At 64.3% G+C, this 56,041-nt stretch carries 50 protein-coding genes (1 of these 50 cut by a window edge); 22 read left to right on the forward strand and 28 right to left on the reverse strand.

Going from position 1 to position 56,041, the window contains the following annotated elements:
- Positions 1–91: 91 nt before the first annotated feature.
- Positions 92–661, reverse strand: coding sequence for a peroxiredoxin (locus AC3WK8_RS12645; protein ID WP_103324921.1), 570 nt, complete (start codon positions 659–661; stop codon positions 92–94).
- Between the two features lie 2 nt (positions 662–663).
- Positions 664–912 carry a hypothetical protein gene (locus tag AC3WK8_RS12650; RefSeq protein WP_146043259.1) on the reverse strand — a complete coding sequence of 83 codons (249 nt, stop codon included), beginning with the start codon at positions 910–912 and terminating at the stop codon, positions 664–666.
- A 109-nt stretch (positions 913–1,021) separates the two neighbouring features.
- Here AC3WK8_RS12650 and AC3WK8_RS12655 point away from each other — a divergent pair, with 109 nt between their 5' ends.
- The 4 genes from AC3WK8_RS12655 (at position 1,022) to AC3WK8_RS12670 (ending at position 4,323) form a co-directional block, all read left to right on the forward strand.
- On the forward strand, positions 1,022–1,189 hold the full coding sequence (locus AC3WK8_RS12655) for a hypothetical protein (protein ID WP_022640067.1): 168 nt from the start codon (positions 1,022–1,024) through the stop codon (positions 1,187–1,189).
- Between the two features lie 125 nt (positions 1,190–1,314).
- Entirely contained in the window at positions 1,315–3,093 is a 1,779-nt protein-coding gene (locus AC3WK8_RS12660) for a thiaminase II/PqqC family protein (protein WP_178088011.1), read from the forward strand.
- Positions 3,090–3,986, forward strand: coding sequence for a hypothetical protein (locus tag AC3WK8_RS12665; RefSeq protein WP_103324922.1), 897 nt, complete (start codon positions 3,090–3,092; stop codon positions 3,984–3,986). The genes AC3WK8_RS12660 and AC3WK8_RS12665 overlap by 4 nt, the downstream gene beginning before the upstream one ends.
- 121 nt (positions 3,987–4,107) lie before the next feature.
- Positions 4,108–4,323, forward strand: a complete 216-nt coding sequence (locus AC3WK8_RS12670; protein WP_031320250.1) for a DUF1127 domain-containing protein — start codon at positions 4,108–4,110, stop codon at positions 4,321–4,323.
- Positions 4,324–4,358: 35 nt separating this feature from the next.
- Here AC3WK8_RS12670 and AC3WK8_RS12675 read toward each other — a convergent pair whose 3' ends face one another.
- The gene (locus tag AC3WK8_RS12675) at positions 4,359–5,534 is read right to left on the reverse strand and encodes a GGDEF domain-containing protein (protein ID WP_207245119.1); all 1,176 of its coding nucleotides are present in this window, start codon (positions 5,532–5,534) and stop codon (positions 4,359–4,361) included.
- A 261-nt stretch (positions 5,535–5,795) separates the two neighbouring features.
- On the opposite strand from AC3WK8_RS12675, the gene AC3WK8_RS12680 reads away from it, so the two are divergent.
- Entirely contained in the window at positions 5,796–7,010 is a 1,215-nt protein-coding gene (locus AC3WK8_RS12680; RefSeq protein WP_103324924.1) for a winged helix-turn-helix domain-containing protein, read from the forward strand.
- Positions 7,011–7,049: 39 nt separating this feature from the next.
- Here AC3WK8_RS12680 and AC3WK8_RS12685 read toward each other — a convergent pair whose 3' ends face one another.
- Positions 7,050–8,396, reverse strand: coding sequence for a class II 3-deoxy-7-phosphoheptulonate synthase (locus tag AC3WK8_RS12685; RefSeq protein ID WP_085596738.1), 1,347 nt, complete (start codon positions 8,394–8,396; stop codon positions 7,050–7,052).
- Between the two features lie 160 nt (positions 8,397–8,556).
- On the opposite strand from AC3WK8_RS12685, the gene AC3WK8_RS12690 reads away from it, so the two are divergent.
- Both AC3WK8_RS12690 and AC3WK8_RS12695 read left to right on the forward strand, forming a co-directional pair.
- Complete coding sequence (locus tag AC3WK8_RS12690; protein ID WP_103324925.1) at positions 8,557–9,312, forward strand: spermidine synthase; 756 nt, start codon at positions 8,557–8,559, stop codon at positions 9,310–9,312.
- A gap of 528 nt (positions 9,313–9,840) precedes the next feature.
- Positions 9,841–11,514, forward strand: coding sequence for a DEAD/DEAH box helicase (locus AC3WK8_RS12695; protein WP_022640059.1), 1,674 nt, complete (start codon positions 9,841–9,843; stop codon positions 11,512–11,514).
- Between the two features lie 81 nt (positions 11,515–11,595).
- On the opposite strand, the gene AC3WK8_RS12700 is transcribed toward AC3WK8_RS12695, so the two are convergent.
- Positions 11,596–12,363: a DODA-type extradiol aromatic ring-opening family dioxygenase gene (locus tag AC3WK8_RS12700; RefSeq protein ID WP_103324926.1), complete on the reverse strand. Its 768-nt coding sequence runs from the start codon at positions 12,361–12,363 to the stop codon at positions 11,596–11,598.
- A gap of 102 nt (positions 12,364–12,465) precedes the next feature.
- Here AC3WK8_RS12700 and AC3WK8_RS12705 point away from each other — a divergent pair, with 102 nt between their 5' ends.
- Positions 12,466–13,131 carry a thiopurine S-methyltransferase gene (locus AC3WK8_RS12705; protein ID WP_103324927.1) on the forward strand — a complete coding sequence of 222 codons (666 nt, stop codon included), beginning with the start codon at positions 12,466–12,468 and terminating at the stop codon, positions 13,129–13,131.
- Between the two features lie 62 nt (positions 13,132–13,193).
- Here AC3WK8_RS12705 and htpX read toward each other — a convergent pair whose 3' ends face one another.
- The gene (gene htpX / locus AC3WK8_RS12710) at positions 13,194–14,081 is read right to left on the reverse strand and encodes a protease HtpX (protein WP_022640055.1); all 888 of its coding nucleotides are present in this window, start codon (positions 14,079–14,081) and stop codon (positions 13,194–13,196) included.
- A 305-nt stretch (positions 14,082–14,386) separates the two neighbouring features.
- Complete coding sequence (locus tag AC3WK8_RS12715; RefSeq protein ID WP_053133119.1) at positions 14,387–15,598, reverse strand: pyridoxal phosphate-dependent aminotransferase; 1,212 nt, start codon at positions 15,596–15,598, stop codon at positions 14,387–14,389.
- 224 nt (positions 15,599–15,822) lie between these two features.
- Between AC3WK8_RS12715 and msrB the strand changes: the two genes are divergently transcribed.
- From msrB to AC3WK8_RS12730, 3 genes are all read left to right on the forward strand, one after another.
- Positions 15,823–16,215: a peptide-methionine (R)-S-oxide reductase MsrB gene (gene msrB, locus AC3WK8_RS12720; RefSeq protein ID WP_022640040.1), complete on the forward strand. Its 393-nt coding sequence runs from the start codon at positions 15,823–15,825 to the stop codon at positions 16,213–16,215.
- 257 nt (positions 16,216–16,472) lie between these two features.
- Positions 16,473–16,958, forward strand: coding sequence for a glutathione peroxidase (locus tag AC3WK8_RS12725; RefSeq protein WP_022640039.1), 486 nt, complete (start codon positions 16,473–16,475; stop codon positions 16,956–16,958).
- Positions 16,955–17,416 carry a MarR family winged helix-turn-helix transcriptional regulator gene (locus AC3WK8_RS12730; protein WP_085596733.1) on the forward strand — a complete coding sequence of 154 codons (462 nt, stop codon included), beginning with the start codon at positions 16,955–16,957 and terminating at the stop codon, positions 17,414–17,416. The genes AC3WK8_RS12725 and AC3WK8_RS12730 overlap by 4 nt, the downstream gene beginning before the upstream one ends.
- On the opposite strand, the gene AC3WK8_RS12735 is transcribed toward AC3WK8_RS12730, so the two are convergent.
- On the reverse strand, positions 17,400–19,721 hold the full coding sequence (locus AC3WK8_RS12735) for a hybrid sensor histidine kinase/response regulator (RefSeq protein ID WP_103324928.1): 2,322 nt from the start codon (positions 19,719–19,721) through the stop codon (positions 17,400–17,402). The two genes, AC3WK8_RS12730 and AC3WK8_RS12735, sit on opposite strands and share 17 nt — an antisense overlap.
- Before the next feature lie 166 nt (positions 19,722–19,887).
- Between AC3WK8_RS12735 and AC3WK8_RS12740 the strand changes: the two genes are divergently transcribed.
- Both AC3WK8_RS12740 and AC3WK8_RS12745 read left to right on the forward strand, forming a co-directional pair.
- Positions 19,888–20,778 carry an ATP-binding protein gene (locus AC3WK8_RS12740; RefSeq protein WP_103324929.1) on the forward strand — a complete coding sequence of 297 codons (891 nt, stop codon included), beginning with the start codon at positions 19,888–19,890 and terminating at the stop codon, positions 20,776–20,778.
- A complete protein-coding gene (locus tag AC3WK8_RS12745) occupies positions 20,775–21,257 on the forward strand; it encodes a GAF domain-containing protein (RefSeq protein WP_103324930.1) in 483 nt (160 codons plus the stop codon). The genes AC3WK8_RS12740 and AC3WK8_RS12745 overlap by 4 nt, the downstream gene beginning before the upstream one ends.
- Before the next feature lie 4 nt (positions 21,258–21,261).
- Here the strand turns inward: AC3WK8_RS12745 and AC3WK8_RS12750 are convergent, their stop codons facing one another.
- The 9 genes from AC3WK8_RS12750 to AC3WK8_RS12790 all read right to left on the reverse strand — a co-directional run bounded on the left by AC3WK8_RS12750 (position 21,262) and on the right by AC3WK8_RS12790 (position 37,029).
- Positions 21,262–24,210, reverse strand: a complete 2,949-nt coding sequence (locus tag AC3WK8_RS12750; RefSeq protein WP_103324931.1) for an HD domain-containing phosphohydrolase — start codon at positions 24,208–24,210, stop codon at positions 21,262–21,264.
- Positions 24,211–24,445: 235 nt separating this feature from the next.
- Entirely contained in the window at positions 24,446–26,107 is a 1,662-nt protein-coding gene (locus AC3WK8_RS12755; protein ID WP_103324973.1) for a response regulator, read from the reverse strand.
- 43 nt (positions 26,108–26,150) lie between these two features.
- Positions 26,151–26,777, reverse strand: coding sequence for a response regulator transcription factor (locus AC3WK8_RS12760; protein ID WP_085596727.1), 627 nt, complete (start codon positions 26,775–26,777; stop codon positions 26,151–26,153).
- A 202-nt stretch (positions 26,778–26,979) separates the two neighbouring features.
- The gene (locus AC3WK8_RS12765) at positions 26,980–31,908 is read right to left on the reverse strand and encodes a hemagglutinin repeat-containing protein (protein WP_103324932.1); all 4,929 of its coding nucleotides are present in this window, start codon (positions 31,906–31,908) and stop codon (positions 26,980–26,982) included.
- Positions 31,909–32,006: 98 nt separating this feature from the next.
- Positions 32,007–33,650 (reverse strand): ShlB/FhaC/HecB family hemolysin secretion/activation protein, encoded by a 1,644-nt coding sequence (locus AC3WK8_RS12770; protein ID WP_172681652.1) that lies wholly within the window; start codon positions 33,648–33,650, stop codon positions 32,007–32,009.
- Positions 33,651–34,469: 819 nt separating this feature from the next.
- Positions 34,470–35,801, reverse strand: coding sequence for a deoxyguanosinetriphosphate triphosphohydrolase (locus AC3WK8_RS12775; RefSeq protein ID WP_022640029.1), 1,332 nt, complete (start codon positions 35,799–35,801; stop codon positions 34,470–34,472).
- 184 nt (positions 35,802–35,985) lie between these two features.
- Positions 35,986–36,327: a hypothetical protein gene (locus AC3WK8_RS12780; RefSeq protein ID WP_103324933.1), complete on the reverse strand. Its 342-nt coding sequence runs from the start codon at positions 36,325–36,327 to the stop codon at positions 35,986–35,988.
- Positions 36,324–36,713 (reverse strand): phage holin family protein, encoded by a 390-nt coding sequence (locus AC3WK8_RS12785; protein ID WP_022640027.1) that lies wholly within the window; start codon positions 36,711–36,713, stop codon positions 36,324–36,326. Before AC3WK8_RS12785 ends, AC3WK8_RS12780 begins: the two co-directional genes overlap by 4 nt.
- 1 nt (position 36,714) lies before the next feature.
- Positions 36,715–37,029, reverse strand: a complete 315-nt coding sequence (locus tag AC3WK8_RS12790; protein ID WP_085596724.1) for an ElaB/YgaM/YqjD family protein — start codon at positions 37,027–37,029, stop codon at positions 36,715–36,717.
- Positions 37,030–37,361: 332 nt separating this feature from the next.
- On the opposite strand from AC3WK8_RS12790, the gene AC3WK8_RS12795 reads away from it, so the two are divergent.
- Entirely contained in the window at positions 37,362–38,570 is a 1,209-nt protein-coding gene (locus AC3WK8_RS12795) for an ammonium transporter (RefSeq protein ID WP_053133101.1), read from the forward strand.
- Positions 38,571–38,628: 58 nt separating this feature from the next.
- Here the strand turns inward: AC3WK8_RS12795 and AC3WK8_RS12800 are convergent, their stop codons facing one another.
- Positions 38,629–40,584, reverse strand: coding sequence for a monovalent cation:proton antiporter family protein (locus tag AC3WK8_RS12800; protein ID WP_103324934.1), 1,956 nt, complete (start codon positions 40,582–40,584; stop codon positions 38,629–38,631).
- A 254-nt stretch (positions 40,585–40,838) separates the two neighbouring features.
- Here AC3WK8_RS12800 and AC3WK8_RS12805 point away from each other — a divergent pair, with 254 nt between their 5' ends.
- The 6 genes from AC3WK8_RS12805 (at position 40,839) to AC3WK8_RS12830 (ending at position 45,122) form a co-directional block, all read left to right on the forward strand.
- The gene (locus tag AC3WK8_RS12805; protein ID WP_103324935.1) at positions 40,839–41,933 is read left to right on the forward strand and encodes an acyltransferase family protein; all 1,095 of its coding nucleotides are present in this window, start codon (positions 40,839–40,841) and stop codon (positions 41,931–41,933) included.
- 36 nt (positions 41,934–41,969) lie between these two features.
- A complete protein-coding gene (locus tag AC3WK8_RS12810; protein WP_085596721.1) occupies positions 41,970–42,941 on the forward strand; it encodes an acyltransferase family protein in 972 nt (323 codons plus the stop codon).
- A 70-nt stretch (positions 42,942–43,011) separates the two neighbouring features.
- Positions 43,012–43,248: a glutaredoxin family protein gene (locus tag AC3WK8_RS12815; RefSeq protein WP_103324936.1), complete on the forward strand. Its 237-nt coding sequence runs from the start codon at positions 43,012–43,014 to the stop codon at positions 43,246–43,248.
- 106 nt (positions 43,249–43,354) lie between these two features.
- On the forward strand, positions 43,355–43,792 hold the full coding sequence (locus AC3WK8_RS12820) for a S24 family peptidase (RefSeq protein WP_085596720.1): 438 nt from the start codon (positions 43,355–43,357) through the stop codon (positions 43,790–43,792).
- 40 nt (positions 43,793–43,832) lie between these two features.
- Complete coding sequence (locus tag AC3WK8_RS12825) at positions 43,833–44,153, forward strand: hypothetical protein (RefSeq protein ID WP_022640018.1); 321 nt, start codon at positions 43,833–43,835, stop codon at positions 44,151–44,153.
- Positions 44,154–44,231: 78 nt separating this feature from the next.
- Entirely contained in the window at positions 44,232–45,122 is an 891-nt protein-coding gene (locus tag AC3WK8_RS12830) for a pseudouridine synthase (RefSeq protein WP_103324937.1), read from the forward strand.
- Positions 45,123–45,194: 72 nt separating this feature from the next.
- Here the strand turns inward: AC3WK8_RS12830 and AC3WK8_RS12835 are convergent, their stop codons facing one another.
- Positions 45,195–45,416: a YgdI/YgdR family lipoprotein gene (locus tag AC3WK8_RS12835; protein WP_022640016.1), complete on the reverse strand. Its 222-nt coding sequence runs from the start codon at positions 45,414–45,416 to the stop codon at positions 45,195–45,197.
- Between the two features lie 246 nt (positions 45,417–45,662).
- Between AC3WK8_RS12835 and moaB the strand changes: the two genes are divergently transcribed.
- Both moaB and AC3WK8_RS12845 read left to right on the forward strand, forming a co-directional pair.
- Positions 45,663–46,202 (forward strand): molybdenum cofactor biosynthesis protein B, encoded by a 540-nt coding sequence (gene moaB, locus AC3WK8_RS12840; protein WP_085596719.1) that lies wholly within the window; start codon positions 45,663–45,665, stop codon positions 46,200–46,202.
- Positions 46,203–46,224: 22 nt separating this feature from the next.
- Complete coding sequence (locus AC3WK8_RS12845) at positions 46,225–47,412, forward strand: molybdopterin molybdotransferase MoeA (protein ID WP_178088014.1); 1,188 nt, start codon at positions 46,225–46,227, stop codon at positions 47,410–47,412.
- Positions 47,413–47,453: 41 nt separating this feature from the next.
- On the opposite strand, the gene AC3WK8_RS12850 is transcribed toward AC3WK8_RS12845, so the two are convergent.
- From AC3WK8_RS12850 to AC3WK8_RS12890, 9 genes are all read right to left on the reverse strand, one after another.
- Entirely contained in the window at positions 47,454–47,693 is a 240-nt protein-coding gene (locus tag AC3WK8_RS12850) for a hypothetical protein (RefSeq protein WP_085596717.1), read from the reverse strand.
- Between the two features lie 103 nt (positions 47,694–47,796).
- The gene (locus AC3WK8_RS12855) at positions 47,797–48,747 is read right to left on the reverse strand and encodes a glycosyltransferase family 2 protein (protein ID WP_103324939.1); all 951 of its coding nucleotides are present in this window, start codon (positions 48,745–48,747) and stop codon (positions 47,797–47,799) included.
- Between the two features lie 13 nt (positions 48,748–48,760).
- On the reverse strand, positions 48,761–50,176 hold the full coding sequence (locus tag AC3WK8_RS12860) for a lipid II flippase MurJ (protein ID WP_085596715.1): 1,416 nt from the start codon (positions 50,174–50,176) through the stop codon (positions 48,761–48,763).
- Between the two features lie 10 nt (positions 50,177–50,186).
- Positions 50,187–51,008, reverse strand: coding sequence for an acyltransferase (locus tag AC3WK8_RS12865; RefSeq protein WP_085596714.1), 822 nt, complete (start codon positions 51,006–51,008; stop codon positions 50,187–50,189).
- Complete coding sequence (locus AC3WK8_RS12870) at positions 51,005–52,423, reverse strand: O-antigen ligase family protein (protein WP_103324940.1); 1,419 nt, start codon at positions 52,421–52,423, stop codon at positions 51,005–51,007. The genes AC3WK8_RS12865 and AC3WK8_RS12870 overlap by 4 nt, the downstream gene beginning before the upstream one ends.
- The gene (locus AC3WK8_RS12875) at positions 52,423–53,523 is read right to left on the reverse strand and encodes a glycosyltransferase family 4 protein (RefSeq protein ID WP_103324941.1); all 1,101 of its coding nucleotides are present in this window, start codon (positions 53,521–53,523) and stop codon (positions 52,423–52,425) included. Before AC3WK8_RS12875 ends, AC3WK8_RS12870 begins: the two co-directional genes overlap by 1 nt.
- On the reverse strand, positions 53,514–54,731 hold the full coding sequence (locus AC3WK8_RS12880; protein WP_103324942.1) for a glycosyltransferase family 4 protein: 1,218 nt from the start codon (positions 54,729–54,731) through the stop codon (positions 53,514–53,516). The genes AC3WK8_RS12875 and AC3WK8_RS12880 overlap by 10 nt, the downstream gene beginning before the upstream one ends.
- Before the next feature lie 2 nt (positions 54,732–54,733).
- Entirely contained in the window at positions 54,734–56,029 is a 1,296-nt protein-coding gene (locus tag AC3WK8_RS12885; RefSeq protein WP_103324974.1) for a cellulase family glycosylhydrolase, read from the reverse strand.
- Positions 56,019–56,041 carry the end of a glycosyltransferase gene (locus AC3WK8_RS12890; protein ID WP_103324943.1) on the reverse strand. Its footprint extends 1,174 nt past the window's final position, so only the last 23 of its 1,197 coding nucleotides appear in the window; the start codon falls outside the window, past its right edge — the gene reads right to left on this strand; it ends in the stop codon at positions 56,019–56,021. Before AC3WK8_RS12890 ends, AC3WK8_RS12885 begins: the two co-directional genes overlap by 11 nt.

Below are 56,041 nucleotides of genomic sequence, written 5' to 3' on the forward strand. Positions count from 1 at the left end.
TCATCAAACCCTGAGATGGATACGCGGGAAGCATTCTTGCGGCTGATCTTATTCCCCACGGACCAGTGCCGTCATCCCCCGGGCTGGCGGTTCATGCCCGGTTTTGGGACGACAGCCAGGCCAGCACTTGTTGCGGATTCTGATCGGGGGGGAACACCGGGTAGAACACTTGCTCGATCCGCCCGCCATCGATCACCAGGGTCAGGCGCTTGAGAAAACGCCTGCCGTTGAGCTCGAACTGTGGCAGGGCCAGGGCCCGGGCCAGGTGTTCCTCGGCATCGGACAACAGCGGGAAGGGCAGGTGCAGGCGTTCGACGGCTTCGCGCTGGTAGGCGCTGTCCTGGCTCGACAGGCCGAACAATTGCGCTACGCCCGCTGCTGCAAGCTCCTGGGCATGATCGCGAAAGGCACAGGATTGCGGGGTGCAGCCACGGGCCCCGGGGGTCTGGTCCCAGCCTTCGAGCAGCGGCAGGTCCGGCCGGCCGGTACGCGGATAGATATACAGCACCGTCCGACCTGGCAGCACGGACAGGTCCACTGCCTGTCCGGTGGTCGAGGGTAGCGACAATCGTGGCAGGTACCGGCCGGCCAGATGCCGGGCCGCGCCGTCATCCTGGGGAGCGGGAATGCTCGACCAATCCACGTTCAGCATGTCTCTCATCGTTAATGCTCCTTGGTGCTCCGGTTGCGCTTGCCGGTCTCGTAGCGTCCGGCGGCTGCAAGACTGTTATAGGTGCTATCGCTTGTTTCCGCTCGTGTTGAGGGGCTATCCGAAGTTGATAGTTTGGCAATAGTTATTATCAGGCCTGGAAATAAGCAAGTTTCGATACAGTGGTTGGCTATGGTTTTATTTTTATTAATTGCCTGCGGCGATAAGAATTTCAGGTTGGGGATAATGCCGATTAATGGCATGTTTTATCTTTTTTCAAGTTTGCCTAAAGCTATATCCGCTACTAGTGTTGCGGGTGCCATGTACAGATGGTCTGTACTGGGATTGCGACCAACTTTGGAGGGTCCTTTCATGAGCGCGAAAGCGGAACATGCCGAACCAACTAATGCAGAACTTACCCAGCTCAAGGCCAAGCTCAAGGCCGGCAAGCTGGCGCCAGAAGACCTCAAGGCCCTGGTCGGCCTGGTAGAGCGTACGGAGAAGGCTGCCAAGCAACTTAGGGCAGCCATAGTCGAGTAACCGACGCTAACGTCTTGGAGGGCGGATCAGAAATGGAAATCACTACTCGGAACAATCATGTTGATCTATCTGAACCATTGCGTAGCCCTCCATTTTTAGCGCGAAGTACCCATGGCGATCATGCGGTGCTGTTATTGGGAAGCCTGGAAGCTCCGATCTCGACGCTGAGCGACAATGCCTCTTTTACCGAGCGCCTGGCCCAGAGCCTCAACTTATCGATACTGGGCAGTCACTTCAGCGCGGAAGAATTCATCTTGTTGCTCGGCGAGCAATACACCGCCGCCGAAGAGTTCGTATATGGCCATCCGATCTGGAGAAAGATCCGCGAGGGTGATCAATCCGCGTTGCATGCCTACATCCTGGAAACCCGGCATTACCTGGCTGCCGCCGCTTCCCGGATGTGCCCTGCCGTCAGCCCGGGTATCGGCTTGTCACCGATCACCCTGATGCTCTCCAGGCATGCCCTGGAGGAATGGGATCACGCGCGGTTCTTCAACGAGGCCCTGGAGCTCATCGGTTGCTCGAACGACGTGGTGCGGCTGGCCAGGCCCTTGCCGGCGACCCTGGAGTGGATCCACCTGTCCCGGCACATCGCGGCCATGGGCGAGTTGGTGTCGGCCGCCTGTTCCGGCTTCATGGAGCATTCCTCGGTGGAGAAAGAAGCCGTGATTGGCTGGCACGACCTGCTGGTGGGCCATAACCTGCTGAGCCCCATGGCCACCAACAAAGTGCTGGGCCACTTCGCCACCGACCTCGACTACGGGCACTCCGAGAACTGGAAGAAGGCGGTCCGCACCCAGGACTGTCATCCCGCCTCGGTGGTGGCCAGCGTACTGAACACGGTGTGCAGCCTGAGCGAGATGATCTACCGCTGGTTGTCCGCCCTCGAGCAGGGCTGCGCCAGTTCCATCGTCACGGCGGCGCAAGTGCTCGCCGAGGATGGCCTGGACCAACCGCTGCGCGATTGCGATTCGCCGCTGGAGGTGGGCATCTTCCAGGGCTTGCCGGTTTGGCCGGCCAGTGTCATGAGCCTGGTCAACGGCGAACGCTCTGGTGATGACAGCCCTTCGGACATCATCGTCGCTTCCTGTTATGCCCTGGGGCACCGGGTGCCACAACTGGCCGCCAGCGGCGCGCCGTTCTGCCTGCTGCTGGGGCAGATCCACGAGCAACTGGTCGACAGCCAGGGTGTCGGCGCCGACAGCGTCGCGGCCATCGAACGGATGACCACGGATTGGCTGGTGTCGGTGGACGGCCATCCTTTATGGCAGCAGATGACCCAGGGGTGCAGCGACGAACTGGTGATTGGCTACATGCTGGAGAATTTCCATTACCTGGCCTCGGCCACCCGCCATGTCAGCCCGGCGATTGCTGCCTGCCAGGATGCGCGGATCCGCGAAAACCTGTTGCAGCACCTGCAGGACGAGCTGACCCATTGCGACATTCTCAAGCCTCGCCTACGGGAGCTGGGAGTCCGGCAGCCTACGGCGATGCGGCCGCTGCCCACCACCGCGGCCTTCGTCGGTTACCTCAGCGACCTGGCGCGCCATGACTGGAAGGGCTACCTGATCGGTTCGACCTACCTGCAAAAAAGCCTGAGCGAATGCCGCGGCGATGATCGCCACATGAAGTTCTATTCCCGGGTTTCGGCCAACAATCCCCGTTGCGCCGCGCTGCTGGGGGCCATGGCGGCCCACGATGAGCTGGATGATGAACTGGGCCATGACTTGCGACCCTCGCGCAATATCCAGTACCTGCTGGCACGGGGCGAGGTGAGTCGCGATTCCGTGGCGCGGGCGGCGATCCTGCCGTCGCTGGCCTGGAGTTTCCTGGATGGCATTCGCGCCCATTACTGCACCGGCAAGGATTCGGTCCTGCAGCGCCAGGCCTGGAGTGCAAGATGAACCGGCCCTACTTCCAGACGGTGCAGCCCCTGGCGCGCCTGCATGAGCTGCTGTTCGAGGAGCAGGACTTCGACGCCCTGGCCAGGCGCCTGCCGGAGCCGCGCATGTCGCTGGCGATGTGGCGCGATGTGCTGCACAGCGAGTTGCTGGCGTTGTTTCGCTGGGCGCTGATCCGCGCCAAGGAGGACCTGGGCCAGGCGCAGGCCCAGGCCTACGGCGAGGAGGTCCTGTGCCTGTTGCCTTACTACGGTTTTTGCCTGCATGCCATTCGCCGCGCCGTGCCATTCGCCTTGATGGGTATTGCTACCACGGTGTCGGTACGCGATGACCGTTATCCGCAGGCCAGCGCAGTGATCGCCGAATTGGCGAGACTGCTGCAGGTGCAGGAGCTGCTGCGCGTCAGCGACCAGCCCTCGGCGAGCCTGGCCAGGCAGTTCCAGGGGCGGGACGGGTTGATCGTCCTCACGGGCAAGCAGTCCACCTATGCCAGCTTGCGCAGTCGTTATCCGCAGGCGCGAATCATGGGGGCGACGGGCTGTTGTGCGGTGGTCCTGGCGGCGGCTGAAGAGCCGGCGCGGCAGATCGAAAAGCAGCGCATGCAAGGCCGACTTTCAGTTAGTTGCAGCAATCACGGGCATACCGTGCTGGTCGAAGCGCTGGCCCCTGGGGCGGCGGTGCTGGCCGTCGATGGCAGCCGGCCGACGACCCGGCCTCGCGTGGAGGACGTCCTCGGGCAGTTGCATCCGTCCATAGTGCTGGCGCCTTCGGCTGCGGACCTGCCCGACGACCTGGGAGGCTACAGCCTGTTGGCATGGGAGGAGGCCGCGACGGCCAGTCTCGATGGTTTCGGGCGGGACCCTCTGGGCGGCTGGCCCGGAGACTACCGGATTTGAGATGGCGTTGGATGGGCAAGGATGATTCATCAAATCCTGAGATGTAGAACATAAGAAACATTCGTTGGATTGATCATTCGCCCAGGCAGACACTGTCGTCATCCTACAGGAGGACAAGATGATGAAAGGTCAAAAGGGTTATCTGTTGGTCCAGTCGTTCCACGGCTTCTCGCTCGCGGCCTTGTGGCACAAGGTCGCGCGCTGGTACGTCCTGAGTCATGAGCGGCGGATGCTGGCGGGCTTGAACGATGAGGCGCTCAAGGATATCGGCTTGTCCCGGGCGGATGTGGAGCACGAACGGGCGCGGCCGTTCTGGGACGATCCGTTGTTGAAATGAGTGCCCGCCGGTTCGCTGGCCAACGGCGTGCCGTTTCAGTGCACAGGTAGTTCGAAAGCGGGCCGCACCAGGGTTTGTACTCGGTTGCGGCCCTTGCCCTTGGCGTCGTACAGCGCTTCGTCGGCCTGGGATAGCAGGCGCGAAAGGTCATAGTCCGGGGCCTGGCTGGTCACCACGCCGATACTGACGCTGAGCAGCCCGGGCTCGAGCAACGTCAGGTCGGCGAAGGTTTCGCGGATGCGCTCGGCCACCCGTACCGCCTCTTGCTCATCCACCGCCGCCAGCAGGCAGGCGAACTCCTCGCCGCCGATACGGCCGAAGGCGTCGTTGGCGCGCAAGGTGCGCACCAATACCTGGCTGAAGGCGATCAGCGCCTGGTCGCCGGTCTGATGGCCGAAGGCGTCGTTCAGGCGCTTGAAGTGGTCGAGGTCGCACAACAGCAACGCCACTGGTACGCCTCGCCGTTGGCAGCCGGCCAGCAACCGTTCGCCATTGGCCATGAATGCCCGGCGATTGCCGATCCCTGTCAGGGCATCACAGAAAGCCGCGGCCTTGAAGCGTCGCTCCACTCGTTCCTTGACCATGGCCAGGGTCACGTAGGCAATGCCGATCACGTAGACCATCGATTCGAACAGCATGAACGAAAAGAACGGTACGCCTTCGCCTTGGCCATCCAGGGCCTGGGCCAGCCCCAGGCCCTGGTCGATGACGCTGCGCACGACATAAAAGCAGGTATGCAGGATGGTCAGTACCAGGGCCGGGACATAGGCCACTTCCAGGCTCCGGCGGCTGCGCCAGAACTCCAGGGCCGTCAGTGCTCCATAACCACCCGCCAGCAGCGAGTACACCGTGACCCGTACCGGCATCGATTCATGGAAGGCCGGGACCAGGCACAGTGCCAGCCACAGGCCGGCGCCGGCGAGCATGCCGGCGACATGGGGTTCACGTCCGGCGAAGATCCGCATCGCCGTCCAGTTCAGGGCCGCGCTGAACAACAGGACCACGTTGCCGAGCACGACGGGAACCCAATGCGCCCCGTGATGGCGCCAGCTCACCAGCACCACGCCAATCGATGCAAGCAGCATCATGCTGCCCAGATAGGCCAATGGCCGTTCGCGGCTTTCCCGCAGCCAGGCATGCAAGGTCAGCAGGCCCATCAGGAAGAAGATGAACACGGATACCACGAGCAAGGTGGGGAGGTGCAGCGTCATATCCTGGTTCTCATCAGCAAGGGCGGAGCGGAAAACAACCGCCGGTGCGGCTCATTGCCATTAGTGGGCGCGATTGTAGCCAGAACGGTGACCGGAGGGGGCAGTAACTGGTGCGCTGCAAAGGCGGCGAGTTTGCGCTTGCAGGGCAGTGCGGTGCTATCGATGGCTGCCCGGGTCGGTCGGTGTCGCGAAAATGCCCGGCGCCTGGCTATCCAAGTGGGGTGCGGCTGCGTTAGCGTGCGGGCAGACAAGGAGCATCCCATGACCGCAGCCCATTCCTTTTCCCTCAAGCAGGCTCGTCGACTGGCCCTGGCCGCCCAGGGGTTTGGCGGTCGCCAGCCGCCAGCGGCGATCAAGGCCGCGCGGCTCAACCAGCAGATAGAGCGCCTGGGCTTGTTGCAGATCGATTCGGTCAATGCCCTGGTGCGCGCCCACTACCTGCCGCTGTTCTCCCGCCTTGGACGTTATCCACAGCAGTTGCTGGACCAGGCCGCCTGGAGCCAGGGACGGCGACGTACCTTGTTCGAATACTGGGGGCACGAGGCGTCGCTGTTGCCGATGTCCATGTACCCGCTGATGCGCTGGCGGATGCAGCGGGCCAGCCAGGGCCAGGGCATCTATTCGCAGCTGGCGCGTTTTGGCTACGAACACCAGGCGACCATCGGCCGGGTCCTGGCCGCTGTCCAGGAACGAGGCGCGCTGGGCGCCGGCAGCCTGTCCACCCGTGAGGAGCGTGCGGGCCCATGGTGGGACTGGAGCGCAGAGAAGCACGCCCTGGAGTGGCTGTTCGCCGCCGGGGAAGTGACGGTGGCCGGGCGTCGTGGTTTCGAGCGCCTGTACGATTTGCCGGAGCGGGTGATCCCCCAGGCGATTCTGTGCCAGCCGCTGCCGGACGAGGCCCAGGCCCAGCGCCGACTGCTGTTGCAGGCGGCGCGGGCCCTGGGCGTGGCCACGGAAAAGGACCTGCGCGATTACTTTCGCCTCGATCCGGCGGACAGCCGTGCCCGGCTGGGCGAATTGCTCGAAGACGGCCAGTTGCTGGCCTGCCAGGTTCAGGATTGGCGCCAGCCGGCCTATTGCCTGCCCGAGGCCAGGGTCCCGCGCAAGGTCGCTGCCAGTGCCTTGCTGTCGCCCTTCGACTCGCTGATCTGGGAGCGCAGCCGCACCGAGCGCCTGTTCGATTTCCGCTATCGGCTGGAGATCTACACACCGCAGCACAAGCGGGTCTATGGCTACTACGTGCTGCCGTTCCTGCATGACGAGCGTATCGCCGCGCGGGTCGATCTGCGGGCGGAGCGGGCCCTGGGGCGCCTGGCGGTGCATGCGGTGCACGAGGAAACCCCCGGCCTGGACGAGCAGGGCATCCAGGCCCTGGCCGGGCAACTGCGGCAGATGGCGGATTGGCTGGGGCTGGCGGATATCCAGCTCAATTGTCAGCGCGAGGGGGCACGGCGTCTGCGCCAGGTCCTGGCCTGAGCGCCGCGCGCCATGGCTGGCGCGGCGCTGTGAGCGAGCCTAGCGCTTGACCTGCTTGAGGGTCTCGGCGATCAGAAATGCCAGTTCCAGCGACTGGTCGGCGTTCATCCGCGGGTCGCAGTGGGTGTGGTAGCGGTCCGACAGGCCATCTTCGGTGATGGGGCGGGCGCCGCCGATGCATTCGGTGACGTTCTGCCCGGTCATTTCGATATGGATGCCGCCGGCATAGCTGCCTTCGGCCTGGTGCACCTGGAAGAACTCCTTGACCTCGGTGAGGATCTGCGCGAAATCGCGGGTCTTGTAGCCGCTGCTGGCCTTGATGGTGTTGCCGTGCATCGGGTCTGAACTCCAGAGCACCCGCTTGCCTTCGCTTTCCACCGCGCGGATCAGCCGTGGCAGGTGGTCGCCGACCTTGTTGGCGCCCATGCGCACGATCAGGTTGAGTCGGCCGGGGTCGTTGGCCGGGTTGAGGATGTCGATCAGGCGGATCAGCTCGTCGCCGTTCATGCTGGGGCCGACCTTGACCCCGATCGGGTTGTTCACCCCGCGCAGGAATTCCACATGGGCGCCATCGAGTTGCCGGGTACGGTCGCCGATCCACAGCATGTGCGCCGAGCAGTCGTAGTAGTCGTTGGTCAGGCTGTCGCGCCGGACGAAGGCTTGTTCATAGTTGAGCAGCAGCGCTTCGTGGGCGGTGAAGAAGCTGGTCTCGCGCAGTTGCGGCGAGCTGTCCAGGCCGCAGGCGCGCATGAAAGCCAGGGTTTCATCGATGCGATCGGCCAGTTGGCTGTACTTTTCGGCCAGGGCCGAGTTGGCGATGAAGTCCAGGTTCCACTTGTGCACCTGGTGCAGGTCGGCGAAACCGCCCTGGGCGAAGGCGCGCAGCAGGTTGAGGGTGGCGGTGGCCTGGTGGTAGGACTGCAGCAGGCGCTCCGGGTCCGGTACCCGGCTCTTTTCATCGAAACCTATGCCATTGACGATATCGCCACGGTAGGCGGGCAGGGTCACGCCGTTGACCGTCTCGTCGTTGGCCGAGCGTGGCTTGGCGAACTGGCCAGCCATGCGCCCGACCTTGACCACCGGGCAGCCGGCGGCAAAGGTCATGACGATGGCCATCTGCAGCAGCACCTTGAAGGTGTCGCGGATCTTTGCCGCGGAGAACTCGGCGAAACTCTCGGCGCAATCCCCGCCTTGCAGCAGGAAGGCCCGGCCCTGGGTGACTTCGGCGAACTGGCGGCGCAACTCCCGGGCCTCCCCGGCGAATACCAGGGGCGGATAGCTGGCCAGGGTCTGCTCGACCTTGAGCAGGTGTGCCGCGTCGGGGTAGTGGGGTTGTTGCTGGATCGGCAAGGCGCGCCAGCTGTCGGGGCTCCAGGGTTGGCTCATCGCAGACTCGAATGCTTTACGTTGGGATGGGCATGTTAGCAGCAAATTAGTGCGTGACCTGTTCCTGCGCCTTGGTCGACAATCGCGCCTTTGCGCTCGCTACCGAGCGGCAGGTTTACCGCCCTGGCAAGGTTCCCGGCCCGGGCGACGAGGAGATGAAATGACTGAGGAACGCGTCGAACGCGTACTGGCCGAGGTTCACGACGAGTTCGGCATGATCCGGGTCCTGGAAGTGGCCGATTACCGCTTCCTCGAATTCGGTGAGGCCATCGAGCAAAGCTGCGTGTTTACTGCCGACCCCAGCTGGCTGGAGTACGACTACACCCGGGCCATGCTGATCGGCGCGCTGTGCCATGACGCACCGGAGAGCGCGCTGTTTCTTGGGCTTGGCGCCGGCACCCTGACCCAGGCGTGCCTGAAGTTCTTGCCCCTGGAGGACGTCGAGGCCATCGAGCTGCGTCCGGACGTGCCGCGCCTGGCCATCCAATACCTGGGGCTGGACGATGATCCGCGTCTATATATAAGGATCGGCGATGCCCTGGAGCTGCTGGAAAGCGCCGAGCCCGCCGACCTGATCTTCGTCGACCTGTATACCGATGTCGGACCGGGCGTCGGGCACCTGGCCTGGGGGTTCCTGGAAAACTGCCAGAAGCGTCTCAATCCGGGTGGCTGGCTGGTGATCAACCAATGGGCCACCGATGACGGCAAGCCCCTGGGCGCCGCATTGCTGCGCGGCCTCTATCACCGCCACTATTGGGAGCTGCCGGTGAAGGAGGGCAACGTGATCCTGATCGTCCCGGCTGACCTGGAGCAGGAGCTGGACATGCCGGGCCTGGTCGCCCGGGCCGAGGCCCTGGCACCGCGCCTGGGGTACTCGTTGCATTCGTTGATCAAGGACATCCGGCCCGCTACCTGAGCGGACGCGTCTGGCAGCGCTGGCGGCCAGGCTCGCCGGGGCGCGCCAGGTCGACAAGCCACGACGTGCTTGCATCGCGCAAGTGGCACCGTGGCCCGGGAGATCCGGACGCCATTCTCTGCAGCAGGCGAGGCAGTTTGCCGCAGTGGCTTGGCGTCACGAGGTGAACCGTTTAAGCCAGAGGCCCGAATACGCTTGGGTTCGAGCCCGATGGCCGGCCTTCCGAAACGGCGCAAAGCCTGTGGTAGTCGGGGGTTTGGCGGATTTTTCCGACAAAAAAAACTCCCTTTTTTGAGTAATTCCGGTATAGTGCGCGCCGGCCTTTAGCAGGGCCTCGTTTAGGTAACGCATTTCCCCGAAGTCAGCTTCGGCTGCTTGTCCGCTTCGCGGACTATCCTTGACGTTCATTTCTTTCAATCGTTTTCGCAAATCCCCGCCGACAAAGCTGCCAGGGTGACTCATCGAGTCTTACACGGCATGCGCAGCTTTGGAGCATGGGTCTTTGCGGATGCACTTAGAGGCAGACCCATGACCCAGGAAATCGGCGGCTTCGCCGCTCTTGAACTTCATCCCAGTATTGTTGCTGCAGTAGTCGCCACCGGCTACGAAGAGCCTTCGGCCATTCAGCAGCAATCGATCCCGATCATCCTCGCCGGTCACGATATGATTGGCCAGGCGCAAACCGGTACCGGTAAGACCGCTGCCTTTGCCCTGCCTATCCTGCACCGCATCGATCCGTCCAAGCGCGAGCCGCAAGCTCTGATCCTGGCCCCAACCCGCGAGTTGGCGCTACAAGTAGCAACCGCCTTTGAAACCTACGCCAAGCAAATGCCGGGCGTGACTGTTGTGGCCGTCTACGGCGGTGCGCCGATGGGCCCACAACTCAAGGCAATCCGTAACGGCGCACAGATCGTTGTCGCCACCCCGGGCCGTCTGTGCGACCACCTGCGTCGTGACGAGAAGGTCCTGGCCACCGTGAACCACCTGGTTCTCGACGAAGCCGACGAAATGCTCAAGCTGGGCTTCATGGATGACCTGGAAGTGATCTTCAAGGCCATGCCCGAATCCCGCCAGACCGTACTGTTCTCGGCCACCCTGCCGCAGTCGATCCGCGCGATCGCCGAGCGTCACCTCAAGGATCCGAAGCACGTCAAGATCCAGAGCAAGACCCAGACCGTCACCGCGATCGAGCAGGCCCACCTGCTGGTTCACGCCGACCAGAAGACTGGCGCGGTCCTGAGCCTGCTGGAAGTCGAGGACTTCGACGCCCTGATCATGTTCGTGCGCACCAAGCAAGCGACCCTGGACCTGGCCAGCGCCCTGGAAGCCAAGGGCTACAAGGCCGCCGCGCTGAACGGCGATATCGCCCAGAACCAGCGTGAGCGCGTCATCGACTCCCTCAAGGATGGCCGCCTGGACATCGTTGTGGCCACTGACGTCGCCGCCCGTGGCCTGGACGTACCGCGCATCACCCACGTATTCAACGTGGACATGCCTTACGACCCGGAATCCTACGTCCACCGTATCGGCCGTACCGGTCGTGCGGGTCGCGAAGGTCGCGCGCTGCTGCTGGTGACTCCACGCGAGCGTCGCATGCTGCAAGTGATCGAGCGTGTGACCGGGCAGAAAGTGGCTGAAGTCCGCCTGCCGGACGCCCAGGCCGTACTCGACGCGCGCATCAAGAAGCTGACCAACGGCCTGGCGCCACTGGTAGCTGACGCCGAGGCGTCCCATGGCGACCTGCTGGACCGCCTGACCGCCGACATCGGTTGCAGCCCGCGCGCCCTGGCCGCGGCCCTGCTGCGCAAGGCCACCAATGGCCAGGCGCTGGATCTGGCGACCATCGAGAAAGAGCGTCCGCTGGTGCCGAACAATGCCCCACGTGGCGAGCGTTCCGAGCGTTACGGCGACCGTCCTGATCGTGGTGATCGCGAGCGTCGCGCTCCGGCTCCACTGGCTGAAGGTCGTGCTCGTTGCCGTACCGCGCTGGGCGCCCGTGATGGCATCGCCGCCAAGAACCTGTTGGGTGCGATCCTCAACGAAGGTGGCCTGGCCCGTGAAGCCATCGGCCGTATCCAGGTACGCGACAGCTTCAGCCTGGTAGAGCTGCCGGAAGACGGTCTGGACCGCCTGCTGGCCAAGCTCAAGGACACTCGCGTTGCCGGCAAGCAGCTCAAGCTGCGTCGCTACCGCGAGGATTGATCCGCTCCCTGGGCTGATCGATCACGCATGAAAAATCCCCGGCTGGTCCGGGGATTTTTTTGCCCGGGATTTACCCGCGCTTCAGCCGAAGCGATAGATGTCCATGCCCAGCGCGCCCATGGTGAAACCCTGGTGGGCCAGGCTGAATGCGCCACCAGCGCCCCGGGCGAAATACAGCGGCAGCAGATGTTCGTCGCTGGGGTGGCTGCGTACGGCATGGGGCGCCTGTCGCCGGTAGTCATGCAGCGCGGCCTGGTCGTCGCTGGCCAGCTTGTCGATCATCCAGTCGCGAAAGGCCAGGGCCCAGGGGGTGACGCTTTCCGGGCCGGCATGCCAGTCCAGTTCCCGCAGGTTGTGGGTGATGCTGCCGGAACCGATCAGCAGCACGCCTTGCTCGCGCAGGCTGGCCAGGGCCTGGCCGATGCGGGTCTGCAGCGCCGGGCCCTGCTGGCTGGGCAGGGACAGCTGGACCACCGGAATGTCCGCCTGCGGGTACATCAGCGACAGCGGGACCCAGGTGCCATGGTCGAAGGGCCGTTGCTCGTCGAGTCGCGCCGGCAGGCCATTGGCCGCCAGCAATTGCACGACCTGGGCGGCCAGCCCGGGATCGCCAGGCGCCGGGTACTGCACGGCGAACAGGGCGGCGGGAAAGCCGCCGAAGTCATGCCAGGTCTCCGGGTGCGGATGGGCGCTGACCCGCAGGTCGGGGCTTTCCCAGTGGGCCGACACCACCAGGATCGCCCGCGGCCGGGGCAATTGCGCCGTCAGGCGGGCCAGGGCAGGGCCGCTGTCGCCGGGCTCCAGGGCCAACATGGGAGAACCATGGGAAATGAACAGGCTGGGGAGCATGAAGAAGGTCCTGAGGGTTAAGATGCGCCATCTTCAATCAGATCATTGATCTAAATCTAATATAAGTTTTAGGGCTTTTTGATCGAATTCCAAGGACATTCCATGCAAGCGGACTTTTGGCACAAACGCTGGGAAAGCGACCAGATCGGCTTCCACCTGGCGCAGGTCAATCCTTATCTTCAGCAGTACTGGCCGGGGCTTGGGCTCGCTGACCAGGCCCGGGTGCTGGTACCGCTGTGCGGCAAGAGCCTGGACCTGGCCTGGCTCGCCAGTCGCGGGCATCAGGTGCTGGGGATCGAGCTGTCGGAAAAGGCGGTGGAGGATTTCTTCCGCGAACACCAGTTGCAGCCGCAGGTCAGCCAGCAAGGGGCGTTCAAGGTCTATGCCCATGGGGCGATCCAGCTCTGGTGCGGCGACATCTTCGCCCTGGCCGCCGAGGATGTCGCTGGCTGCACGGCCCTATACGATCGCGCGGCCATGATCGCCCTGCCGCGGCAGATGCGCCAGCGCTATGCCGCGCACATCAATGGCTTGTTGCCCCATGGTAGCCGTGGGCTGCTGATTACCATGGACTACGACCAGGCGCAGCTCGACGGGCCGCCATTCGCCGTGCTGGACGATGAGGTGCGCGAGAGCCTGGAGGGTAGCTGGCAGCTGCAGGTGGAGACCGAGCGCGACATCCTCGGTGAAAGCTGGAAGTTCCTCCAGGGCGGGGTCACCCGGCTGGTGGAGCGGGTCTACCGCCTGGAGAAGACCGGCACCCGCTGAGCTTTTCCACGACCATGAAAAAGGGCGACTCGCGTCGCCCTTCTTGTTGTTGCCGGAGTGGATCAACCGCGACGGCGCAGGGCGTCGATACGGTCTTCCAGCGGTGGGTGGCTCAGGAACATCCGGGCCAGGCCCTGCTTGATACCGCCGTTGATGCCGAAGGCATTCAGGGTATCGGGCATGTGCACCGGCAGGCCCTGTTCCGAACGCAGGCGCTGCAGGGCGCCGATCATCGCATTGGTGCCGGCCAGGCGCGCACCAGCTTCGTCGGCGCGGTATTCCCGTTGGCGCGAGAACCACATGACGATGGCGCTGGCGAGGATGCCCAGGACCAGCTCGGCGAAGATGGTCGCCACGTAGTAGGCCATGCCCTGGCCTTCCTCGTTCTTGAAGATCACCTTGTCGACGAAGTTGCCGATGATCCGCGCGAAGAACATCACGAAGGTGTTCACCACGCCCTGGATCAGCGCCAGGGTCACCATGTCGCCATTGGCGACGTGGCCGATCTCATGGGCCAACACGGCCCGCACTTCATCGGGGGAGAACCGCTCCAGCAGCCCTTGGCTGACAGCTACCAGGGCATCGTTCTTGTTCCAGCCGGTGGCGAAGGCATTGGCCTCGTAGGCCGGGAAAATCCCCACTTCGGGCATCTTGATGCCGGCTTCGCGGGACAGTTGTTCAACGGTCTGCAACAACCATTGCTCATGGCGGGTGCGCGGCTGGGTAATGATCTGCGTGCTGGTGCTCATCTTCGCCATCCACTTGGAGATGAACAGCGAGAACAGCGAGCCGGCGAAACCAAAGACCGCACAGAAAATCAGCAGCTGATTGAGGTTCAGATCAACCCCGTTGGCCGCCATGAACCCGTTGAAGCCGAAAAGGCTCAGGGTAATGCTGGCAATCAGCACGACCGCAAGGTTAGTGGCCAAAAACAGCAGGATTCGCATCATGGTTGTAGAAATCTCCTCAAGCTAAAGATGTAGCGTTCCGCGGGGGTATATAAGGCGCGGCAAGCACCGATTCAACACGGCTTCTATTTCAAACTATGTCGCATGGGGCGGGGCATGACAGGCGTGTGGCAAGTTCATGACCGATCGCCGTGGACGACCGTCGTCCAGCTGCGACGCAGACGCTGTGACAGTGGTAACGACGGAAAGTGCAAGCTTAGTAGAAGGGGGGCGGGGAGGGTCAGTGAAGATGTGTTGCTGAATTAATCGCAGTGCGATCCGCGAAAGATCGCACTGCGTTTGAGAAATTACTGACGATAGGACTTGAGGAAGTTGCCGATCCGGCCAATGGCCTGTTCCAGGTCGTCGACCCGGGGCAGGGTCACTACCCGGAAGTGGTCCGGCCATGGCCAGTTGAAGGCGGTGCCTTGCACGACCAGGAGCTTCTCGGAAAGCAGCAGGTCGAGGACGAACTTCTCGTCGTTGTGGATCGGGCAGATCTTCGGGTCGATCCGCGGGAAGGCATACAACGCGCCCATGGGCTTGACGCAGCTTACGCCGGGTATGTCGTTGAGCAGTTCCCAGGTGCGGTTGCGCTGCTCCAGCAGGCGGCCAGGCGGCAGGACCAGGTCGTTGATGCTCTGGTAGCCGCCCAGGGCGGTCTGGATCGCATGCTGGCTGGGCACGTTGGCGCACAGGCGCATGTTGGCCAGCATGTCGATGCCCTCGATGTAGCTCTGGGCATGCTGCTTGGGACCGGAAATGGCCACCCAGCCGGAGCGGAAGCCGGCCACGCGGTAGGACTTGGACAGGCCGTTGAAAGTCAGGCACAGCAGGTCCGGGGCCAGGGAGGCGGTGCAGATATGCACGGCGTCATCGTAGAGGATCTTGTCGTAGATCTCGTCGGAGAACACCACCAGGTTGTGCTGGCGTGCCAGCTCCAGCATGCCCAGCAGCACTTCCCTGGGATATACGGCGCCGGTGGGGTTGTTCGGGTTGATGATCACCAGGGCCTTGGTGTTCGGGGTGATCTTGGCCTTGATGTCGGCGAGGTCGGGCCACCAGTTGGCCTGCTCGTCGCACAGGTAGTGCACCGGGTTGCCGCCGGCCAGGCTCACCGCGGCGGTCCACAGTGGATAGTCGGGGGCCGGAACCAGCACTTCGTCGCCATTGTTGAGCAGGGCCTGCATGGCCATCACGATCAGCTCGGATACGCCGTTGCCCAGGTAGATATCCTCGATGCCGATGCCTTCCACCTGCTTCTGCTGGTAGTACTGCATCACTGCCTTGCGCGCGCTGAACAGGCCCTTGGAGTCGCTGTAGCCCTGGGCGGTCGGCAGGTTGCGGATCACATCCTGGAGAATCTCGTCCGGCGCCTCGAAGCCAAAGGGCGCTGGGTTGCCGATGTTCAGCTTGAGGATGCGATGGCCTTCCTCTTCCAGGCGTTTGGCGTGCTTGAGCACTGGGCCGCGAATGTCATAACAGACGTTGGCGAGCTTGTTCGATTTGCTGACCTGCATGGCGATGTGTTCCCGAAAATGAACGATCCAGGCGGAGGATGAACTACCGTACTGGGAATCCTGCCGTCCTACACCGGGCTGTAGCCCGCACCGGCTGCGGCAAAATCCGTTTGAATGGGTGTAGCGCGGCTGCCAGACTGGCGTCTGACGAGGCGCAATCATACGTGCCGCCCGATCCGTGGAAAAGATACAGATCGGGCTTTTTCCGTTGCAGAGGAAGGACCATGGAAAAGCTGGAAAAAACCCTGGAAGAATGGCGAGCGATGCTCGATCCGGAGCAATACAACGTCTGCCGGCTCAAGGGCACCGAACGCCCGTTCTCGGGCAAGTACAACGGCACCAAGACCGACGGGGTGTACCACTGCGTCTGCTGTGGCGAGCCGCTGTTCGACTCCAGGGCCAAGTTCGATTCCGGTTGCGGTTGGCCGAGCTTCTACGAGCCCATCGCCGACAGCGCGATGATCGAGATCCGCGACCTGAGCCACGGCATGATCCGCACCGAAGTGGTTTGCGCCAAGTGCGATGCGCACCTGGGCCATGTGTTTCCCGATGGCCCGCCACCCACCGGCCTGCGCTATTGCATCAATTCCGTCTGCCTGGATCTGGTAGCCCGCTAGGCGGTAAGGCGGGGCGATAAGCTAAGGAAAATGTAGGGGCGAGGCTGGCCCGCACTGGGCTTCAGGGCGCTGCGTTTATCCAGTCAATACGCGCAGCGTTGACGATCATCGCGAGCAAGCTTCGCTCCCAAGGAGGATCACCTCGCTCGACTGACGGGAATCAGGCTCCATGGAGCCGACTTTTCGTGATTTAAATTGCATGCAATCTAATCGAGCACTATTTTTATCCGTTCCTAATCTCGAGTGGAGTTGCTGCCATGACCGATGCGTTGCTGACTATCCCCTGCACCACCATCAAGGGCGAGCAGAAGACCCTGGCGGATTTCGCCGGCAAGGCCGTGTTGGTGGTCAACACCGCCAGCAAATGCGGCTTCACCCCGCAATACAAGGGGCTCGAGCAGTTGTGGCAGTCCTACAAGGATCGGGGTCTGGTGGTCCTGGGCTTTCCGTGCAATCAGTTCGGCCAGCAGGAACCGGGCAACGAGGGGGCGATCTCGGAGTTCTGCGAGCTCAACTACGGCGTCAGCTTCCCGCTGTTCAAGAAGATCGAGGTCAATGGCGCCGGTGCCCATCCGCTGTTCGTCCAGTTGAAGAAGCGCGCCCCCGGACTCCTGGGCTCCCAGGGCATCAAGTGGAATTTCACCAAGTTCCTGATCGGCCAGGACGGCAAGCTGGTCAAGCGTTTCGCCCCGACCACCAAACCCCAGGATCTGGCCGGCGAGATCGAAGCCCTGCTCAAATGAACCGGCTGCCCGATGCTTCGCTGCAACTGGACAGCCAGCTGTGTTTCAAGCTGTATGCCGCTTCGCGAGCGGTGGTGCGCGGCTACAAGCCGATGCTCGACCAGCTCGGCCTGACCTACCCGCAGTACTTGGTGATGCTGGTGTTGTGGGAGTGGCACGGGACGCCGCCGGCGCTGCCCACGGTAAAGGCTTTGGGGGAGCGCCTGGCCCTGGACTCCGGCACCTTGACGCCCCTGCTCAAGCGCCTGGAACAGTTGCAGTTGGTGCAACGCCGACGTTCCGGACGCGATGAGCGCGAGGTGCACCTGAGCCTGAGCGATACCGGGCTGGCCTTGCGTGAGCAGGTCAGGCCGCTCAAGGCGGCGCTGTTGTGCGAAAGCGGCGTCGATCTCGACAGCCTGGGCCCGTTGCGCGAACAGCTCGACCGCCTGTTGCTGCAGCTCAGAGCTTGCTCGTAGTCGGTACCCACAGGTCCAGCAGGGCGATCAGTTCTTCGCGCCTGAAGGGCTTGGCCAGGTAGTCGCTCATGCCGGCGGCCCGGCAGCGCTCGCGCTCCTCGGGCATGGCATTGGCGGTCAGGGCGATGATCGGCAGGTCCGGCCAGCGCCCGCTGCGGCGAATTTGCCGGCTGGCCTCGTAGCCATCCATGACCGGCATGTTGCAGTCCATCAGGATCAGGTCGAAATCGCTGTGTTCCAGCTGGTTGAGGGCTTCGGCCCCATGCACGGCCACGGTCACTGCGCAGCCGAGCTTGCTCAGCATGCCCTTGGCCACCAGTTGGTTCACCGGGTTGTCTTCCACCAGCAGGATGTTCGCCCGGCGGATCTGCACCGGCATCTCCAGTTGCGCATCGTTGAGGGTGACGGTTTCGGCCTGCAATGAACGACGCAGGGTCTGGTACAGGGCGTTGCGTGCCAGAGGCCGGGCTTGTTGCTGCAGGGGGGCCAGGGCGCTGGCCTCCTCGCTGGGCAGGAAGCTGCCGTAGGCGGTCACCAGCAGGATCGGGGCGCTGATGGCCGGGCGCAGGCCGAACAGGCACTCCGGGCAGTCGGTGACCAGCAAGTCAGGATTGAGTCCGGCCAGCGAATCCTCGATGTCGCAACGCTGGTAGGCCAGGCCCCAGGCCGGCAACAGGCTCGACAGCAGCTCGGACAGGCCGCTGCCGCTATCGGTGATGGCGATGATCTTGCCGGACAGGCGCGGCGGCACGGTGGCCGGGGCGTGGCTGGGCAGCGGCAGGTCGGCGCAGAACTGGCTGCCGAACCCCACTTCCGAGCTGATGCTCAGGCGGCCGTTCATGGCCTCGCAGAGGTTGTAGGTCAGGGCCAGGCCCAGGCCAGTACCGCCGTACTGGCGGGTGATCCCGGCGCCGGCCTGGGTATAGGGCTGGAAGATCTTCACCTGGGCTTCCTGGGCGATGCCGATGCCGGTGTCGCAGATCTCGATGCGCACGCCATCGGCCAAGGTGCTCAGGCGCACGTCGACCCGGCCGAAACGGGTGAACTTGAGAGCGTTGGACAACAGGTTGCTGACGATCTGCCGCACCCGCATCGGGTCGCCCAGCACCAGCGCCGGAAAGTCCGGGGCCACCAGGCAGGTGAGCTCGACGCTGGCCGCGGCGTTCTGCGACAGCAGGTTGGCGGTGTCCTCCACCAGCACCCCGAGATCGAAGGGGATGCGCTCGAGCTCCAGTTGCCCGGCGTCGAACTTGGACATGTCGAGGATATCGTTGAGCAGTTCGACCAGCACCTTGCCGGAGTCATGGGCGATGGATAGCTGCTGGCGTTGTTCGGGGTTCAGCGGACTGTCCAGGGACAGGGCGATCATGCCCAGCAGGCCGTTGAGCGGCGTGCGGATCTCGTGGCTCATGTTGGCCAGGAAGGCCGAGCGGGCCTGGGCCATGTCCAGGGCGGTCCGCCGGGCGGCTTCCAGCTCCTCGTTGGATTGGCTGAGGCTGGCGTTGCTGGCCTTGAGTTCGGTGGTGCGCGCCGAAACGATGTTCTCCAGCTGCCCGAGGTACTCGGTCAGGCGGTTCTCGGCATTGCGCCGCTGCTGGATCTCGGTGGCCATTATCTCGAACTGCTGGTTGGCCACCTTGACCAGGACTCCGACTTCGTCGTTCTCGTGGCCATGGGGGAAGTCCAGCTTGGCCTGCCGCGAGCCCCGTGGGTCACGGCTGCTGAGTTCGCGGATCACCCCCACCAGGGGCTTGGTCAGCATCACGTAGAACAACCCGAGCAGGATCCCGGTGAGGATCAGGCTGCGCACGAAACCATTGAGCAGGGTGACTTCGGCGCGGCGCAGGAAGCGGCTACCGAAGGCGTAAGTATCGACGTCCAGGTGCAGGGTGCCGAGGGATTCCTCCGGCAGGTGGCTGAGGTAGAGGCGGTCTTCGAATTGCCGGTCGGCGCCGAACAGGAAGTCGCTGATGGCCCGATAGCGGCTCTGCAACGGCGGGCGCTCGACGTTGGCCAGCAGGGTATTGTTGTTGTCGATCAATTGCGCACGAATGATCGCCGGGGAGCGCAACAGGCCCAGGGTCAGTTCCTGTGCCAGCTCGGCGTCGATGTTGTAGGCGATGCGTGAGGCCGGGTTGTGGCTGATTTCCAGCAGCGAGTGGATTTCACGATTGATGGAGGCGTCTTCGCTGGCATAATCGATACCGATTTGCACCAGACTGAGCGCGGTCCCCAGAATGAAACCCACCAACACGGTGAGCCGGGCCTGTTTATAGGACAGGCGGTTGGTGAACTTGATATCCATGGGGGGTTGAACCACTTTCGTTTCCCTTCGCTGCGCAAGCATAGCTGATCATCTTGGGTTGCCGGCTTGGCCTGGCAGCAGCTGACAGGGCCTTTGGACCCGTTGATCAGGACTGCGTTTCATCTGTGTGCCGCATCATTACCTTGAACGTGCCTGAGGAAAAGTCGTGGATGCTCGATTGAATGCATTTCTTGAACGCGCCGATGCGGTCCTGGCTCGGATCGAACCGCTGTTGCCCAGCCCGCGCCAAGCCATCGACTGGAGCCAGTGCCTGGCTGCGCGCTGGCAACGTGAAGGCCGCAGCGGTTTCCTGCTGCCCCTGGACGTTAGCCTGGACATGCGCCTGAGCGACCTGATCGGGGTCGACAAGCAGCGCGAGCAACTGGCCCGCAACACCCAGCAGTTCCTCGACGGCTTGCCGGCCAACCACGCCTTGCTGTGGGGTTCGCGCGGCACCGGCAAATCTTCCCTGGTCCGCGCCCTGCTGGCCGAGCACGCCAAGGGCGGCCTGCGCCTGATCGAGATCGAGCGCGACCACCTGGCCGACCTGCCACGGGTGGTGGAGCAACTGGTCAAGCTGCCCCAGCGTTTCGTGCTGTTCTGCGATGACCTGTCCTTCGAATCCGGCGAGGGCGACTACCGGGTACTCAAGAGCGTGCTCGATGGCTCCCTGGAGCAGGCCCCGGAGAACGTTCTGTTGTACGCCACCTCCAACCGCCGCCACCTGGTGCCGGAGAAGGAAAGCGACAACGAGAACTGGAAGCGCGTCGATGGCGAGCTGCACCCCAGCGAAGCGGTGGAAGACAAGATCGCCCTGTCGGACCGCTTCGGCCTGTGGCTGTCGTTCTATCCCTTCACCCAGGAACACTTCCTCAACGTGGTGGAGCACTGGATCGGCGAACTGGCCCGCAAGGCCGGCCTGAAGTGGCAGCGCGACGAAGAGCTGGACATCCTGGCGGTGCGCTGGGCTACTGGACGCGGCAACCGCAACGGTCGCTGCGCCTATCAGTTCGCCCGCTATTGGGTGGGCCTGCAACTGCTGGAGCAAAAGGCATGATCGATCTGAAAAACGCCGGACAGGGCCTGGACGGTTATGGGCTGCTGTGTGCCCAGCTCGAATCGCTGCTGGTCGATGAGCGTGACTTCATCGCCAACGCGGCGCAGTTCTCGGCCTTCCTGTTCAGCCAGCTCGACGACCTGAACTGGGCCGGGTTCTACCTCGCCCGTGGTGAGGAACTGGTGCTTGGCCCGTTCCAGGGGCAGATCGCCTGCGTGCGCATTCCTTTCGGCCGGGGTGTCTGCGGCACTGCTGCAGCGACCTTGCAGACCCAGCGGGTAGAGGACGTGCACGCCTTTGCCGGGCATATCGCCTGCGACAGCGCCTCCAACAGCGAGTTGGTGGTGCCGCTGCTCAAGGCTGGCCGCTTGATCGGCGTACTGGACCTGGACAGCCCGAGCCTGGCGCGCTTCGGCGTCGAGGACCAGGCGGGGATCGAGCGCCTGGCGCAGATCTTCCTGAACGCCAGCGACTGCTGAGCCCTCAGCTGTCCAATCCGGCCTTGCCCAGCAAGGCCGCCTGGTCCACTTCGTCGATCTGCTGCGGCGTCAGGAAGCGCTCGGCGTACTGCTGATAGATCTTCTGGCGGATGAACAGCCCGAACAGTTGCGGATCGATATGGGCGTCGCGGCACATCATGGCCATGATGTTCAGCGCCTCGCTCAAGGTCTTGCCTTTCTTGTACGGACGGTCTGCCGCGGTCAGCGCCTCGAAGATATCGGCGATGGCCATCATCCGCGCCGGCAAGCTCATCTGCTCGCGCTTGAGTTGGCGTGGATAACCGCTGCCGTCCATTTTCTCGTGGTGACCACCGGCGATCTCCGCCACGCCCTGCAAGTGGCTGGGGAAGGGCAGGTGTTCGAGCATGATGATGGTCTGCACTATGTGGTGGTTGATCACGTAGCGCTCCTCGGCGGTCAGGGTGCCCCGGGGAATGCTCAGGTTGTACAGCTCGCCACGGTTGTACTTGTGCTCCGGCACCTGGAGCTTGAAGCCCCAGGGGTTGTCGGCGGCGAACACTTCCGAGCTGTCGCGCTCCAGCAGGTGGTCGGGCCTGTCGGCCAGCAAGGTTTCCGTGACCGGCAGGCTGGGCGCCGGCGAACGCTCCAGGCGCTGGCCCTCGGTCCAGGATACGCCCAGGCGATTGTCCAGGGTGCGGCTCCAGGTGCGTTGGGCGATGCGCTGCAAGCGCTGCTGGTCGGCCTCGGCCATGAACTCCGCCCCCAGGTTGCAGCGGGCGACGAAGGCGAATTCCTCGTCCAGCTCCTGTAGCCGGGCGTCGCGCTCGCTGGCTTGGGGCGCTTCCTCGGCCCCTTGGGCCAGGGCCTTCCAATAGTCGATCCAGACATCGCGCTTGAGCACTTCGAAGCGCGTGCGGATTTCATGGATCCGGTCGTTCAGGGTTTCCAGCTTGGTGGCCTTGTCCACCACGTATTCAGGGGTGGTGACCTTGCCGCAGTCGTGCAGCCAGGAGGCCACATGCAGCGCTTCCCATTCGTCCTCGCTGGGCCTGTAGGTGGCGAATTCCGGCTCCTGGCTGGCCGCCGCGGCCTCGGCCAGCATCAGGGTCAATGCCGGCACGCGCTGGCAATGCCCGCCGGTATAGGGGCTCTTGGCGTCGATGGCGCCGGCCAGCAACTGGATGAACGAGTCCAGTAGCTGCTTCTGCTTGTTCTGCAGGCGCTGGCTTTCGATGCACAGCGCGGCGGTGGCCGATACCGCCTGGATGAAAGCGATGCGATCGGGGCTGAGCTTGTCCAGGTCCGCCTCGGTACCGCTGTCCACCAGGAACAGCAGGAGCATGCCCACGGTCTCGTGGTGCCGGTTGCGCAGGCGAATTCCCACCAGGTGGGTGCTGGGGCTGTCCAGGGCGAGCAGTATCCTTTGCAACTGGCCGGCCTGCTCGAAGCCCAGGGTGGTGACCACGTTGTCGTGGTCCGCCAGCTGGCGCAGCCAGTCCGGGTTGTGCGGGGCGGCCAGGTCCTGGGTGGCGATATCGAACGACGACAGGTCCTGGGGTTGCCCGTCGATGATCAGGCCGTGGGGCTCCAGGCGCGATCCCTTGCTCTCGCAGAGGTAGATCAGCCCGGCCTGGGCCTGGGCGATCTTCACCGTTTCGAACAGCACCCGCTGCAGCAACGGGTCGAAGCGGGTTTGCGCGGACAGGCTGGCATTGATCTCGAAGAAGCTGGCCAGGGTGCTCTTCATCCGCGTCATGGACACGCTCAGCTGATCCACTTCCAGCACCGGTGAACGGCGTGAGGCCGGGTAATGGAAGTCGAAGCTGCGGATGGCATCGGCCTCTTGCACCAGGTTACGCAACGGACGGACCAGGATGCGCGAGATCAGCCAGCCCAGGGGCAGGCACAAGAGCAAGGTGGTGAGGGTGATCAACGCGCCTTGCCAGCGCAGGCGGTAGGCATCGGCCAGCAGCTCATCCTCGGGCACCAGCAAGTCCAGTTGCAGGCCGCCGGGGCCGCCCTCGGCGATGTGGCTGCTGGCGACTATCCAGTTGCGGCCCTGGGCCTGCAGGTGACCGTCCTCGGTCCGCCCCTGCAACAGGGCATCGAGCGCCGGACTCAGGTCGCTGCCCTTGATCAGGCGTGCGGAGCGTTGCTCCAGCAGCAGCTTGTGACTTTCGGGATAGGCCACGACATTGCCCAGATCGTCCAGCAGGGCGACTTCGGTGGTGGGCGTGACCCGATGCTTGGCCAGGGTCGAAGACAGTTGTTCCAGGGTCAGGTCCGCGGCGATCACTGCCAGCTTGCCGCTGCTGCGAGCCAGGGTGGTGCCGACGTTGAGGGTGGAATAGAACACATAGGGGCGGGTGGTGATCTGGTCGGTATTGCCCCGGGCATTGACGAACCAGTCCCGGGTCCGTGGATCGTAGCGCTCGTCCGAATGCTCCAGGCGCTCGAGCAGCACCAGGTTCGCGTCATAGAACAATGACTGCGACTTGACCTGGCCGGCACTGGCATCGCGCTCGATGCTCCATACCTCATAGGCGCTGTTGGCCGGGGCCTGGCGCTTGTCCCGGATCTGGGCGTCGCGCAGCGGGCGCACCATGAAGAAATCGCCGTTGGCATAACCCAGGTACAGCGAGGCCAGGTCGGAGTTGTCCAAGAGGGACTGGCTGAATGGCCGGAGCAGTTCCAGCCGCTGCTCCAGGCTGGGGGCCTGGGTCGCCGACCTGGTCGCCAGCAGGCTGAGCACATGGCGGATGGGTTCGTAGGTGGATCTCAGGTCGCTGCGGACATCCTGCTCGATGCGCTGGAACAGTTTTTCGCTGCTGCCCAGGATGATCCGGGTGGTGGCGTGGTAGTTGTAGATGCCCAGTATCACCCCGGTCATGAGCAGCAACAGGGTGAACATCACACTGATATGAATATGCAGAGGGAAGCGGCGTTGTGCGGGCAAGGGGGTGCTCGGCATTCCAGTTCTCTCCAAAGGCACATCGGGCTTGGCTCAGGATCCAAGCATAGTTAAGGCGGGCATTCCTGCCTCGACTGGCCTGGAGTTCGCCGACCTCGACCCGCTCCCAGGCATGGACGGTGTGGGCGGTAGGTACGGCGAAGAGAATACTGGCTTTGTGATATCAATCTGGCAATAGGGTATCGCCAGGGACCGGTATCAGCTGCCGGTGATGGTGCAGTGCGGGGCGCAGGGATCAGGTGGCAGGTTGGCGCAAGGATTCGATGTGTTGGTGCAGGGCCTGGCTGAACCGCACCAGGGCCAGGTCGAGGTCGCGCACCTTGGTATCTAGGGTGTCGATCCCGCTGTCATCCTGGCAGGCCTGCTCCAGTGCTTCGCAGCAGCGGTACAGGACATTGGCCCCGGCCATCAGCGCAGAGCCCTTGACCTTGTGGGCCAGGGCCCGCAGTTCTTTCTGGTTGCCGACGGCGATCAGTCCCAGCATCCGCCGATCGTCGTGGCAGCATTGCAGCAGCTCCCTGAGCATGCGCAAGGCGAACGGCGTATCGCCGCGGGTGAGGGCCAGGAGGGCGGCCATGTTGAAGCAGTCCGCCCTGGGCAGCGGGGCGAGCATCGCCAGCTTGCGGCCCAGCAGGTTGATGCCCAGGGGTTTGAACAGGCAGTCGTGCATGCCGGCTTCCAGGCATTGCCGGACCGTTTCCCGCTCATGGCTGGCGCTGTAGCCGATCACAGTGATGGCCGGACGCTGCGTCCGGGCCTCGTCGCGGCGTATGGCTGCGGTCAGCTGGTAGCCGTTCATCCCGGGCATGTTGCAGTCGACGATCAGCAGGTCGAAGTCCCCGGCCAGCCAAAGCTGGTATGCCTGTGTGCCATCCTCGGCGCAGGTGACCCGGTGCCCCAGGTACTCCAGTTGCCCCTGCAGCAGCGCCAGGCTGGCCGGATGATCGTCCGCCAGCAGGATATCCAGCGGCGGGCTGGCGAGCTGGCGTACCGGTTCCTCGATCACCGGGGCGGGCGTCTCGCGGCCGGCCAGGGTCAAGCCGACCCGCGCCTCGGTGCCAGGGCCGTTGCGCCCGTGCAGGGTCAGGCTGCCGCCCATCTGCTGGCACAGGTGGTGACTGATGGGCAAGCCCAGCCCGGTGCTGTCGCGGGCCGACTGGCCGGCCGTGGCGGATTGGGCGAAGGGTTGCAGCAGCACGCGCTGGCGTTGCTCCTCGGCGATGCCCAGGCCGGTATCCAGCACTTGCAGGCGCAGCCGGAACTGGCCCGGGAGGGAATCGGGCTGCAGGTGCAACCTGACCCGGACTTCGCCCAGGTGGGTGAACTTGATCGCATTGCTCAGCAAGTTGCTGAGCACCTGCTTGAAACGCAGGGCGTCGATCAGTACCTGGGGTTCGGGTTCCGGGGCGTTGAACTCCAGATGCAAGCCCAGGTGCTTGCGCCGCGCCAGGACCTGGAATATCCCCATCACCGGATCGACGCAGTCCCGCAGCAGGACCCAGTCCGGGTTGAGGGACATTTGCCCGGACTCGATCCGAGTCACGTCCAGCAGGTCCGCCAGCAACTCCCGCAGGTCCCTGGCAGAGTCCAGCGCCAGCTCCAGGGAGCAGCGGTTCGGGTCCAGTGGCTGGGTACGGCGCAGCACCAGTTCCAGCAGGCCGACCAGGGCATTGAGCGGCGTGCGGATCTCGTGGCCGATATTGCCCAGGAACCGGCTTTTTTCGCGGCTGGCGGTTTCGGCCTGCTGCTTGCCGGCCTTCAACTCCGTGCTGGCCTGCTGGGCCACTTGCAGCGAGCGTTGGCTGCGACGCAGCCGCCGGTATAGCCAGGCTAGGCCCAGTCCAGCCGCCAGGAGCAAGGCCCAGGGGGCGGGTTGTTGCAGTATGGGCTCGATCATTGCCATGGCCTGCGAAGTGGCCAGGGCGGCAGGCACAGGCGGTTCATATCAGTGCATGGCGCTTGGCCAGGTCCACCAGGGTGTTCATGGAGGTGGTCGCCAGTTTTTGCATGATGCGCTTCTTGTAGGTGCTGACGGTCTTGTTGCTGAGGAACATGCCCACGGCGATCTGCTGGTTGGTCTGGCCCATGGCGAACAGCTGCATGACCATCAGTTCCCGGTCGTTCAACGAGTTGAACTGGGCCAGTTCCAGGGTCTGGCCCAGCGCCACCTGGTTGATCAGCAGGGCCTGGCTGGGGAAGTAGTTGTAGCCATTGCAAATGGCCCTGATGGCGCTGAGCAGCTCGCTCAGGTCCTGCTGCTTGCAGACGAAACCGCTGGCCCCGGCGCGCATGCAGCGATTGGCGAAGAGCGTCGCCGACTGGGCGGTCAGGACCAGGACACGCAAGGGCTTGGGCATGCTGCTGAAGCGTTCCAGGAGCTCCAGGCCATCCAGCTTGGGAATGCAGATGTCGAGGATGATCAGGTCCGGCTCGGATTCGCGGACCATCTGCAAGGCATCGACGCCGTTGTCGGTCTCACCGATGACCACATACCCCTCGTGCTCCAGGAGAAAGCGGATGGCCAGGCGTATGACGGGATGATCGTCGATGATGAGTACCGAGCGCATGCAGGCCTCCTGTAGATGAATGGAAAACCCGAACAGTAGCCCAGCTGCCTTGGGGGTGGCGTGGCGAAAAAGACCGTGAAGCGAATTCGAGAACGGTCCTACAGCGAATAAGGGGAGGTATTACAGGAGGGTGGTAATCAGAGGAAGTCCCGTGCGGGGAAGGGAGTGGCAAAGGCCGCCCCCGGGAGGGGCGGCCGATGCTTCAAGGTGCTTTCTGGTCGATACCGGCTTGCAGCAGTTGGCTGTCACTGTGGCCGCCGACACGCAGCGGGCCCAGGTTGAACACCTGGTCCTTCTGGGTGGCGTCGTCCTGCTTGCGGGTCAGTTCGTTGCCACTGCCCAGGGCCAGGTTGACTGGCGACTTGGACAGGTTGAGCCCGGCGTCGACGCGGTAGTCCGAGCCGCCCAGGTCGACACGTCCGTCGCTGGCGCCGATACGGGCCCCGGTCAGCCTGGTTTCGCCGCTCACCGACAGATTGACGCCCTGCCGGCCACTGATGCCCGAGGCCTGCTGCACGCTGTCCTTGGCCTGGTGACTGAGGTTCAGGTTCAAGGTCGGGGTGTAGGAGGTATTGCCGCTCTTGTCGCCGAACAGCACGTTTTCCGTGGTGTTGGCCACGCTGGCGCCAGTGCTGGTCTTCTCGTTGACCGAGTAGCTGTCGCTGGTCTTGGGCCAGAAGCGGTCCTTCAGGCTGGAGAAGCGATTGCCCAGCGCGTCGGCCTTGTCGGCGAGATAGCCCTTGGCCTTGTCCACGCTGTTGCCGATGGCGCCGCGAGGCTCGGGGTTGACCTCGTAGCTGGCGCTGCGGCTGAGCTTTTCGCCCAGGCGTTCCTTGGCATTGTCGGCCTGGCTGACCAGGCTGTCCTTGGCCGAGCCGAGCTTGTCCACGCCCTTGTCGACGGCGTTCTCGAGTTTTTCCCGGTGCTTGCCGAAGCTCTTCTCGGCCTTGGCTTGCAGGTCGTCCTTGAGCGGACCGGCGGGTTTGGCCAGCTTGCTCACCAGGCCAGGCTGGTTCTTCTCCGCGTCCAGCTTGGCGTCAATGTTGACCTGGGTGGAACGCACCTGGTCCTGGCGGCTGTCGATGGTCAGGTCTGCGCCGATCGCCCCGTCGACCCGCTGGGCGTCGATGTGGGCGCCGGCCAGGTGCACGTTGCCGGCACTGGCGAGCACAACCTGGTCGGCCTTGATCAGGCTGTCGTGCTGGGTGCTGTTCTGGCGCCGGTCGACGTCGATCTTGGCCCGGGCGTTGATCCCGTGGGCGTTCTTCGCCGGGCCCTGCTCGGCGTCGGTCGGGGTGGTCTGGCTCAGGTTGGCCCCGGCGCCCAGGGTCAGGCCCCAGTTGTTATGGACCTGGGTGGCTTGTGCCGACTCCTGGTAGAGACCGCCCTGGGCGGCATCGAGCACCACCTTGCCGGCGTCGATCCGGGTGCCTTGCAGGTGGATCGCAGCATCGCCGCTGGCGCCGCTGGCGAGTGTTACCTGGCCCTGGCTGTAGACCTGGCCGCCACGCTGGTCCTGGTCCTGCTCGGAGACCCGGCCGATGTTGAAGTTGGCGCTCAGGTTGGCGTTCTTGCCGCTGCTCTGCTCGCTGCTGGACTTGCCACCACCGGCGGTGAAGCCACCGCCCAGGTTGCTGCCCTGGCTGGCGTGGGTGTCGGTGGCGGCTTGCAGGTCGAGCTTGCCGCCGGCATTGAGGCTGACATCCGCCGTGGGGCGCGCGGCGTTGCCGATCTTGGTGCCCTGCAGGGTCAGGTTGCCGCCACTTTCCAGCTGCACCTTGCCCTGGCCCTGGATGCTGGCGACGTGCGCCTGGCTGTCCTGTTGGTCCAGGCGCTTGTGGTCCAGCTGGACCCCGGCGCCGACGTTGAGGTTGGTGCCGCTGCTGCCGGGCAGGGTGCCCAGGCTCAGCGAGGCATCGCCACGCAGGCTGGAGTTGCTGCTGTCCTGCTTGTCGTTGGCCTGGTTCAACGCCAGCTCGCCGCCGGCCTTGATCTTCACGTCGCCCTGGCCGCCATTGAACTGGCTGCCTTCGAAACGGCCGTCGCCGGCGACTTTGATCTCCACGCCCTGGCTGCCGGCATAGCTGCCCACCTGGGCCTTCTCGGTGTTGCTGGTGACGGTGCTGCTGCCGCCGGCGCCACTGCCACGGATGTTCAGGTCTTCACCGGTGTTGGTGTAGACCCGTACGCCGACCTTGGCGTCCACCGCCTGCTCGCTGCTGCTATGGGTATCCTTGGCGGCGCTGGCCACCAGGCTGCCGGCATCGATCTTCAGCGCGCCGTCGGTGGCGCGGTACTGGGTGCCCTGGTCCTGCAATTGGCCGTCGGCCTTGACCTGGACCTGGCCACCGCTCAACTGGCTGGCCACCGCAGTGCTGGCGCTGGTGTCGAGTTGGCGGTTCTGGTGGCTGATATCCACGTCCAGCCCGATGTTGGGCTGTTCCAGGGCGTCGAGTACCCCGGGTTGGTGGAATTTGCGCTGGGCCACGCCCTGGACGGCTTTCTCGATGGGCCGGGCCACGCCCTTGTATTCGACATTGGCGCCGACATCCACCGCCCAGTTGTTTTCCTGGTGATGGCTGCTTTCGCTGTTGCGCGCGGCACGGTTGTCGATCTGCCCGGCACTGACCTGCAGCTTGTCACCGGCCTTGACCTGGGCGCCCTCGGTGCTCAGGCGGTTGCCGGCGCTGATGGTCAGGTTGCCGCTGGCGGCGATGTTGCTGGTTTGTGCGGTGCTCTTGCTGCTGCTGTCCTGGCTGCTGTTATGGGCTACCTCCACGCCGTTGCCGGCCCGATCCAGGCCGCCGGTGTAGTAGAAGCCGCCGCCGGTGGTGGTGCTGTCGCTGTGCTTGTCTTGCTTGTCGTGCGCTGCCAGCAGCTCGACGTTCTTGCCGCTCAGGCTGGCATCGCCGGCGGTGGCCGCCACTTTGCTGCCCTGGATGCTCACGTCCTCGCCGGCGCTGACCGCCAGGCTGGCGCCGCCGAGGCTGGACGCCTGTTGCCGGGTGCTGTCGCTGCTGTCGTTGCGTTGCTGGTCCTGGTAGCGCACGCCGGCCCGGTACTGGCCGCTGCCGGGTGCGGTCTGCTTGGCGTAGGCATCGAAGCCGCGCTGTTGCGAGCTGCTGCTGGTGTGCTGGGTGTCCTCGGCCGCTGTCACCTTGACCGAGCCCTTGGCGCTGGCGTCCAGCTGGCCCTTGGCGCTGACCTGGGAACCACTGACGACCAGGTCCTTGGCGCTTTGCAGCTTGAGGTTGCTGTCCGAGCGCACTTGGCTGCCGACGGTGGTGCTGGCTTTGTCCTGCTGGCGGCTCTCGTCCTTGGCCACGCCGAAGAACTTGCTGTCCTTGCTATGGCTGTTGGCGTGGGAGGTGTCCTGCACGCCGTCGATGGTCAGCGAACCGTTGTCGCTGATGACGCTGGCCTGGGTACCGCCCCGGGCCTGGCTACCGCTGATGCGCACGTTGTCGGCTTGCACGATCAGCTTGCCGTCGGCATTGACCTTGCTGCCCTGGTTCTGGGTCTTGCCCTGGTCGCCGTCGGCGTTCTTGCCGAAGAAGCCACCGCCCACCAGGTCGCCGGAGTAGCGTTGTTCGCTACTGCTGCTGTGGCGGCTGGCGCTGTTGATATCCACGTCCTTGGCAGCCAGGCGGATGTCACCCTGGCTATGCAGCTCGGCACCCTCCAGGCGCAGCTTCTGCTTGCTCTGGAGTTGTAACTGGTTGCCGCTCTTGAGCTGGCTGGTGATGCTGCGTTGCTCGCTGCTGGCGGTATCCCAGGTTTCCTTCCACAGGTGCTTGCGGTGCTGGCCCTGGTCGCGCTGGGTATTGGTCTCGGTGGCAGCCGTGAGCAGCAGGTCGCCATCGCTGTTGGCGGACAGGCGATTGCCGGCCTCGATGCTGCTGGCCTGGATGCGGGTATTGGCGCCGGACTTCAACTCGGCATCCTGTTGCGCCACCACCTTGTTGCCGTGCTGGCGGCTGTCGCTGCCGGTCTCGGTGCGGTCGTAGGTTTCCCAGGTGATGCCGATGGTGCTGTTGTCCCATTGCTGGCGCTTTTCCTGGAGCTTGCGGCTTTCGATGCTGCTCAGGGTCAGGTTGCGCCCGGCGTCGAGCTTGACGTTGCGCCCGCTGACGTCGGTGGCGGCCAGGTCCAGGTCGCGGCGGCCATGCAGGTCGATGTCGCCCTGGCTGCGCAGGTCGGCACGGGTGGCGTCCAGGCTGTTGGCCACGGCCTGGCCGCGGATGTCCAGGTCGCCGGCGGAGCTCAGCTTGATGCCATCGTGACCGTCGATCTGTACCGCGCCAACGCGTACCCCGGCGCCTTCGGCGGTGCTGACGATATTGATGCGCCCGGCGCGCATGGCCCCGAACAGGCTGGCGTCGATGCGTTGTTCCTGGGTATGGCCGGCAGGATCGACCCGGGTTACTTGCCCCTTGGCATCGAGCTGGTTGCGGCCTACGGTCAGGTTCAACTGTTTCTGGGCCGCAAGTTCGCCCTGGCTGTCGATGCGTGGAGCGATCAGATCGATCGAGCCGTTTTCATTACGCAGGCCGCCACTGTGGATATCCAGCTGGCCACGGGCGTCCTGAGTGGTGAAACCTTGCAGCTTGCCGCCCTCGAGTTCCGGGCGCCCCACTACCAGGCTGGCGTTGGGGGTGTTGAGGAAGCTGCCACCGTTGACCGAGATGCCGTTGGGGTTGGCCAGCACGAAATCGGCGGCGGTGCCGGCGATTTCCTGGATACCGTTGAGCTGCGAGGCATTGCGGCTGATCACTTCGTTGAGGATCACGCTGGCCGCCTGGCCCTGGAACTGCGGGTTGGCCGCCACCTGGCCAGCCAGTTGCGAAGCTGCCTGGTGCAACACATCGCTGTTGTTGTTGAGCACTACGCCTTGCTGGCCGACGTTGTAGTCCAGGAACTGGTTATGGGAGAGGCCGCCGGAGTTGGGCGCGACGATGTTGACGATGGGCACGCCGCCCTGGTCTTGCAGGATCGGCACGCCACCCGGGCCCTCGACCACGGTGATGCCGCTGGCCAGGGCCAGGGGCAGGTGGGAGACCAGCAGCAGGCTGGCAATGGTCCAGCGCAAAGTGCCCTGGGGGGAAAGGTGGAACCTAGTGTTGTCAGGCATGAGAACCTCGTTCTAAGTGGTTGAGCCCGGCGCTTTCTTCGGTGCAACGGCGCGTGGTGCCCAGGTTCATCGATTGGTTCAGGCTAATCGGCGGTTGGTCAGATCTGCAGGCTGATGCGGGCCAGCCAAACCTCCGGCTCCGTGCGCAGCCCCTGCGGGGTGCTGAGGTTGCGCTGGTAGTCGAGGTCGAGCTGGAGTTTTTTCCAGGCCAGGTTCAGGCCCACGCTGGCACCGGCCAGGTGCCGGCTCTGGGCGCCGTGGTCGGCCTTGATCCAGCCGTTGTCCAGGCCCAGGCGTGGGGTGAGCTTCACCGGCAGATCGTTGTCCAGGGGCAGGCGCAGGGTGTTGCGCCATACCGCGCCGATGGCGCCGGAAACACTGTTGAGGCGATAACCACGCACCGCCGAGTCGTCGGTGCCCAAGAGCTGCTCGATGGCTGGCAGCGGGTCCGGGCTGTACTGCGCCGCCAACTGGCTCTGCCATTGCCAGCGCTGGCCCCCCAGCTGGCCGTTGCGCCACTGGCTGAGGCCGGCGCGGTACTTGCGGAACTGCGCTTTGGGCAGGTTGCGTTGCACTTGCTGTGAGTCGTCGTCGGCACCGAACCAGGTCAGGCCCTGGGCGTAGCTGGCATCCAGGTTCCATACCGCGCTGTTGAGCCAGAACAGGTTGAGGCCGGCCTCGGCCACGGTCAGGGTCGGGCTCTGGATCTTCAGGTGGGCCTTCTGCAGATAGCTGTCCACATCCTTGTAGGCCAGTTGCAGGTTGGCGCTGAGCTGGTGGCTCTGGCCGCGCCACAGCACCCGGTCGGCGCGAGCGCTGACCATGTCGGTACGGCCACTGTTGTACAAGGTGGTGCGGGCCAGCTTGAGCGGCGCGCGGTATTCGGCATGGCTGGCGAACAGGCTGTAGGTCCAGTAGCCGTAGGGCACCGAGTAGAACAGGCTGGAACTGCGGCTGTAGCGCGGTCCGTGGTTGAGCGTGTCGCTGTAGTTCAGGTTCAGGGCATCGTTGAGCTGCAACGGGCTGTCGAGGTTGAAGTTGATCGACTGCCGGTCGCGGCCGGTGCTGGCACTGCCCAGGTTGTCCAGGCCCAGGCCCAGGCCCCAGCGTGCGGCACTGGTGCGCGAGCGCAGGATGATCCGCGAGGCGCCGGGCTGGCTGCCGGGGGCGATGTCGGCGGTCAAGTCCAGTGAACGCAGGCGGTTGAGCTGGTCCAGGCCTTGTTCCAGGTCGCGCAGGTTCAGGGGCTTGCCGAGCATTCCCGGGAACGCTCCGCGCAACGACACCGGCAGGCTCTGGTCGGCCAGCTCGATGGCCTCGACGTAGCCTTCCTCCACCAGGATGTCCAGGCTGTGCCCGGCGGCCGGGGCGGTGGTCAGGTACGGGCGGCTGGCGATGTAGCCGGCATCGACGTACAGCCGGGTGAGGGCGGCCAGCAACTGGTTGATCTGGTTGACCCCCATGCAGGGCGCCACGTACGGCTTGATGTAGTCGTTGAGGCGGGTCTTGCTGAACAGGCTGACGCCGCCGATACGGGTGCCGCTCAAGGGCCAGCAGCGGCTATCGCTGGCCGGCTGCTGAGGTACTTCCGGCGTCACCGGGCTGGCACTGAAGCTGCCGCGCTGCATCTGCCGCTGGCGCTGCTCCAGTTGCAGTTGCTGCAGGTCACGTTGTTGCTGTTGTTGCAGGCGCAGGGCTTCCTGGCCCGGCTCATCGGCCAGGGCCGGGCCCAGCTGCGCCATGCCGAACAGCAGTCCCAGGCACCACACGCCGGTGCGGGGGAGGAGGGAGCGGACAGTGTGTGATGAATGGGGCACTTGGCATCCTTACTGTAAAAAGACCAAGTGACGAACAACAGAGAAGCCGGTCAGCGGGCTCAACTAGTGACGTCGCTTTTAGTTCTGCCCTATGAACATGTTGCGCCGTCGATATCTATATCGGGGGCAAATGTCCAAGTGCTCGAGAGTGACAGTTCCTGAGTGAGTACCGGATGAATCAGTGCAGTTTCAGGTATGACAAAAGGGTTGAGTGAGTTGACCTGGAAACGTTACAGCGCAGAGCAGAATTATTTTTATTCGGGGGCGTTCAGCGGGGAAATTTCCTGTTGAAATCGAGACTATCCGAAACCAAAAAACCTATTTGTATCTAAATTGTAAGTGCATAGAAGGCTAACTAAATTTGCGTCATGTCCTTGATAGGCAAGGCTTGTAGCTGAGATGGCAAAATGCCAAAGGTCGGATGTTTGGTTGAGTTGATGAATAAATGTTTAATTCTGTGAGGGTGGCCGGATATCCACTCGCAGACTAATGAGTGCTTCTAGCTAGTTGGGGATTTGACCTGAGTAGTTGCTCTAGTTTTTGTCTGGGTTGGTTAAATTAGTTTCACTAAGGGTTTTCCCTAGATATCTAATTCTGCTGCTATTGCCCGGTTCATGGGCGTGCTTGGCAAGTATCCGACTGGTGCTGGTGGATAGTGGGCTAGGGGAATCCCCTAGTTGCTGTCGGGGTGGTCGCGAGGCTATCGCGGCCTGTCTCGAAGACCAGGCCGCGGCAGCGCAGGGGTCATTGCGGGCTGGAGCGTCCGGTCATTTCCCGGGCCATTTCGCTGGCATAGCTGTCGGTCATGCCGGCGATGAAGTCGATGACCCGCAGGAAAGCCTTGTGCAATGGCCAGCCTGGGTCCGGGGCGTTGTTGCCCAGCAGGTCGAGAATGCGCCGGTTCTTGAACGACGGGGTCTTGCCGCCATGTTGTTCCAGCGCGGCGCCGCAGAAGGAGTTGAGCAGGATCTCCAGGGTGGTGTAGGCGCCGATCTCGTGCAGGGTCTTGCGCTTGTCCTGGAAGATCTTCTTGCGGGCCATGTCCTTGGCGTTGAGCACGCAGCGCTTGGCGGGGCCATGCATGTGCTCCACCAGGTCGCCGTGCAGGGTGCCGGCCAGCAGGGCGTCCTGCTGCTCGACGAAGGCCCGTGCGGCGGCGTTGGTCAGGTGCTCGATGGCCTTGCCCCGCAAGATCGCCAGGCGCCGTCGGCGCGAGTCACCCGGGCCCAGCTGGCGGTAGGTTTCCGGCAGGTCGTCGCCTACCAGGCCCAGGAGCAGGGACTCCACCTCGGCATACTCCAGCAGGTCCATTTCCAGGCCGTCCTCGAGGTCGATCAGCGCGTAGCAGATGTCGTCCGCGGCCTCCATCAGGTACACCAGGGGGTGTCGGGCCCAGCGCTGCTCTTCCAGTTGCGGCAGGCCCAGCTTGTGGGCGATCTGCTCCAGCAATGGCAGTTCGCTCTGGTAGCAGCCGAACTTGTGCTTCTTGTAGCCCAGGGAGTCGGCATGGCGCGCGGTCCAGGGGTACTTCAGGTAGGTGCCGAGGGTGGCGTAGGTCAATCGGGTGCCACCGTCGAACTGGTGGTATTCCAGCTGTGTCAGGACCCGGAAACCCTGGGCATTGCCCTCGAAATTGAGGAAGTCCTGGCGTTCGGCCTCGCTCATCGCATCCAGCCAGCCACGTCCGGCCGCTTGCTGGAACCAATGGCGGATGGCGTCCTCGCCGGAGTGGCCGAAGGGTGGGTTGCCGATGTCGTGGGCCAGGCAGGCCGATTGCACCACCATGCCCAGGTCGCTGGGTTCGCACCATTCAGGCAGGGCGCCGCGCAGGGTCTCGCCCACCCGCATGCCCAGGGAACGGCCCACGCAGCTGACTTCCAGGGAATGGGTCAGGCGGGTGTGGATATGGTCGTTGCTGGATACCGGGTGTACCTGGGTCTTGCGGCCCAGGCGGCGGAAGGCGCCGGAGAAGATGATGCGGTCGTGGTCTTTGTGGAAAGGGCTACGGCCCAGTTCTTCCGGGCTGTGTACTGGCTTTCCGAGGCGTTCGCGGTTGAGCAGGGTCTGCCAATCCAAGGCGGGGTCTCTCCGAAGAAAACGTGAAGCGCCCAGCTTCCGGGTTCCCGGCCATGGCTGCAAGGGGCGCGACGGTAAATGTCCTCGGGGATTCATCGGCGATCTGGGGACGGCCGAAAGCGGCCCCTGGAGTCCGGGAGCCGCTGCGGATGGCCGGGCAAGGAGCAGGGAGTGCGCAGGCGCTTCAGGATTTACGCGAGGAGCCCTGCAGCACCAGCTTGATCAACGGCAGCAGGCTGGAGCCCAGGCGTACCAGGCGGGTCAGGCTGCTGGTACCGCCATTGCGAGCACCCTTGCCGGTAAGAAAGCCCAGCAGGGTCACCACCGCCATGCCCCACAGTGGCGCGTGCTTGATCCCAAGGCCTTGCTGCCAGTTCTGCCCCATGCTGCGCATGCGCTGCAGGGGTTGCAGCAGTTGCCGGGTTTCCTGGCGGATCTCCTGGCGGTGCATTTCCATGCGCAGGCGGATCAGGGCCTTGCGCATGTCCCGGCGCGAGGCGTTCTGCGGAATGTCAGGCAACTTCATGGCAGCAGGCGCTCCCGGTCATTGGCCAGCTCTTCGAGGGTGGCATGGAAGGGCGAGGACTCATCGAACACCGCCGATTTCAGGCGCAGGCCGCAGAACAGCGCGGCCAGGGCGTAGAACACGCACAGGCCGACGATGCCGGCCAGGCGATAGGTGTCCCAGAGCAGGATCAGCACCAGTGCCGACAGCCCCACCAGCAACAGCAGGGCGAATACCAGGGCCAGCCCGGCGAACAGCAGCAGGCTCACGGTGCGGGCCTTCTGCTCCTGCAGCTCTATGCCAAATAGCTCTACGTGGCTGTGCAACAAGCCCAGGACTGCAGCCCCCAGGCGCCGTGAGGAAGCGCTCGGGCCGCTGCCCGATGCGCTGGATTCGTCGAGCGCCATATCAGCGCCGCGTCGCCAGGAGGCCAATGAGGAAGCCCACCCCAGCGGCGATTCCCACCGATTGCCAAGGGTTGGCCTGGACGTAGTCTTGCGCGGCGGTGACGGCCGCCTGGCCCCGCTGGCGCAGGGATTCCTCGGTCAGTTGCAGGGTTTCCCGGGCCTTGAGCAGGCTCTCGTGGATCTGCTCGCGCAACTCATCGGCCTGGTCGCCGGCCAGGGTCGCGGTGTGCTCCAGCAGACGCTCGGTGTCGCTGACCAGTGCCTGAAAATCCGCCATCAATACTTCTTGAGCTGTCTTTGCCGTTTTGCTGGCCATGCTGCTGCCTCCTTGGGTGGCTTGTGTGAGCTATGAGTGTGAGCCCCGGATGAAGGTTCACTGAAATTGCCTGGTACAGCTTTTGCTTTGTCCTGGTGCGCAGGCCCCGGGGCCTGCGCCGAAAATGCGCGGGGCTGGCGTGCAAGCCGCGTCAGCCCTGGACGAATCAACCACAACTCCCGGTCATTGTCTTGCCTGCGGTTTCGCGTGCGGCGTTCGGCGCGCCAAAACGGTTCATCGGAGGCGCTTGCCGGCGCCCCCGGGAGCCAATTTGGTGCAGGGCGCGTCGACCGCAGGGCAAGCCGACCGCCATTAGCGGATCTGCCCACTCCATGGAAAACCTGCAAAGCGCTGTGGACACCCTGGTCCACGGTTCCAACACGCTGTTCATCCTGATCGGGGCGGTCATGGTCCTGGCCATGCACGCCGGTTTCGCCTTCCTCGAAGTGGGGACGGTCAGGCAGAAGAATCAGGTCAACGCCTTGTCGAAGATCCTCAGCGACTTCGCTGTCTCGACCCTGGCCTATTTCTTTATAGGCTACTGGATCTCCTACGGCGTGAGCTTCCTGCAACCGGCGGCGGCACTCAGTGCCGACCATGGCTACGGCCTGGTGAAGTTCTTCTTCCTCTTGACCTTCGCCGCGGCGATCCCGGCGATTATCTCCGGCGGCATCGCCGAGCGTGCGCGTTTTGTCCCGCAGTTGTGCGCCACGGTGTTGATCGTGGCGTTCGTCTACCCGTTCTTCGAAGGGGTGGTGTGGAACGGCAACCATGGCCTGCAAGCCTGGCTGCAACAACGCTTTGGCGCCGGTTTCCACGATTTTGCCGGTTCGGTGGTGGTGCATGCCATGGGGGGCTGGCTGGCCCTGGCGGCGGTTTTGTTACTGGGGCCGCGCAATGGGCGCTATCGCGACGGCAAGCTGGTGGCCTTCGCGCCATCGAGCATTCCCTTCCTGGCGCTGGGCTCGTGGATCCTCATCGTCGGCTGGTTCGGCTTCAACGTGATGAGCGCCCAGACCCTGCAGGGCCTGAGCGGGCTGGTGGCGGTGAACTCGCTGATGGCCATGGTCGGCGGCACAGTGGCGGCGTTGATCGTCGGGCGCAACGACCCGGGCTTCCTGCACAACGGGCCGCTGGCGGGGCTGGTGGCGGTCTGTGCCGGTTCGGACCTGATGCATCCGGTGGGGGCGTTGTGCACCGGGGTCATTGCCGGGGCGCTGTTCGTCTGGTGTTTCATCGCCGCCCAAGGCAAATGGAAGATCGACGATGTGCTGGGAGTGTGGCCGCTGCATGGCTTGTGTGGGGTCTGGGGCGGAATCGCCTGCGGGATCTTCGGCCAGGCGGCGCTGGGCGGGTTGGGCGGCGTGAGCCTGGCCAGCCAGTTGCTCGGCACCGGGCTCGGGGTGCTGGTGGCGCTGCTGGGAGGCTTCGCCGTGTATGGCGCGATCAAGGCCACCTGCGGCCTGCGCCTGAGCCAGGAACAGGAGTACTACGGTGCCGACCTGTCGTTGCACAAGATCGGTGCGGTCAACCAGGAGTGAGCGAGTCGCCATCGCCCCCGGTTGACCATGGGCCAACCGGGGGCACGGGGCACCAAGCTCAACCGCCCAGCAGGCGCGCCTCGCAAGCTTCGATGGCGTTCTGCGGACCGGACAGCAGCACCCGGTCGCCCGCTTGCAGGCGCAGGCCCGGACCTAGCGGCAGGTCGTGGCCCTGGCGTTGCACGGCGCGGATGTCCACTCCCAGGCGATCCAGGGCCAGGGCTTGCAGCGGCTGGTCGCAGGCATGGGCATCGGCATCCAGGTTCACCGCGTGCATCTGTACGGCAGGCGGTTCGTAGTTGTCCTGGGTATCGCTTTGTCCGCCATGGTAGAAGCCGTGGAGCAGCCGGTAGCGGCTTTGGCGCACTTCATCCACTGTGCGCTGCACCCGCTGCTCGGGCAGGCCCAGCATGATCAGCGCATGGGAGGCGAGCATCAGGCTCGACTCCAGCAGCTCGGGCACCACTTCGTTGGCACCGGCGGCCTTGAGTTCCGCCAACTGGCTGTCGTCCCGGGTGCGCACCAGGATCGGCACGTTGCCGTCCAGGCGCCGGGCGGCCTTGAGCACGGTCAGGGCGATATCGGTCTTGTCCACGGCGATCACCAGCAGCCGCGCGCGCTCCAAGCCGACCGCCGCCAGCAGGTCGCCGCGCCGACAGTCACCGTAATGCACGCAGCTTTCCGCCGCCGAGGCCTCCTGGACCCGCACGGGATCGTCGTCCAGGGCGATGTAGCGCAGTTGTTCGTGGCGCAGGAAACGGCCGATGGACTGGCCGACCCGACCATAACCGCAGATCAGCACGTGGCCCTGCAACTGCGCGTTTTGGGCGCTGATTTCCTCCAGCTGCGCAGCCTGGTTGGGCTTGCGGTGCAAGCGCGCGGTGAGCACCGGGGCCGCGCGCAGCAGCAATGGCGTCAGCAGCATCGAACAGAAGGTGGCGGCCAATAGCAGGCTGCTGAGCGTGGACGGGATCATCTGGCTCAACTGCATCTGGGCCATCAGGGCGAAGCAGAATTCGCCGCCCTGGGCCAGGGCCAGGCCGCTGCGCCAGGCGGTTTCGCCGTCGCTGCCGCGCAACTTGAGCAGGGCCGCGACCACCGTGCCCTTGACCAGCAGCAGGGCCAGGGTCAGGCCGATGATCAGCAGGCTGTGGTCGATGAACAGCTGCAGGTCGATGAGCATGCCGATGCTGACGAAGAACAACCCCAGCAGGATGTCGCGAAACGGCCGGATATCGGCTTCGATCTGGTGCCGGTAGTGGCTTTCCCCCAGCAGCATGCCGGCCAGGAAGGCTCCCAGGGCCGGCGACAGTCCCAAAAGGTGGGTGAGCCAGGCGGTCAGCAGGACGATCACCAGGGCCAGCAGCACGAAAAGTTCGGCGGAGTGGGAGGCGGCGACCTCGTGGAACAGGCGTGGCAGCAGCCAGCGACTGGCCAGCAGCAGGCCCACGAACAGCACCACGGTCTTGCCCAGGGTCGCGGGCAGGGCCCAGTACCAGGCCTGGTCGGTGCTGCCGGCGAACACCGGGACCAGGGTCAGCAACAGCACGGCCACCACGTCCTGGAACAGCAGCACGCCGATGGCATTCTGGCCGTGGCTGCTGAATATCTCGCCCAGGCTGGTCAGCTCCTTGCTGACGATGGCGGTGGACGACAGGGCCAGCCCGGTGCCGAGCATCAGCGCCGAGCTCAAGGACATGCCGAACAGCGCCAGCAGTCCACCCAGCACCAGGCCGGTGCACAACACTTGCAGGCTGCCGAGGCCGAAGACCACGCGACGCAGGGCGAGCATCTTCGACAGGGAAAATTCCAGCCCCAGGGAGAACAGCAGGAACACCACCCCCAGCTCGGCCAGGTCCGGCAGGTCCTCGCTGTCGTTGACCCAGTCCAGGGCGGTGGGGCCGACCATCAGTCCGACCGACAGGTAACCCAGCACCGGCGGCAGGCTCAGGCGCCGGAACAGCGCGATGACCACCAGCGAGGAGGCGAGAATGATCAGCAGGTTGGCGAACAACGGTTATCTCCGGACAAGGGGCGGCCAGGCAAAGCCTAGAGGCAAAAAGGTCGGAAGGATCCCCCGGCCGGCAGGAAATCGTGCTGACCCAGGTCATTCTTTCGCCAGAGTGTCCCATCTTCACGAGCCTTCGCTATGCTCAGAAACGGTCGATGCGAGTGGCGCCCGGCGGCAAGTGGCCGGGGGGCGACGCAGGGCGATGTTCAGGCAGCCTGTGCCACAGGGGCCGTGCCAGGGGGGAGCCGGAGAGGTTTATGGAGCGTCTGTATTCACTGCAAGGGTTGCGTGGGGCCGCGGTGCTGGGAGTAGTGCTGTTCCACATGATGTCGGTGGAGATCAAGTATTCCGGGGGCGACATCCTGTTGCCGGTGTACGTGGACTTCTTCCAGCTGGGGGTCGACCTGTTCTTCGTCATCAGCGGTTTCGTGATGGTGATCGTCAGCCGCGGGCGCTTCCAGAAAAGCGTCGAGACCCAGCGCTTCCTGTTCAACCGCTTGTCGCGGATCTATCCCACCTACTGGCTGTATTTCTTCATCACCCTGGGGGTGTACCTGTGGCAGCCGGCGCTGGTGAACAGCTCCCACGGCGGCTCGAACCTGTGGATGTCGTTCCTGCTGCTGCCCAACGACCGAGTGCTGCTGGTGATGGTGGCCTGGTCGCTGCTGTTCGAGTTGTGGTTCTACCTGGTGTTCACCCTGCTGCTGTTCTTCAAGGAGCGCTGGTTGCCGTGGATCCTGCTGCTGTGGGCGGTGGCGCTGGTGGCCTTCAACCTGTTGCAGGACTGGCAGGACTATTCCCCGGCCCTGAAGATCATGCTGCATCCCTATGCCCTGGAATTCATCGTCGGCAGTGCCCTGGCCCTGTTCTTCTATGGGCCGTACAGCGCCCGGGTGCCCACCTGGCTGGCTTGGGGCGCGCTGGTGGCGGTGCTGCTGGTAGGGTTCCCGTTGATCTACAGCTACCGGCTCTTCACCACCGAAGGCTTGCCGAGGATGCTGGCGGTGGGCCTGGCGTTCGGCGCCCTGGTGCTGTCCCTGGCGCTGTTGGAGCGGCGGCAGTTGATCCGGATGCCGGCCTTTCTTACGGCCACCGGCGATATGTCCTACACCATCTACTTGTCGCACCTGTTGGTGCTGGGGGTGATCGGCAGGGCCTGGCAGGTGATCGGAGCCTGGCCCCGCAGCCCTGTGGATAACCTGCTGTTCCTGCTGCTGATGATGACGGCGGTGGTCTGTTATGGCTGGGTGGGCTATCAGTTCTACGAGAAGCCGATCCTCGACCGGGCCACGGCCTACTGCAAGCGTCGCTTCAGTTCGGCCGGCAAGCGCAAACACTACGATCCGGTGTAATCCGGGAATCCTCCTGCCTGCTCGGGTAGCCATTCGATGCCGAAAGTTCTCAACGGAAATCTCGACGCCCTCAAGGTCCTGCTCGCGGTAATGGTGGTGATGCTGCACTGCAAGCTGCTGGGGGGCAATTACACCTGGGTCGGCTACCTGTTGTGCAACGGCCTGTTCCGGGTGGCGGTGCCGACCTTCTTCATCATCAATGGCTACTACCTGTACCAGACCCTGGAAGGGGGGCATTCCTTCGCCCAGTGGTTCAAGCGTGGGTTGCTGATCTACCTGTTCTGGATGCTGGTCTACAGCCCGCAGTACGTCGATCCGGCGACCATCGCCAGCCTCGGCGGGATACTGGGGGTGGTGAAGAAGCTGCTGATCGGCTACTTCCACCTCTGGTACCTGCTGGGAATGCTGGGCGGCGGGCTGATCCTTTTGGTGTTGCGCCGCTGGCGTTCGCCGGCACTGATCGGCCTGGCCCTGGCGGCGTTCCTGGCTGGCTTGTGCCTGCAATACGCGCGGGTCTATTTCGAGCTGCCCAACGCCTTTCTCCAGCACTTCAACCAGAACGACTACACGGCGCGCAATTTCCTGTTCATGGGTTTCCCGTTCATGGCCATCGGTTTCCTCTGTGCCCGCCATGAACTGGCGCAGCGTATCGGCCGGCCGCTGCTGTGGGGCTGGCTGGGGCTGGGCTTGGTGCTGATCCTGGGCGAGGCCGCAGTGAATTTCGCGCTGCGGGCGGACGTCGAGCAGAACTTCGATTTCCTCGCATCGCTGCTGGTGATCACCCCGGCGCTGTTCCTGCTGCCCCAGGCTTACTTCCGGGCCAGCCACAGCAACTTCCCGGCCAAGCTGTCCTCGGCGGTGTATTACGTGCACCCCTGGTTCGTCTATGGCGCGCTTGCGGCGGGCATGGCCTATGGCAACCAGATGACGCTGCTGGTGTTGGTGCTGGCCTTTGCCGTGGCACCGCTGCTGATCCTGGCCAGCCGCCGGGTGCGCTTCATTCTCTAGGGCGGCTCGACGCTGTTTTCATCCAGGCCCTACAATGAGCGCCCGTTCCTCATTTCAATGGTCGATCCCCATGCCTCCTGAATGCCAATTGTTCGGCACCCTTGGCTGCCATTTGTGCGAACTGGCCGAGGCCGAGCTGATGCCGCTGGTGGAGCACGGCCTGATGGTCGAGTTGGTGGACATCGCCGACAGCCAGGAGCTGTTCGAAGCCTACGGCCTGCGTATCCCGGTGCTGCGCCGGGCAGACAATGGCGCCGAGCTGGGCTGGCCGTTCGACGTCGAACAGGTGGTGGCCTTCCTGCGCTGAAAACTGGCGTCGCGCAGCTTCCGCCTGTCGCCCTTGCCTGGAATTCGTTGGCGAGATCCATCGATTCGGTTACTGTATGCATATACAGTCAACGAGGAATCTCGCCATGTCTCTCACTTTCCTGACCGGTATCGAACGTTCGCAACCGTTGCCAACCCGTCTCATGGAGTTGGGCGACAGCGAGCCTGCCCCTGGCCCCATCGGCAGCGGTTTCTCCCTGGACCGGACCCTGGGCCTGGGGGCCCCTCAGATCCACGGCCTGCTGGTGGACGATGACAACCTCCTGGGGTTTGGCATGTATCCCGGGGATCGCCTGGTCGTCGATCGTTCCGCCACCCCGGTGGTGGACCAATACCTGGTGGTGCGTCCCCACGGCTGCAGCGAGTATTCGCTGCGCCTGCTGGCACCCGATCCCCGTGGCGGCCTGCTGCTCAAGGCAGCGCGTCCGTCGATCCCTTCCATTGCCCTGGACGACCTGGGCTCGATCGAGATCTGGGGCGTGGTGCTTTGGGTCGTCAGCTACGTTGGGCACAAGCAGCCCTGATGGATGTGGCGCAGGCTTCGAACCTTCAAAGGAATAAATGATGGTCAATGTCGAACAACTGAAAAACAGCGTGAACAACATGTCTCCAGACGTGCTGCGCGAGGCGGTGCATGAGCTGCGCCTGGATGGTCTGGTCACCGAGGGCAAGACGCCTTTCAACAAGCTGCATTTCAACACCTGTTTCGCCGAAATAGAGGCCCTGTTCCAGCGTGCGGGCTATCACCGCCAGTTGGACGTCGTCGGGTACCAGGGGCTGTTGTATGCCCTTTACGATCCGGCTCGCTGGGAAGCGGTAGACGTCTTGCGCTGGCTCAAGGAGTTCACCGAGGCGGCGGCCCAGGCCAGGCAGTCCTGTGCCTGAAGGCGGGCAAACTCTTCCTAGGCTGCCGGGGATCGCTGTTGGATAATGCCGGCTTGGATCGATCCCTCGAGTTTTTGTATGTCTTGCGTGAGTTTTTCTGCGGCACAGCATCAGGCCAGCACTTTGTACCTGCCTCCAGGCCCCTGGGCGACCGTGCTGGATTGCCTGTGCGATCACTTCAAGGCCATCAGTCGCGAGCAATGGCTGGACCGGTTTGCCCGGGGGCGGGTGCTGGACGGACAAGGCCAGCCCATCGCTGTGGAGCTGGCCTATCGTGAAGGTTTGCTGATTCACTATTTTCGCGAGGTACCGAACGAAAAGGTGATTCCGGTGCAGGAGACGGTGCTGTATGCCGACGAGCACCTGGTGGTGGCGGACAAGCCGCATTTCCTGCCGGTGACCCCGGCGGGCGAGTATGTCGAGCAGACCTTGCTGCGGCGGTTGATCCGTCGCTTTGACAATCCGCACCTGGTGCCCCTGCATCGTATTGACCGGCACACCGCTGGGCTGGTGCTGTTTTCCGCCAACCCGGGTAGTCGCTCGGCCTATCAGGCGCTGTTTCCCACCCGGCAGATCGAGAAGCGCTATGAAGCCATTGCCGGGGCCTTGCCCGAGCTGGTCTTCCCGCTTTTGCACAAGAGCCGGCTGGTGGACGGCGAACCCTTCTTCCGCATGCAGGAGGTCCCAGGTGTGAGCAACACCGAGACCCTGGTGGAAGTCCGGGAAAAGCATGGTGACCTTTGGCGTTACGGGCTGTCTCCGGTGACGGGCAAGAAGCACCAGTTGCGCGTGCACATGAGCGCGCTGGGCGCGGCGATCTGCAATGATCCGTTCTATCCCCAGGTGCTCAAGGACGCTGAGGATGACCCTGCCAAGCCGTTGAAGCTGCTGGCCCAGGGCTTGCGCTTCATCGATCCGCTGACTGGCCAGGAGCGTGAGTTCGAGAGTGGTATCCGCCTCGACTGGTAAATCTCGAGACGTAGAAACGCTAAAACCCGCACCAGGCGGGTTTTAGCGTTTTCAGGTCGGCAGTCGCCAGGCTTACAGCTCCTTGACGGTACGTACCTGATCCTTGTTGATGCGAGTGCGCTTGCCGTCCAGTTGTTCGAACTCGTAGAAGCCGGAATCACTGTCGAACTTAGGGGTATCCACGGCCTGGATTTCGCGACCATCATTCAGGGTGATCACTGTCGGCGATGCGCAACCGGCGAGAGTGGCCAGGCCCAATGCGAGCATGAAAGTGGCGAGGGTCCGTTGAGTCATTGTATGTCTCCGAAATGAGTACTTATGAGTGCTGGTCTTCAGACGTATACAACGTCTGCAAGTTCCTTGGCCAGGGACATTCTGCCACGTTGGCGGGACGATCGCAGGCGTTCGCTGATGTGCGCCGCTCATTGTGCCTGATTGTTCCCGAATGAACCGACCCTCGAGGCATTGCCGGATGCACGGCGGCGGAGCGGAGGCCTGTGATATAACACCGGCCTGTTTCCCCATCACTGGATCGAGCCTATGAAAGCCAAGGCTGATGTACCTTTTGCCCCGCTGAATATAGCGGTCTTGACCGTCAGCGATACCCGCACCCTGGACACCGATACCTCCGGCCAGCTTTTCGTCGAGCGCCTGGGTACTGCCGGTCACCACCTGGCGGCGCGGGTCCTGCTCAAGGACGACCTGTACAAGATCCGCGCCCAGGTCGCCACCTGGATCGCCGATGACCAGGTACAGGTAGTGCTGATCACCGGCGGTACCGGTTTCACGGGGCGCGATAGCACTCCAGAAGCGGTGGCGTGCCTGCTGGACAAGCAGGTCGATGGTTTTGGCGAGCTGTTCCGGCAGATCTCCGTGGCGGACATCGGCACCTCCACCGTGCAGTCGCGAGCGCTGGCCGGCCTGGCCAATGGCACGCTGGTCTGCTGCCTGCCTGGTTCCACCAACGCAGTGCGCACCGGTTGGGATGGCATCCTTGCCGAACAGCTGGACTCGCGGCACCGTCCCTGCAATTTCGTTCCTCACCTGAAACAGGCGGCATCCTGTGAATCCCGTGGCTAAGCCGGGCAAGCTCGGTGCCCTGATGCCTGTGGAGGAGGCGCTGGAGCGCCTGCTGGCGATGGCCGAGGCGACGCCGATCCGCGAGCGCGAGCGTTTGCCCCTGGCGGCGACCCAGGGGCGGGTGCTGGCCGAGCCCCTGGTATCCAGCCTGGACCTGCCGCCCTGGCCCAACAGCGCCATGGATGGTTATGCCCTGCGCCTGGAGGATTGGAAGGGCGAGCCCCTGCCGGTCAGCCAGAAGATCTTCGCCGGCCAGGTCCCGGAGCCGCTGCAACCGGGAACATGCGCGCGGATCTTCACCGGGGCCCCAGTGCCGGCCGGCGCGGATTGTGTCCAGATGCAGGAAAACACCGAGGTCCAGGACGATCAACGGGTGCGTTTCACCGAGCCGCTGAAAGTCGGGCAGAACATCCGTCCACAGGGCCAGGAAACCACCATTGGTGAGCAGATCCTCGCTGCGGGTACTCGCCTGGGGCCTATCGAACAAGGGCTGGCCGCTTCCTTGGGATGTGCCGAGCTGGACGTGATTCGCCGTGTGCGGGTGGCGGTGCTGTCCACCGGCGACGAACTGCTGGAGCCGGGCCAACCCCTGGGGCCCGGGCAGATCTACAACAGTAACCGGGTCCTGTTGTGCAGCTGGCTGCAGCGCCTGGGCTGCGAAGTGCTGGACGCCGGGATCCTGCCTGACGACCTGGCTGCGACCCGCGAACGCTTGGCAGAGCTCAAGGACGTCGATCTGATCTTGTCCACCGGCGGTGTCTCGGTAGGGGAGGCGGACTTCCTCGGCCTGGCCCTGCGCGAGGCGGGCGAGCTGGCGTTGTGGAAGCTAGCGATCAAGCCGGGCAAGCCCCTGACCTTCGGGCATTTTCGGGGTGTGCCGGTGATTGGCTTGCCTGGCAACCCGGCATCGACCCTGGTGACCTTCGCCCTGTTGGCTCGTCCCTACCTGCTGCGGCGCCAGGGTGTGCAAAGTATCCAACCGCTGCGTTTCCAGGTGGCGGCCGGCTTTGCCTGGCCTCAGCCGGGCAATCGGCGTGAGTACTTGCGGGGGCGGCTCGAGGATGGCCGAGCGATCATCTATCGCAACCAGAGTTCAGGGGTCCTGCGTAGCGCGGCGTGGGCCGAAGGTCTTGTGGAGGTGCTCGAAGGGCGGACGTTGGTCGAAGGTGACCAGGTCGCTTTCATTCCCCTGAGCGAGCTGCTGGATTGAACCTGCGGAGCCGGCCCGGTGTTGGGCCGGCTCCGATGCGTTCAACGCAGCAGTAACAGCAGCAACAGGCCGAAACGGCTGTGAAGACCCCAGGTCACCAGACCCGCCAGCAGGGCTGCGGCCAGTGCCAGTCGACCCAGGCGCTTGAGCAATGACGATAGGCGGGACTGAGGCGGGCGCGGTTCGCGGAACTCCTGGCTTGAGGGGCTGGATAGCCAGGCGTTGTCTTTGATGCGATTGAGCGTCGAATGCGCTCGTGGATACAACCCCTTGTCATTCATGACCTTGTACTTCCCTGTTTGAGGCGTCAGTGCCTGACGACCACAGTCACTGATCGGTGCTGGAGGGTCAATTCGGGGGATTCTCTTTCTAAAGTCAGAAAAGTTACTGCCGCGGCCCTGGCTGAGGGCGAGCGTTAGGGCCGTCCCAGTAACGGCGGTACATGCCCAGGCGCTTCTTCAGGCCCAGGGGCAGGTAGCGTTCCTGCTGGCTGAGCTTGTAGGCGAACAGCTTCAGTGCATTGCGCAGCAATGAGCCTGGCCATTGCAGCAGCCGTCCGAGACCGAGGAACGCCAGTTCGGATTTGACGTAGCGCAATCCCTCGCCGCCGGCGCCGCCGAAGGCCTGGCGGATCCAGGGCTCCCGGGCGTGGAACACACCGATGTCGAAATAGCGGCGAAACTCTTCCCTGAGGCTGTAGTTGTGGGAGTGACGGCAACAGGCTGTGCCTTCATAGACGACCTTCCAGCCGGCCAGGAGCATCTTGGCGCCGACGTACATGTCCTCGGACAGGATCACGTGGTTGGGAAAACCGCCCACTTGCATCAGCGCCTCGCGACGATAGGCCGAGAACGAGTTGGACATGAAGGCGGTCTTGATGCCCAGCGCCGGCACATCGGCCAGGCTCTTCACCTGGGACGTGGGAGGGTAGTTGAACAGCCGCGCATGGGTGGCCAGGGGGCTGGCATCCAGGTGCGGCAGTTGGCGCCCGCACACGGCTCCCACTTGTCCATCGGCGAAGGGCGCGACGATCCTGGCGATGCCCTCGTCATCGGCGAGGTAGGCGTCCTGGGTCATGAACACATAGACGTCGTAGTCGGCATTGCGCTCAACCATCAGTTGCCGGGTGCCACCGTGATTGAAGTCGCGGCTATCGATGCGCAACACGTTGGGGCAACGCGACACGGCCAGTTCATAAGTACCGTCGCTGGAACTGGAATCGACGATCAGGGTATCGAAGACGGCGCTCTGGATGGCCACGGAATCCAGCAACCGGGCCAGGTCCCGGCAACCGTTGTAGGTGGGGATTACACAGGCCACGCGCAGTGCCGACATAGTTGCCTCCGGTTCAGGTCAGGTTCTGGCGCCAGGGGCGCAGCCAGGCGGCGAGTCCCAGCAACAATAGCAACCCGCAGGCACTGCTCAGGGCCAGTTGCCAGATGATCGAGGTCAGCGGATGCAGGAACAGCGCCGCCAGCAGCATGCCACCGATGCCGATCGACCAGTGGCTGCGCCAGGGCAGCAGGCCCAGCAACTGCTGGCGGCGCATCAGCAGCAGGGCGGTGAGCACCACCCCACAGATGGCCGCCAGGGCGATGCCCACCAGCCCCAGGAAGTAGGGAAGCGCAGCTAGCAGCAAGGCATTGAGCAGGCTGCCGGCCAGTTCGCAGTTGAGCGGCATGCGGGTATCTCCCGCAGCGTAGGCATAACGCGCCAGCAGGGCGTTCCAGGCACCGAACAGTAGTGGCACCGAGAACCAGGCCAGCAGGTTCGGCAAGGGGCTGTCCGCTGCCTGGGCAGGCAACAGCAGATGCACCAGGGCCGCCGCGGCGCCGATCAGCCCCACCACCGCCGGGATGGTCAGCAGGCTGGCGCTGCTCAGCCCCTTGCGCAACAGATCCAGCCGTTGTTCACCGGAGCTGCCGCTCATCAGGCCTAGCAGCACCTGGTTGAGGCTCATCAGGGCGATCAGCGGCAGGTTGATCAGCTTGCGCGCCAGGTTGATCCAGGTGACCGCACCCTCGCCCAGCAACGAGGCGGCCATGCGTTCCAGCAACGCCAGGCCCTGGCTGGCCAGGTTGCTGCTCAGCAACGGCCCGATGCGCTGCAGCAACTCGCGGCCGGCCCCGGGCGCGCCCTGGATGCGCCAGGGGCGCCAGCCCTCGCGCAGCAGGCTGGGCAGCAGCACGCTGGGCATCAGCACGCTGCCCAGGACACAAGCGGCCGCCAGGCCGGTGGGGCTGGCGGCATGATGCAGGCTGGCCAGGTAGAGCACTGGCGGCAGGTTGAACAACAACGAGCCCAGCCCTGCCAGGACAAAGCGCGAACGAGCCTGCAAGGGCACGCAGAACAGGCTGTGGAGGATGAACCCAGGCGCGCACCAGGCGAGCCAGTGCAAGCCACCGCTGGCCAGGGCGTAGCCGTCATGGGAAAGGCCTGGGCCCACCAGGCGTACCCACAGCGGCGCGCCGAGGCTCAGTATGCCGCCCAGCAACAAGCCGCAGAGCAACAGGCGCGGAGCCAGGGCGGCGAGCCAGGCCTGCTGCTGCGTGGCCGAGCGTTGCTGGTACAGCGGCAGGGCCGCGGCGCTGAGCAGGCCGGCGGCCAGGGCCATGCGCAGGGCCTCGGGCAGGAACATCGCCACCAGGAAACCATCGCTCTGGCCGCCCGCACCCCAGGCGGCCACCAACAGCCACTCCCGGGCGAAGCCCGCAGCCAGGCCGGTCAGGGTGGCCAGGGTCAGCCACAGCGTTGCGCCGAACATGCCGGGCGTTTCAGTGGAACAAAGTGAACAGGCCTTTGCCGCCCACTTTGTAGTTGAGGTTACGGCAACGTTCACCCTTGATCGCGGCATCCGGGCCGCTGACGATGGCATAGGGCGGTACCGGCTTGGACACCACCGATTGGCCTCCGACCACCGCGCCCTCGCCGATATCAGCGCCGTAGGACAGCAGGGCGCGACTGGCGATCCAGGCGTAGTCATGGATATAGATCGGCCCGCCGACCGCCCAGAACTCAGGCTCCTTGAGGTCATGGCCGCCGGCGATGATCAGCACATGGGAAGCGATGGTCACGTGATCGCCGATGATCAAGCCACCCCGGGCATCGAGCTGGCAGTGCCAGGCCACGGTACTGTCCTGGCCGATGCGCAGGCTGTCGATACCCAGTACCTCTGTGTTGCGCCATACCGTGGAGCCCTTGCCGATCTTCGCCCCGCCCATGCGCAGCCAGAGCAGGCGCAGGGTGTGGCTGGGGATCTTGCAGATCAGGATGTTGTACATCTGCTCCCAGGTGCGCAGCATGCGATCGCGCAGGGTCGGCCAGTTGATGCCGTACATGGGGATCAGCGCGCCTTTGACTTCGCGACCCAGCAGGGCATAGAAGCGCCGAGGCAGGGGCGGTTCGATCTTCGACTCGATGTTCAGGTAGCTGACATACGTGAGGATGTTGCCCTTGAGCGGCTGCTCGAAAATCACGTCGTTTTCCAGCATCCACTGATAGGCCGCTTCCAGTTCCTCGAGGCTGACGCCCATTTTCTGCGCATATTCGGGCAGTGCCTGTTTCAGGTTCTGCGAGTGAAAGAGGCGATGTTTCATGAAGGGATTCCTGAGCTAGAAGATTCTGGAGCATTGCCTGGCGCCGCGGCCAGGGCCTTGAGCCGCAGGCGCCTGGCTTCATGCAGGTTGAGGCCCAGCAGCAGCCAGAACAGGGCGGCCAAGACCTGGGTGAAGCTGAAATAGTGGTCGAACAGGCCGCTGATCAGCGCCGCGCTCAGGCCTGCGCCGCTGCCCAGCCACAGCGCATTGTCCCGGGTCAGGCGGGTTTGCAGGCCAGGGGCCCGGGTTTCCCGCCACCAGCTCCAGATCACCGCGACGAACAGCAGCATGCCCGGCACGCCGATCTTGTAGATGTAGTTCAACCACAGGTTGGAAATCCCCCATAGGCCAGTGCCAGGCACCGGCGGATCGACCTTGAAGCCGATGCCGAAGGGGAACAGCGCCATGGCCTCGGGGAAGTGCGTGTACTCGTCGACCCGCACGCTGGTACTGGCATCGTTGGAGGTGAACAGGGTCAGCAGGCGATCCTGCAGGGGCGGGTAGGACATCATCAGCAGGGCGCCCAGGACGAACCCGCCCATGAGCATGAGTCCGGTGTAGGGCACCCGCTGGCGGGCCATCCAGATCAGTACCACCAACAGGCTCAACAGGGCGCCACGCGAGCCTGAGAGCAACAGGCCGACCGCGCCCAGCAAGGCCACGCCCAGCCCCAGGCGGCGTTCCCAGCCGCTGCGGGTCAGGCCGAAGCAGAAGGCCAGCGGCAGGATCAGCGCCATGGCGCCGCCAGTGACGTTGGGGTGCATCCAGGGCGAGCCCATGCGGTTGGCCAGGGCGCTGAGGCTGTCGCCCAGCACGGCGATGCCGCCGTAGCCGAGTCTTTCCAGGATCGGGGTCATGGCGGTGGCGGTGCCGCTCTTGAGGAATACGCTGATCGACAGCAGCAGTAGCATCAACGTCCCCAGCAACAGTCCGCAGACCAGTTGCTCCCGGGCTCGTTGCTCCTGCAAGAGGCGCGGCACCAGGAACAGTGCCGACAGGTTGAGCAGCCAGCGCACCCAGTTCACCGGCCCGTTGCCCACAGCGTCGACCGTCAACTGGCCGATGATGAAGGGCAGGGCGCTGAAGGCCATCAGCGCCAGCAACAGCTTCTCGGTGCGCAGCAGCCGGGGCGGGCGCGGCAGGTTGGAGAACAGGTTCTGGGTCAGGACGCTGACCCAGACCAACAGCAGCAGCGCCTCGGAGACCGTGGTACGCAGGCCGATCTGCACCGTCGAATAGGGCAGGAAGGTGGCCAGCACGGCGAACAGCAGCAGCCCGCGCAAAGGTTGGCGGACCACGGTCACGGCCGCGGCGATGGCGACCATCAGCACCAGTACCTTCAAGGGCGGCAGCAGCCAGATCAGCACGCCGAAAACCAGGCTGAAGATCAGCGCCAGCGGCAGGGCGATGGGCATTACTTGAGCTCCTCGAGCAGTTCATCCAGGCGCTGGCGATAAGCGCCTTCGGCATAACCGGCGGCCCAGGCCTGGAGCGCCGCCGGATCTTCCTTGGGAGAGTCGGCCAACTGCACCATCAACTGGCCCAGCGCGGCACTGTCGGTGGGCGAGAAGCGCGGGCTGCCGGCCGGGGTGATTTCATCCAGGGCCGAGCCCGAGGCCACTGCCACCGGGGTGCCGACGCTCAGCGCCTCGATCACCGGCAAGCCGAACCCCTCGGCATAGGAGGGTTGCCACAGGCGCAGGGCCTGGCGGTAGACAGCGTGCAGTTGGCTGTCGCTGATGTCGCTGAGGAAATGCAGGCCGTGCAGGGCCCGTAGTTCGCTGGGCAGATGCTCGGGGGCGCCGATCAGCAGCAATTCCGGGACGTTGGCCGATTGCTGGCGTGCGGCCTGCCAGGCGGCGACGAACCAGGGAATGTTCTTGCGTGGTTCGCGAGTGCCCACTACCAGCCAGTAGCGCTCGGGAAGTTGCAGTTCGCTGATGTCGGCCGGCTCGCCGCTGAAGCCGGCCACCAGGTTGGGCAGGACCCGCACCTTGTCCCGGGCGGCGGGGAACAGCTTGACCAACTCATCGGCGGTGTACTGCGAGGGCGTCCAGATGCGGTCCGCCTGCTTCACCGAATAGCCGATGGAGAGCTTGTCGCTCTGGCGGTAGAAGCGCTCCTTGAGGCGCGAGCCATGGCTGTTGCTCAGGGTCAGTTGGAACAGGTCGTGCAGTTGCAGCACATAGCGCAAGCCCTGGGGTTTCTTGCCCAGCGGCAGGCCCATGTTGAAGTTGCAGATGTAGACCTCGACCCCCGCCTCGCGCAGGGCGCCTGGTAGAAAGCCGCCTTCGAAGCGCAGCCGTCCGGGCAACCGGTGGATGCCTTGCAGCGCCGCTCCCCAGCGCGGGCAGTGCACCCGGCGACGTAGCGGATGATCTTCCGGGGCCACCCCGAACAACTGCAGGCTGACCTGCGGATTGGCGCGCAGGGCTTCTTCCAGCGCCAGGTTCTGCCGGCCAATCCCGGTATTGCTGTAACCCGCGGCGGGGCGGTAATCCAGGCCTATGCGCATACGGAGACTTCTTCCTTGACAGAGGGGAGTTGGTGATAGGCCGCTTCGAGCTGGGCGGCAGCGGCGCTCCAGTCATGCTTGGCCAGGACGTAGGCCCTTCCGGCCGCGCCGACGCGACGCAGGCGCTCGGGGTCGGCCAGCGCCTGGGCGAGGATCTGCACCAGGGTCGCGGAGTCTTCGCCGCCCAGGTAGTGCTCGCCGTTTTCCACCTGCAGGCCCGAGCAGCCCTGGGCCGTGGTGACCACCGGCAAGCCGGCGGCCATGGCTTCGAGGACCTTGAGCTTGGAACCTCCGCCCTGGCGTAGCGGGGCGAAGAACAGCGTCGAGCGTCGTTGCAGGTCGCGCAAGTCGGGAACGAAGCCTTGCCATTCGATGCGCGGGTCGGTCCAGCGTTGGCGGAAGCTGTCCGGCAGTGCATAACCGCAGATGGCGAAACGTACGTCCGGGTTGAGGGCCCACAGCTGCGGCAGGATATTGTCCAGGGCCCATTCCACGGCATCCAGGTTGGGGCTGTATTCGTAGTTGCCGATGAACAACAGCCGCTGGCTGGAAAAGTCCGGCTGCACCGAGGCGTAGTGTCCGCAGTCGACGCCGTTGACCACCACCGGCGCCGGCTTGCCGCTGAGGCGGGCCAGGGTCACGGCATCCTGTTCGGTCACGGCCACGACCCGGGCCGCCTGCCGGAATACCCGGGTTTCCCAGCGCCGGTAGCGCCACTGGTCATACAGGGTGAAGGGCTTGGACCAGGCTGGCAGGCGGTCGTAGCTGGCGGCTCCGAGGGCCGACTCGACATTGTGCTCGGTGAGGATGAAGTCTTGTCCGCGCTCGCGCAGTGGTTGCTCGAAGGGTTGGAAGCTGTAGCTGTGCTCGATCTGCACCACGTCCCAGGGCTCCTCCAGCAATTGCCGGAAACGCTGTTGCAGCGGCTCGGCCAGGCCATTGATCGTGGCCAGCATCGGGTACGGCGCGAACAGCACCGCCAGCAGGGTCTTGAGGCTGCGCAGGGGTCGGCGCGGCAGCACGATCAGGCGGTCCAGCCAGGGTTCCAGGGCGGTGCGCGAGGCTTCGTCCAAAGGCGTCTTGGATTGCACCAGCAGGGTAATGCGGTGCCCACGGGCGGCCAGGGCTCGCAGCAGATGGTATTGCCGGGTCTTGCCGCCGCTGGTGGCTGGCCAGGGCAGGTAGGGCAGGGTCCAGAGAATCTTCATGGTCACCACACCAGGAGTTGCAGGCTGGTTTTCAACGGCACGTTGATGCCCTGGGCCCCGCTCAAGTCGCTGCGGGTGCCGGCCAGCGGGTCATGCAAGGTGGCGCTGGCCAGCCCGGGGATCTGCAGGCTGGAGCCGCTGGCGCTCCAGAACATCCACACATGGGAGCCATCGGGGCGGGTCCAGGCGATGCTGTAGAGATCGTCCGGGGCATTGGCCAGGGGCGGCGGGTCGGCCGGAGCCAGGCTGGGGCCGGTGGTCTCGAGGAAATACTTGAGGGCGGTGTAGACCGGCTTGGGGTCGCCGGCCAGGTCCACCAGGCCATAGGACTGGTCGCGGTTGGTGGCCCGGGCGTCCAGGTCGCTCAGGTTGAACAGGAAGATCCGCTGGTAGTCCATGGCCGCCATCAGGGCCAGGCGTCGCAGGGTGTAGTCGGCCTGGCCACTGGGGCCGATCATCGCCTGCATCTCGCGTTCGCCGGTGGTATAGCTCGACCAGCCCCATTCGGTGGCCCAGACCTGCTGCACGCCCTTGCCGTGCAGGGCACTGTTGAGGAAGTTGCCCCGGGCCAGGAAATCCTTGGCCGTCGGGTCATCACCCTCGGGGTACTCGGAGTAGGGGTGGTAGGCGGCGATCAGGTTGTCGTTGCCCAGGCCCTGGACCAGCAGGTTCTCGAGCATCAGCCCGGGAGTGCTGCGCATCTGGCTGTAGTAGGCCATGCCGGCGGTGGCCACGGGCTTGTTCGGCAAGGCGGCACGGATGGCGTTGCTGGTGGTGCCGAGCAGTTGGTCGTAGGCGCTGGGGTCTTCCTTGGGCAGCCAGACGATGTTCGGCTCGTTCCAGACCTGCCAGGTGTTCACCTGGGGATAGCGCTGGGCGAGCATCTTCATGCGCTGGGCGAAGACGTTGAAGTCCTTGGGCGGGTATTGGTCGGAGGGCGGTGCGCCGGCCGGGACGTTGGCGGCGAAGGGCGCTGAGCCGACCATGTAGGCGAGGATCTTGTAGTGGCGATCCTTCATGGTGTTCATCGCGCCATCCAGGGTGTCGAGTTTCAGCTGATTTTCCACGGGTTCGATCATCGCCCAGTGGATGGACAGGCGGACCCAGTTCAGGCCCAGGGCGTCGAGTCGGTCCATCTGCTTCTGGTACACGCTGGGGGCGAAATACTGGAATTGCGCATTGACCCCGAGGAAGTCCTTCCAGATTACCGGTCGCGGTCCGCGCATGGTGTTGTCGGCCAGGACCGGGCCGGCCAGGATGGCCAGCAGCACGAGCAACAGGCCTGATCTACGTGGCATGGACATGGGCAG

It is taken from the genome of Pseudomonas sp. FW507-12TSA, from assembly GCF_058781435.1.

Bases quoted from the DNA above. Each gene is read 5' to 3' on its own strand.
- AC3WK8_RS12645 (WP_103324921.1), bottom strand. From the start codon at position 661: ATGAGAGACATGCTGAACGTGGATTGGTCGAGCATTCCCGCTCCCCAG.
- AC3WK8_RS12650 (WP_146043259.1), bottom strand. From the start codon at position 912: ATGCCATTAATCGGCATTATCCCCAACCTGAAATTCTTATCGCCGCAG.
- AC3WK8_RS12655 (WP_022640067.1), top strand. From the start codon at position 1,022: ATGAGCGCGAAAGCGGAACATGCCGAACCAACTAATGCAGAACTTACC.
- AC3WK8_RS12665 (WP_103324922.1), top strand. From the start codon at position 3,090: ATGAACCGGCCCTACTTCCAGACGGTGCAGCCCCTGGCGCGCCTGCAT.
- AC3WK8_RS12670 (WP_031320250.1), top strand. From the start codon at position 4,108: ATGAAAGGTCAAAAGGGTTATCTGTTGGTCCAGTCGTTCCACGGCTTC.
- AC3WK8_RS12675 (WP_207245119.1), bottom strand. From the start codon at position 5,534: ATGACGCTGCACCTCCCCACCTTGCTCGTGGTATCCGTGTTCATCTTC.
- AC3WK8_RS12680 (WP_103324924.1), top strand. From the start codon at position 5,796: ATGACCGCAGCCCATTCCTTTTCCCTCAAGCAGGCTCGTCGACTGGCC.
- AC3WK8_RS12685 (WP_085596738.1), bottom strand. From the start codon at position 8,396: ATGAGCCAACCCTGGAGCCCCGACAGCTGGCGCGCCTTGCCGATCCAG.
- AC3WK8_RS12690 (WP_103324925.1), top strand. From the start codon at position 8,557: ATGACTGAGGAACGCGTCGAACGCGTACTGGCCGAGGTTCACGACGAG.
- AC3WK8_RS12695 (WP_022640059.1), top strand. From the start codon at position 9,841: ATGACCCAGGAAATCGGCGGCTTCGCCGCTCTTGAACTTCATCCCAGT.
- AC3WK8_RS12700 (WP_103324926.1), bottom strand. From the start codon at position 12,363: ATGCTCCCCAGCCTGTTCATTTCCCATGGTTCTCCCATGTTGGCCCTG.
- AC3WK8_RS12705 (WP_103324927.1), top strand. From the start codon at position 12,466: ATGCAAGCGGACTTTTGGCACAAACGCTGGGAAAGCGACCAGATCGGC.
- htpX (WP_022640055.1), bottom strand. From the start codon at position 14,081: ATGATGCGAATCCTGCTGTTTTTGGCCACTAACCTTGCGGTCGTGCTG.
- AC3WK8_RS12715 (WP_053133119.1), bottom strand. From the start codon at position 15,598: ATGCAGGTCAGCAAATCGAACAAGCTCGCCAACGTCTGTTATGACATT.
- msrB (WP_022640040.1), top strand. From the start codon at position 15,823: ATGGAAAAGCTGGAAAAAACCCTGGAAGAATGGCGAGCGATGCTCGAT.
- AC3WK8_RS12725 (WP_022640039.1), top strand. From the start codon at position 16,473: ATGACCGATGCGTTGCTGACTATCCCCTGCACCACCATCAAGGGCGAG.
- AC3WK8_RS12730 (WP_085596733.1), top strand. From the start codon at position 16,955: ATGAACCGGCTGCCCGATGCTTCGCTGCAACTGGACAGCCAGCTGTGT.
- AC3WK8_RS12735 (WP_103324928.1), bottom strand. From the start codon at position 19,721: ATGGATATCAAGTTCACCAACCGCCTGTCCTATAAACAGGCCCGGCTC.
- AC3WK8_RS12745 (WP_103324930.1), top strand. From the start codon at position 20,775: ATGATCGATCTGAAAAACGCCGGACAGGGCCTGGACGGTTATGGGCTG.
- AC3WK8_RS12750 (WP_103324931.1), bottom strand. From the start codon at position 24,210: ATGCCGAGCACCCCCTTGCCCGCACAACGCCGCTTCCCTCTGCATATT.
- AC3WK8_RS12755 (WP_103324973.1), bottom strand. From the start codon at position 26,107: ATGATCGAGCCCATACTGCAACAACCCGCCCCCTGGGCCTTGCTCCTG.
- AC3WK8_RS12760 (WP_085596727.1), bottom strand. From the start codon at position 26,777: ATGCGCTCGGTACTCATCATCGACGATCATCCCGTCATACGCCTGGCC.
- AC3WK8_RS12765 (WP_103324932.1), bottom strand. From the start codon at position 31,908: ATGCCTGACAACACTAGGTTCCACCTTTCCCCCCAGGGCACTTTGCGC.
- AC3WK8_RS12770 (WP_172681652.1), bottom strand. From the start codon at position 33,650: ATGGCGCAGCTGGGCCCGGCCCTGGCCGATGAGCCGGGCCAGGAAGCC.
- AC3WK8_RS12780 (WP_103324933.1), bottom strand. From the start codon at position 36,327: ATGAAGTTGCCTGACATTCCGCAGAACGCCTCGCGCCGGGACATGCGC.
- AC3WK8_RS12785 (WP_022640027.1), bottom strand. From the start codon at position 36,713: ATGGCGCTCGACGAATCCAGCGCATCGGGCAGCGGCCCGAGCGCTTCC.
- AC3WK8_RS12790 (WP_085596724.1), bottom strand. From the start codon at position 37,029: ATGGCCAGCAAAACGGCAAAGACAGCTCAAGAAGTATTGATGGCGGAT.
- AC3WK8_RS12795 (WP_053133101.1), top strand. From the start codon at position 37,362: ATGGAAAACCTGCAAAGCGCTGTGGACACCCTGGTCCACGGTTCCAAC.
- AC3WK8_RS12805 (WP_103324935.1), top strand. From the start codon at position 40,839: ATGGAGCGTCTGTATTCACTGCAAGGGTTGCGTGGGGCCGCGGTGCTG.
- AC3WK8_RS12810 (WP_085596721.1), top strand. From the start codon at position 41,970: ATGCCGAAAGTTCTCAACGGAAATCTCGACGCCCTCAAGGTCCTGCTC.
- AC3WK8_RS12815 (WP_103324936.1), top strand. From the start codon at position 43,012: ATGCCTCCTGAATGCCAATTGTTCGGCACCCTTGGCTGCCATTTGTGC.
- AC3WK8_RS12820 (WP_085596720.1), top strand. From the start codon at position 43,355: ATGTCTCTCACTTTCCTGACCGGTATCGAACGTTCGCAACCGTTGCCA.
- AC3WK8_RS12825 (WP_022640018.1), top strand. From the start codon at position 43,833: ATGGTCAATGTCGAACAACTGAAAAACAGCGTGAACAACATGTCTCCA.
- AC3WK8_RS12830 (WP_103324937.1), top strand. From the start codon at position 44,232: ATGTCTTGCGTGAGTTTTTCTGCGGCACAGCATCAGGCCAGCACTTTG.
- AC3WK8_RS12835 (WP_022640016.1), bottom strand. From the start codon at position 45,416: ATGACTCAACGGACCCTCGCCACTTTCATGCTCGCATTGGGCCTGGCC.
- moaB (WP_085596719.1), top strand. From the start codon at position 45,663: ATGAAAGCCAAGGCTGATGTACCTTTTGCCCCGCTGAATATAGCGGTC.
- AC3WK8_RS12845 (WP_178088014.1), top strand. From the start codon at position 46,225: ATGCCTGTGGAGGAGGCGCTGGAGCGCCTGCTGGCGATGGCCGAGGCG.
- AC3WK8_RS12850 (WP_085596717.1), bottom strand. From the start codon at position 47,693: ATGAATGACAAGGGGTTGTATCCACGAGCGCATTCGACGCTCAATCGC.
- AC3WK8_RS12855 (WP_103324939.1), bottom strand. From the start codon at position 48,747: ATGTCGGCACTGCGCGTGGCCTGTGTAATCCCCACCTACAACGGTTGC.
- AC3WK8_RS12860 (WP_085596715.1), bottom strand. From the start codon at position 50,176: ATGTTCGGCGCAACGCTGTGGCTGACCCTGGCCACCCTGACCGGCCTG.
- AC3WK8_RS12865 (WP_085596714.1), bottom strand. From the start codon at position 51,008: ATGAAACATCGCCTCTTTCACTCGCAGAACCTGAAACAGGCACTGCCC.
- AC3WK8_RS12870 (WP_103324940.1), bottom strand. From the start codon at position 52,423: ATGCCCATCGCCCTGCCGCTGGCGCTGATCTTCAGCCTGGTTTTCGGC.
- AC3WK8_RS12875 (WP_103324941.1), bottom strand. From the start codon at position 53,523: ATGCGCATAGGCCTGGATTACCGCCCCGCCGCGGGTTACAGCAATACC.
- AC3WK8_RS12880 (WP_103324942.1), bottom strand. From the start codon at position 54,731: ATGAAGATTCTCTGGACCCTGCCCTACCTGCCCTGGCCAGCCACCAGC.
- AC3WK8_RS12885 (WP_103324974.1), bottom strand. From the start codon at position 56,029: ATGCCACGTAGATCAGGCCTGTTGCTCGTGCTGCTGGCCATCCTGGCC.